Raw genomic sequence first — 57,671 nt, 5'->3', positions numbered from 1 at the left:
TCAACCAGTTTGCGCTTGCGAAGACTGGCCTGATAGCCCTTGCTCCGCACGGTGCGCGGATTCATCGCGCTGCCCGTTTTCTTCGCGGCGACATGCGGTTTGACACCCATAGCCTTCACCGCCTTGATGTGTTCCTCCGTATCGTAGCCCTTGTCCGCACCCAGCGTGTCGCCTTTGTTCAAGGTTCGCCGGGCCATGCGCTCGGCGGCCTCCCACTCCGCCTTTCCGGTGGCCGGGGTGGTCTCGACATCCATCACCAATCCATGGCGGTTCTCGCTCATGATGTGTGTGATATGGCGCAGCTTGGCCTCGGTGAATTTCCCTTTCTTGTACAGGCGGGCGCTGGGGTCGGTGGTGGACTCATGCGTCTCGTTGCTGCGGGACTCGCCCTTGAAGTCAACCTCGGCATTACGACCGCCGCCGGGGCCGCCCTGACCCTTATCATCGTCAGACTTGTTCCGATCCTTGCGGACAAAGCTTTTGTGCGAGGCCCAGGCCTCGATCATGCTGCCGTCCACGCTGAAATGAGTGTCAGAGGCCAGTTTGCGCCAGCGGGCGAAATGAACCACCTTGTCGAAGAAGATGCGCAAAACGTCATCATTCAGCAGGCGGTCGCGGTTGGCACAGAAGGTGGTGCGGTCCCAAATCTTGTCATCGACATCCAGCCCGACAAACCAGCGGTACAACAGGTTGTAGTCCAGTTGCTCGACCAGTTGCCGCTCGCTGCGGATGGAGTACATGACTTGCAGCAGCAGGGCGCGCAGCAATTGCTCGGGCGGGATGGAGGGGCGGCCGGTATCTGCGTAGCGGGATGAAAACTCGGCGTCCATCGTGGAAAGGATGATGTCCACGACCAGCCGAAGCTTGCGGATGGGATGTTTGGCGGGAATGCGGTTGTCCAGGTTCACATAGCTGAACAGGCTTCCCTGCCGGGTGTCGGAGCCACGCATGGGACGGGTGTCGATTTCAGGAAATGTTGTGCTATTGTCGCATCATCAGGCAGCGACCGGCAGAGGGTTTTTCACCACCCTGCTAAGGGGTTGTTTTTGCGCTATCGTTCTGCCGAAAACCGGCATATAATCTCCGGCCACTTCGAGCGGGCCTGTAGCTCAGTTGGTTAGAGCAGAGGACTCATAATCCTTTGGTCCAGGGTTCAAGTCCCTGCGGGCCCACCAATCAAATCACTAGTTTAGTCAAGAAAATCTTGCCACTCTGTTTTTCAGGGTAATGCCCGGGTAAGAAAAGTCGCTTCACTAGTAAAAAACCAATAACTGAACACAGTTGGCGACCTTTCAGGAGCCAGTGTGTCATGCCACTTAGGCTAGTACTGAACTGTATATGCCTTTCTGCCCCCAACATTCAAGCACGCGATTGACTCTATCAGAGCTAAGGCTTTTTTTTCGTTCTAGTACTCACACGTGGCCGCACATCAATGAATTGAGACTTGATCGTTAGCAAGTCTTGCTTCGGTTTGTCCGCAAAAGCATCTCCAAAGTTTTCTAATCGTGCATCAAACACCACGAGGTATCCGATAGAAGTCCGTCGATTACTCATGTAATGAACAATCTGCTCTTCGCCAGCTGCTGCATAGGCGCTGGTATAGCCAAAGCCACACATCTTCAACTCAAGAACGGCTGACAAACCGCCATGAAGTTGTACATAGATATCGAGACGTCCAGCGCCAGTTGCAATTTCCTCGAAGACGCCTATACGCTCCAAAAAACGAGCTTTGAGAAAAGTATGCAACAAATTCTGAGCTTGTCGTTCCGGTTTTGTAATCCAGCTATAGTCAGCATCGTCAGGCTTTGTCCAAAAAACCATACGTTTTGCACCGGCTACAAACACAGAAAAGCGGTTTAGCTCCTGTTCGAACTCCTCCAAACTAACCGGTAATGTCGGATCGGATTTCGGTGCTGAGGGGGGAATTTTGCCGACCAATTTAATCGCCGCCATACACATCTCACTTGCCTTGATGCTTAAATGGGAGGCTGGATCAGCTAGCTCCAATACCTTTTGAAGCTCAAAAATTGCACCCACCATGTCACCGGCCTCATACATTGAGCGTCCGTACGCAAATAAAAGGCCCGGCATTTCTCCGTGTAATTTAAGTTGATCCTTCAGGAACAAAACAGCATCTGCCCACGCCTCCATCTGCCACAAACACCCCAGCAGATGATCACGGGCAATAATGTCTAGAGGCTCTGCTTCAAGAACCTTTTCAAACCATTCACGCGCCCGCTTGAATTGGGACATCTTCATCAGCTGTATGCCAATTGCGCACTGAAGTGACTGAACCATAGGGCTATGAGTATTCACCAACTTCAGATCATTTAGCTCTTCCTCAAGGAGCATAAGCTTGGTTGACTCACTCAGAGAGGTATCCATCAAAGCTCTTATCTGGCGAACAGCTGCTTTTACATCAGAGTCGCCTTCACACTCAGCGTCGGCTTCTAGCTGCTTTGCCTCTTGCGCGCTGAAATTCTCCGATAATGCTGAAAGGCGACTAGCTAAAGTAAAACGAGAGGTTGGAAGAGCCGCCGCAAGCTTATCGGCTTCGTCCTTAAGACTAATGCCAACAGCCTCATTTCCTGCACTTTCGGCAGCAAACGAGGCCAAATAAAGGGAGTGCACCAAATCAGTCTCTTTACCCAAGAGGCCTCGCCAAGCAGCCACGGCTGCCTGAGCGTCACTTGCGGCTTCAGAATACCGCGCCATCTTCATCAGTCGGTCCGCTCGGGCATGAAGGACTGCTGCTTTTACGGAGCGATATACGAGATTACTCTCGTCAAGTAGCGGCAAAATTTCGTCGATTGTATCCAGCGCTCGGATCGGCTCGGAGTGCAGCAGGCACTTAGCCACTTGCATTAAACTCTTGGCCGCCTCTTCTTTATTTCCGGCCTCAAGAAACGCATCAGCAGAACTACGAGCCGCCCGCATGGACTCAGGATCATCAACTAAAAGCGTGACCGATATGTTCCTCCAAGCCCAGGCACGGTTTTCAGCACCCAACGATTGAGGGGCATCCAGCAACGTCCTCCAGACCATCAATGCAGACTCTTTACTCCCACGCTTCATCATCCCAGATGCAATGATCATCTGAATTGCGGCGCTTTGCTCTGCACTCAACGTAGAGCGCCATTTGGAGAGAAACTCTTCAGCCGCGCTCGCAGCTACATCATGACGCCCTAGAAATTCGGCAGCTGATATCCGCCACTTTAGAATCACCTGACGTTGATCATCCGTTGCAACGGAAATATCCACTGAAAGCAGTGCTTGCAACAGAGATGCGGATGCAGGAAATGCAGATTGTCCCGCCCCAAATGCATTACTGAGCAACGTAATAGCATCTAGGTGCCTGCCCTGCTCTATATGACTCAAAACTTCAGAGGCCAATTTTTCATGGATGCTTTTAATACCTTCTGTAACGGAGTCGAATATTTTCTTGGCTAAGTCTTCACTTCCCGAACCAACTGCCTCATGCAACGCCTCATGCACACCAACGACTGAACCGGTACGCATGTTCAGCGTTAATGAAATCTGATGATCTCCAACAGGAAGCTCTTCAACCTCATAACCATCCGCAACTAACATCTCTCTTAAAATCGCGCCTCCTCTTTCGAGAAGCTCCTCGGCAGCAATGCCAGAAGCCTGCTCCGCTCTCCCCTCAGTGCGGTTTTTTTTTGTGAGTTCACTAATTCTACTTATAGCCTCTTCCGATTCGCTGGAAATTTTGAGCTCGCAAGAGCCCTCTTGGTTCACAGATAGCTCAAGTTTCGCAATGGCTTTCCTACCCCCACCCGTAATGTCAAAAACGCCAAAACGCAAGGAGGAAGGACCACTACAAACACAGGAAACCTCATCAGGCACTTTTACCAAATTGGTCATTTCATCCCTGCAAATATTCGATTAGGAGACGATCAGTCTAGCATCTCAGGCCTAGATCTTCCCCCCTCCACCACTATCAATTACAGCACAGATGAATCATGACTCAACCGCTCTAACTCCCTCTCCGCCTCCCGCCGGGCCTCTCCACTTGCTGCCTGTACATGCGTGCATTGGCCTCATGTTCAGTCACAATAGCCTCTTGTGCTGCTCGCAGTTCCTCTTGCCTCTTGCCTCTTGCCAATGACCCGGAAACACCAACAAAGAAAACCACAACCGCTAGCGCCCCCCCCATACGGCCCTTCAAGCCACTTTTGACTCGTAGACCCATGTATATGGGATAACTGACAAGCCAAAACAGCAAGCCATAGACAAACCACATCAATTGCCCCAGCCACCCTCTCTTCCGGTAATATTCTAATCTCCCAAGCCATCATGGCGCTTGTGGCCAGCACTGTCACCAGCGTCAGAACCGCCAACGGTTGCGCCGGATTCTGAATCAGGCTCATATAGCCAATCCATGCCCAACTCAAAGCAGCCGCCGCCACAGGTAATCCCAAGAGCAATGCCCCGAAACCCGCTTGCTCGTATTGCTTTCGATTACTGCCCGCATTCCGTCCAAGGTCGGACCCACAATGTTTGCACTTGAGTGCAACGGCAAGAATCCGCTCTCCGCAATACGGGCACGACTTGATTTCCTGCTGTTGCTCGGGGGTGAACTCTCTGCCTAAAGCCGCTTTCTCAACCTTGGCGTAGACCACTTGGCAACTCGGGCACTCATATTCAGGCGCGGAATCTGTAGCTTTGCGCTCATACCCGCATTTGATGAAGATTTTTCCAACCATAGCATCACCCCGCATTCATGCAGGATGATGCGCCGTTCAGCCCATCATTCAGCAACTGTTCAAACGTGGCAAAATGATCATCCGCCTTGGGAAGGTCCCCGTTGATTTGCTTGATGGTGCGCATCCCCTCCTGCTGCCCCATGAACGCAATGAAGTCATCAATCTTTATCTGCATAGCTGTCACAAGCTCCTCTTTTGCCTTACCAAGGCAAAAAGACGGCTGAAACCCTTCCGCCTGCCTTCTCACATCTTGTAAAGACTGAATCGGTTGCGCCAACGCGATGCGGGGAGTGCCCCCGGCGACGGAAACAAAGTCCCTGCGAGCCCACCATTTCGAACCCCCTTCGCAAATACCCGGTTTTCCCCAATTTACCCCCGCAACCAGAGAAGCAATCGACACTGACTGCCCGAATTCCCGTTTTTATGTGTGGTAATCTTTCCAAGGATGTATTCGGAGTTCGAACTCAAAAAGGACGTTGACCATGAATCCTGTCACCTCGGCGCTTGCCGACACCGAACGCCCCGTCTGGCTACTCGCCTTGCTGGCGCTACGCATGCCTGCCGCGGTCAGCGCACTCTGCCTGCTGGGCCTGCACTACTTCGGCTTTCTGGTGTTCCACGTCCTGGCCGAAGGCATGTCCATCCTCATCGCCGTCATGGCCATGGCGGTCGCCACCACGTCGCTGCGCTTCACCCGTAATCATTTCCTGATATTCGTAGCCATTGCATTCGGCTGGTGCGCTGCTCTGGATTTCATTCACACGCTGACCTTCAAGGGCATGAACCTCTTACCGGTAGACAGCGGCGCGACCACCCAATACTGGGTTGCGGCCCGCTATCTCCAGGCCGCTGCCCTGATGGCATCAACCCTGATGCTGCGCCGGCAGGTACGTCCGCTCTGGCTGCACATCGGATTCGCCGCTGCCGCCTCGGCTGCGGCGCTGCTGATCGCTACCGGCCATTTCCCGGTGACTTTTGTCGAAGGCCAGGGCCTGACACCGTTCAAGATCATCAGCGAATACATCATCATCGCCATGCTGGGCTGCTCCGTGCTGCTGTTCCGGAAACACCGACTGCTGATGTCACGCCGCTTGTATCTGGGCATATCTGCAGCCGTCGTCATGATGATGCTGTCTGAGCTTTCCCTGACACGGTATGTCGATCTTTATGCCGCTGGCCCCCAACTGGGTCATGTGCTGAAAATCTTTGCTTACTGGTATGTCTATCTGGCGCTGGTGCGCAGCACACTTAGTGAGCCGTTCAATGCGCTGGCGCGCGCTGCCAGCACATACGATGCCGTACCCGACCCGGTGATGATCATCACCGCTAACGGCGTCATCAAGCAAGCCAACACCGCCGCAGCATTGCATGCCCGTCTCCCTGCCGAGCAACTGGTGGGGTGCACCATCCACGAACTGTTCCATGAATCCGCCATACCTCCGGCTGACTGTCCTGTCTGTTCACGACTTGCCCGCGATAGCGCCGGCTTTGAAACTGATCTGTCGCTGCCCCTGTCGGAGCGCACCGTGGTGTGCATCGTAGCCCCCTTCGACACCATCCAGGGCGAAGCTGCCTTCGTTCAAGTGGTGCGGGACATCACCGAACGCCAGCGGATGCTGACCGAACGCGAGACTCTCATCCAGGATCTGGGTGAACGCCTCAAGGAAATGAATTGCCTGAACGCCCTGTCAGAATTATCCCGCAAACCGGACCTGAACATCGAGACTTGGCTGGCGGGCGTGGCCGCGCTGCTGCCGCCGGCATTCCTGTTTCCCGAAAAGGCACACACTGTCCTGAACAGCTCTTGGGGGAGCTTTGGCCATCACTGGCCTGAGAATACGCCATCAGCGGTGCTGGAACAGCCGATCGAGATCAACGGCACACAGTGCGGCATCATCAAGGTCTGGTACCCGGACGATCTGCAACCGAAACCGTTCCTGCCTGAAGAGTCCGTGATGCTCCGCAACGTAGCGCGGGATGTCGGCGAGACCATTGAAAGGCTGCGGGATGCCGAGAAAGTCCGGCAATTATCCTCGCTGTACGAAATTCTCAGCGCCACCAACCGCTCCCTGGTGTATTGCACCAATGTCGAGGAGTTGCTGGCCGGGGTATTCGATGCCCTGGTGACCAACAGCCGCTTCCCGATGCTGTTCATTGCCCTGACCGATAACGGCCAGATGCCATTGCGGCTGATTCATGTTCATGGAATTCCGCACCGGCACCTCCAAGAGTTATCCGGTATCCTGGCCGACCCCGACAGCCCGTTCGGGCGAGCCTTTCCGGCTTTTACCAGCGGTAACGTCATCAGCACGCTGATTCCCCCGGCAACGCACCGCACCGATGACCCTCACGATAACTGGCTGGCATGGCTGCATGAACAAGATATTTCGGAGCGGGCGACTATGCCCTTGATGCAGGGCGGACGCCTGATGGGCGTCGTTGGCCTGTATGCGGTAACCGGCCTTTCCACCTTTGATGAAGATCAGTTGCGCCTGCTCAATGAAATGGCGGTCGATATTTCGTACGGGCTGAACACTCTGTTTCTGGATAAACGCAGACAGGAGGCCGAAGTTGCAGCCAGTACTTCGGAGCTGCGCTTCCAACAGGTTTTTGAGTCCTCACCTCTGCCCATGCAGATCCATTCGCTGAAAAACCATACCATTCGCGCCCTCAACAAGGCGCATCGGGACTGGTTGGGTTATTCCCTGGAAGATATCCCAACCGATGATCTGTGGTTTGAAAATGCATTTACGGACCCCGTTGTCCGGCAAACCATGCTGCGGACCTGGGCAGACAGCATCCTGGCCGCGATCGACGGACAATCTGTCAGTTCCCCGGAACTGACGCTGTATGGCAAGGATGACGTACCCCACCTTGCTCGCGGTTCCATGACCATCATGAATGACGACATGATCATCGCCTGGACCGACCTCACCGACATCCGACGCCACGAGCAACAACTCATTGAAAGTGAGAAACGCTTTCGCGGCATGATCGAACAGACCGTCAGCGGCATTTACGTTCAACGCGACAGCAAGTTCCTGTATGTCAACCCCCGGTTCTGTGATCTGACCGGATGGAAGTCCGGCGAAGTGCTGGGGCGTGAAGTGCTGGAGCTGACCTCACCGGATGAAGCAAACCTGGAGCATATTCGGGATATCCGGATCCGTTTACAGGAGAAGGGTGAAATAATCTCGACCAACATCCCGGTTCGCCGCAAGGACGGTGCCTGGATCGAGTTGGGCCTGACAGCAAAAGTTATCACCTGGGATGACGGTCTGCCCGCCACCATCGCCATGGTGCAGGATATTACTGAAAAGAAACGCAACGAGGATCAGATCGCCCGCTACATCCAGCAACTCGAAGGCTCGATGAAGGCCACCTTGCAAGCCATTTCCAACATGGTGGAACTCCGCGACCCCTACACCGCCGGCCACGAGCGCCGGGTAGGACTGATTGCCGGAGCAATCGCCCGTGAACTGGGCTGGGAGGCCAAACGCTGTTCCGACCTGGAACTGATCGGGCTGGTGCATGATATCGGCAAGATTGCGGTGCCTTCGGAAATTCTCACCAAACCCTCACGCTTGTCGGCGCTGGAAATGGAAATCATCAAGTGCCACGCCCAGGCCGGCTATGACATCCTCAAGGATGTGCCGTTTGAAGCTCCGGTAGCCGAGACTATCCGCCAGCATCATGAGCGCATGGACGGCAGCGGCTATCCGCAAGGATTGAAGGGTAACGAAATTCTGCCTGAAGCACGGGTGCTGGCGGTGGCCGATGTGGTGGAGTCGATGGCCGCCCACCGCCCCTACCGCGCTGCGCTGGGTATTGAGGCGGCGCTGACGGAAATCGAGCGGGGCCGGGGCAGTCACTATGATGCGGATGCGGTGGACGCCCTGCTGCGGCTGGTGCAAGAAAAAGGCTACGTATTGCCGCAATAACCCCCCCAGTTGCCTGTCTGCTCTAACTTGCTTTAAGCCTCCGGCAAAATCTGTCGCCAAGCCTCCTGCTTCCTCGCCAGCGTCATGCCTGCATGCGCCGGGCTGGTAGACGGCAGGCGTACATACTCCAACCCGTCAGGAATAGCCTGCTGGCCCAGCACCTGCCGCCGGAAGCATTGCTCCGCCTTCACCCCATTGAAAAACACCCGCTTAATGGCTGGATGGTACCGGAAAAACGTCTCAAAATTATTGGCCACACTGTAGCGGTCATCAATCGCCGTATCCAAGCTGCCTTCCCTCACGCAGGATTGCAGCACATCCCACAAGGCCACCCCTGCCGCCTGCAACCGCGTCAGGCGTTCCGCATAGGGCAACTCCCGCCCTGCGCCGGCCAGCTCCCCCATAATGGGCCAGAACCCGTTGCGCGGATGCGCGTAATACTGCCCTGCCTGCAACGACGCCACGCCCGGCATGCTGCCAAGAATCAATATCGTCGCATCCGGCGCACTGACCGGCGGAAAGGACTGCAAACGCAGTCCCTCAATAACCGACTCTAGAACCACCAGCGCACCCGCCCCTGCCACAGGTCTTCGGTTTTCTCCACCGGTTGCCCCAGCAGTCTCCGGGCTTCGCGGTCACTGTCCTGCCGCAGCCATTCCACCCCGGCATCCATATGCTTGCAGAAAGCCCAATTCCAGCCCAGCGCCAGCGCCTTGCCGTATTCCTCGTTCGGGTCGGCCGCCTTGCCGTCACGGTCCTGCACGTCAAACCAGTCATAACGGGCCGTGAGCCGGTGTGCGCCTAACTGGCGGCTGGCCAGCAGATACCAAGCGCGGTAATCGGCAATCAGGTCATGGAACGGCACAAAGCCCATCACGGTGCGACCGTCCAGCACTTGCGCCAGCACCGTGGTCTTCTCGCCATACCAGCCGATACCCAGATGGTTGAAGGTGGTGTCCCACGCCCACTGGCCGTCTTCGATGCGGGTGGGGTCGCCCCGATTGTCATAGCGCATCAGGGTCACGGCAATGCGGTCCTGGTAGCGATAACCGAGGCTGGCGTAATAGCCGGTCTTGTTGTCAATTTCACGGAAAGGCTCAATACCCTGAATTTGACCGGTCCAGTAGCCGCCGGTCCTGAAGATGGCCAGATCGGGAAACAACACACGCTCGCCCGAACTGGTAACCCGGTCGCCGACGCTCCAGCCGCGCCAGGCCAGCAGGCCTCCCGCCGGGTCATTCCAGCGAAAAGCCCCGGCGGTGGCCTGCCAGTCGTGGGCGCTGCCCGCTTGCGCGCCGTTGTATTGCAGGGTTGCTTCCCCGCCCAGCGCGCGCAACTCTTCGCCCACCCAGGTATTGATGGCGGAACTGCTGATCAGGTATTCGGATGTCCAGCCGGGACCCTGGTTTTCCAGCGACAGTTCCGGGAAATACAGGCCCGCCTTGACCTTCCAGCGCCAGGCGCTGGTGGGTACTGGCCGCCAGTTGAGGTAGGCCTCGCCCGCCCCCGCCACTTCATCCCGGTGCTCATCACCGTTCAGCCACAGGTGGCCGCTGACCGTCCCGGCCGTAACCTTGCCGGACAGCACCGCCTGCCCCAGCCGCAAGCCGTCGTGGTCGCGGTCAAAACGCTGCTTGTCCAGCCCGCCGGACAGCCAGCCCTTATCGCTGTCACTGGCGGCCAGCCGCACATCCAGCAAGCCATGCCACTCACCTTCCAGCGCCTGCGCCGAAGCCGCCAGACACAGCGCCAGTAATCCGGCTCCGATCCTGCTCATATTCCCTCCTGCGCAATGCGGCTCTCCGCCCGTTGCCACCACCACTGTTCGAACGCGTCCACCGCCAGCGGCCGGGCAATCCAGTAGCCCTGGGCAATGTCGCAGCCATAACGCGCCAGCAATTGAAAGATTTCTTCACTTTCGACGCCTTCCGCCACCAGACTGAGTCCCATGTTGTGGCCCAGCTCAATGGTGGAACGGACGATGATGGCGTCATCATCACTATGCGTCAGGCCCATGACAAAGGACTTGTCAATTTTCATTTCATGCACCGGCAGCCGTTTCAGTTGCGCCATGGACGAATAACCGGTGCCGTAGTCATCAATCGCCAGCCGCACGCCGAGTTTGCGCAGGCCGCCCAGCAACTCCACCGCCTTGTCGATGTCATGCATCACAGCGCTTTCAGTCACTTCCAGCCACAGCCTTTCCGCCGGAATACCGCTGGCGGCCAACGCCTCGGTGACATTGCCGATCAGCGTCGGATCCTGCAAGTCCACCGAGGAAATGTTCACCGCCATCATCAGCTCCATGCCCTGCTGACGCCAGCGGGCGCACTGGGTCAGTGCGGTGCGGATGGCCCAGGCAGTAAGGTAGCGGATATTGCCGGTCTGTTCGGCCAGAGGGATGAAGTCATCCGGAAAAATCAGGCCATGCACCGGATGCTGCCAGCGCACCAGGCACTCGACGCCGCTGACCCGCTGTTCGCGGATATCCAGCTTGGGCTGGTAATGCAGCACCAGTTCGTTGCGGTCAATGGCGCCGCGCAACTCACTCATCAGCGACAGCCGCAACAGGCTGTAGCGGTTCTGCTGGTGACTGTAGAGCGCGCAGGGCAACCGTTTTTCCTTGGCCACATACATGGCGATTTCGGCGCGCTGCAGCAGCGTTGCCGGGCTTTCCGCATGTTCGGGATACAGGCCGATGCCCATGGCGGCATTGACCGTCATCGCAATGTTTTCAATCAGGAAGGATTCATCCAGTATCTGCTTGTAATGCAGGCTGAGCGCCAGCACTTCGTGCCGCTCCACGCCGTTCAACAGGATGGCAAAGGCATCCCCGGAAAACCGCGCCACCCGGTCCAGTGGCCGCTGCTGCGCCATCAGCCGCAACGCCACCTGCCGCAGCACCATGTCGCCACTGTGATGCCCCAGGGTATCGTTGATGTCCTTGAAATGGTTCAGCCCCAGCACCAGCACCGCCACCACCTGCCCGGGGTTGGCGGCAATCTGCTCCTGCAACTGCTGCTGGAAGCGCAGGCGGTTGGGCAGGCCGGTCAGCGGGTCGTGGTAGGCGGCATAGGCAATCTGTGACTCGCGTTCGGCAATCGCCTGACGCATGGTGTCGAATTCCGCAAACAGTTCCTGCACCTCGCCCCGGGCGGGCGGCGGCGGCGCGGCGGCATAGTCCCCGCTGCCCACCCGGCGCACATAGCGCGCCAGTTCGGACAAGGGACGGCTGACCGAACCGGCAATGAAGAATGCGCCCAGCACCGTCAGCACCAGGGTCACGCCCGCCATCAACGCCAGTTGCCAGAACAGCGGGCGATAACCTTGCATTGCCTCGGACAGGGAGCGTTGCAGCACTACTTCCAGACCGCCGCCCTGCCCTTGCAGAGGGGCGGCATAGTACAGCTGGTCATCCGACAGCACTGCGTTTCCGGCGGGCCGACCCGGCCAGACCATCCCTTGCAGCACACGCCGTTCGCTATCCCCCAGGCTGCTGGCCAAAACCTGCAACTGCCGCCCTTCCTTCTGCACCAGCGAGACCTGCAAGCCCGTCAATTCGGACAAGTGCCGCGTTGTCTCGTCATTCTGCGCAAACCCCAGTACAAACCAGCCCACCAGATTGGGCGCAGGGGCATAGATCGGGGTGACAAAGACGTGGTACAGACGGCCTTCCCGCACCAGCAGCATGTCCTGCTGGCTCTCGGAACGGGCGGGTGACGGCAGGCTGAACAGGCTGCCTGCCGCGAAATGCCTGTCCGTCGCCGCCAGCACCTTGCCGCCGGCATCGGTGGCCAGCGCCAGGTCGGCTGAACTGCGCTGCCGGAAATTATCCAGCACCACCCGCAGTGACTCGACATTGGCCTGATCGGAAAACGTGGCAATTTCCGAACGCAGCCCGAAATCCTGGGTAATCAGCACCGCCATGGCGGTTTGCGCCTTGCGCCGGGCATCCAGCTCATTGCCGAACACCTGCCAGCCAGCATGGAGCTGCCGTTCCACCTGTGCACGGGTATGCGACCAGGTGCTGCGATACACCAGCACAAAGTTCACGCACAAGGCCAGCGCCAGCAGCCCGACAAAGAACTGGAAAATGGATCGGCGCAGGCTGTACATGGCCATGCCCCTAGTCATAACCGCGGGGGCGGCGGCGCGGGTCGGGCTTCAGGGGCTTGTCCAGCCGGATCTGCATGTGAACGCCAGATACTTTCTGCACTAGCGGTTCAGGCGCAGACGCCAGTTGCGGATGCCAGACACTGATCTCCTTCACCATGCCGTCGGGTACGGGCAGTTTCAGTTCGCCCTGAGCATTGGTCTTGCCAAAAGAGGATGTAGGCAGCACCAGGATATAGGCCAACATCCAGTCATGGATGTTGCAGCCCAACGTCACCAGGCCAGGCTTGTCAAAAGTGACGGTGTGCGCGTTATGGCTGCCGGGAAACAGTTTCAGCTCAAAACGCTTGGCGGGGGAAAAGGAATACACATGGTGGTTTATCGAATCCGAGTTTGGAAAGTCGACCTGGGTTCCGGTTTGCACCGGTAACACAAAGGGCTTGAAGCGCTTGTCCAGCTGGTCCATCACCGAGGGGGCGGGAGACAGCGGCGCAGCGCCGGGTGACACCCATACCACGGCATCGGGCAATGGTTTGCCGTCCGCTGTCGTCACCGTGACCGAGAACTCACCCGCCATGACCGGCAACACCATCACGGCCAAACAAAACCCGGCAAACCGACCATCCATTCGCGCCCAGGGAAACATGCTGTCGCACCGTAAAGAGAAGCATTCCCGGGCAGTATTAGCGCCATTCCGCCCCGCTTGCAAGTCTCATGGGGAGTATCTTCACTCAACTGACCAGTATCGCCCGCTCACAGTTTTCAGGATGCACAAGCGCCCGCGCCTGTCCGGGCCCACCTCCTCACTGACAGCAGACTTTTCCTCGTGCTTGAGGTTCAGGCTGAAATTGCGACTGATGATGGTGACGTCATAACTGAGGCGGTAGCGGCCCTGGGCAACGGGTTGAACTTGCAGGTTTTCCAGCCGGTAACGCACTTCATCAAAAGCAGCAAAGGTGCGCCGCAGGTTGGCGCTCAGGTCGGCGAGCGTGGTGCCGTCACCGGCTTCCCAATCATCGGCCAGCAGCGCCATCACAGCGGGTTCGTCCCGGCTCTCATACGCCGTCCGGAAACTGTCATAGAATTCGCGGATGCGTTGCGGCATCTGCTGTTCCTGCTGCTGACGCTCCATAGCGGCTTGCTGTTCCAGGGCCTGTTTGGCTTTTTCAGCGGCCAGGCGGACGGCGTCCTGGCTGGCTTTTGAGGCATCCTGACGGGCTTTTTCAGCGTCCTGCGCCTTGCGGCGACGGACGTCCAGATGGGTCGCCTGACGTTGGCGTATGGTGGCGCCAATGCGCAGGTACTGCTCACCCAAGGGATGTTTGAAGTAACCGGGCATGTTTTCATCATAGCGGCGGACCTGCCAGCCCGGCTCATGGGCGCTTGGCGCAATCAGGGTGGCTGGCAGCAAGGCGGCTATCGCCGCCAGCGGCTGATCCAGCGAGGCGCTGTCAGGATCCAGGGCGTTGGCCAGCTGCTCCGCTGCCGCCAGTTTCGAGGCATAGACCGGCCACGGCTCGTTGACCGGCAGGATGAAGTTGGGTTCCGGCGCGGGCGGGTTATCGGGGAAGGTCAGCAGACGGTCCAGCCTAGCGGCCATTTTCGGCGCCGACTGGCGCATGAAACGATAACCGGCCTGTGACTCCCAGCCCGAGCGGATGCTTGCCGCCAGTTGCTGCAACTCGGCAGCAGTACGGTAATGCGGAAACGGCTGGTCACTGATCACCATGTTGTTGATGGTCACCGGCAGTTTGAGGGTGTAGTCCCCGCCGGGAATGCGCTGGTTGGCATCCCAACCCGGCTTGCCCCGGTTCAGCCGCACCTGCCAGCTTTCTGCCGCATAGGTTTCCACATCCGACGGGGTGCGCAGCACGTTCAGCCGGACTTGCCCGGCAAAGAACTGCTCAACCGCCCGGACATTCAGCCGCAGCCAGTCAATATCCTTCTGGCGGTTGGCGGCATCGGTTTTAACCAGGGTCTCCAGCCGGGCCAAGCTACTGTTCAACCCGTAACGCAAAGCGGGAACTGCGGCGGCGATGGTGTCCAGTTCGCTGATGCGGGGCGCCGGATCAAAGCCGGGGTCAAACAGTTTACGGATGCTGAGCACCGTCTGCGGCCCCAAACGCGGGGTTGCCTGCCAGCGGGCGGCCGCCACCGGCCAGACGGCGGTCTCATTCGTCATCCGTTCGCGCATCTCGTTGACCATTTCCGGGGTGGTCATGCCCTGCTCAATGACGGCAGCCATGCCGGTCAGGGCCCAAGCCAGCTGCAGCAACGGCACATCCAGCGTGGCGACAGGCGCAAAGGTATGACTGTTTTCCCGGACACGTTTCAACCAGTCATCCACCTCTGCAGGCCAGCGGGTGCGGGCAACCGGCAGCAGCTCCGGCTCCACCGCTGCCATGGCTTTGGAAAACTGGAGGTACTCCTGCAGCAACAGCTGGCTTAATTGCTCATGACGGGCCTGCTCGTCAGCCATGGCGCCGGAGGCTTCGCCGATGACGAGCATGGCAGCGGTATGCCTATCGTCAAGTTGTTTCTGCACTGTGGAGCTGACCAAGGCCCAAGCGTTGCTCCTGGCCCGCCACTCCTTATCAGCCGCCTGAAAGGGCTTCCAGCATTCCGAAAAAGCCGCATCCAGCCGCGCGATCTCGGCGGATGCAGCCACAGCTTCCGGGGAACCCGGCTTTCGCCCGTGCGCTGCCTCCGCCACGCGGTTGTACTCCACCATGATGGGCGGACAACGTTGCGAACTGTCCTGAAAGAGGCGGGTGCTCTCGGTCTCAAGCCTGCCAATATCCGCAAAGGCCGGGTGGCTGCCTTTCAACAGCGCATCAAACGGTTGCCGCCATTCCTGCAATGCCGCTACCGACTCCTTACCCCAGTTGGCCAGCAACTCAGCGCCCTGACCCAGGTCGCCGTCTTCCAGCGCAAGCCGGTGGGCTTGCCGCACCTCATCCGCTGTCCCGGCCACCTCCACGAACACCGGCGGAGCAACCGGTTTTTTGCCCGCTGCCGCCAACGGCCAGACCCGTTTCGGTGCACGCACACGGAAACCGCCAAAGACAAATGGCTTGAGGGCTACTTTCAGCGGAGTGAAATAAGTGCTGACCCAGGGGTTATCACTGCCCTGCAGCTTTCCTGTCGCAAGCTTGGCGGCGGCTGCTTCCGCCGATTTTTTCGTTTCTGCCTGCCAGACCTCTAGCAGGCGCAGGCGTAGAGCCAGCCAAGCCGCTTTGTCCTTGCCCTCGGCATCCTGCAGCCATTGGTTCAGCTCCTCCAACATTTCGCCGGGTTCGCGCTGCCACTGGTCACGGGGCTTTTTCAGTACGGCTTCCATGCGCTCGCGGGCCTTGACGCTGTCTCCCTGCAAGGCCTGGTTGATGATTTGCCGATCCTCAACCAGCATCGTCAGCACGGTTTTGCGTAATTCGTTACGGGGAAAGGGGGCGATTTCATCGCGGAGGATCAGGTAGATTTCCGCACGCAGGCCGCGCATCCGGGCATAGTCCTCGGCTTGCTTGCCGCTTTTGTACGCCAGCTCCGACACCCGTATCCCGATTTGCCGCGCCGTTTCCAGCAGGGCGGGGTCCCGCTGATGCAGGGACTCCAGCATCCGTTCCAGCTCACCGGCCTTCTGGCGGGCAATTTCCAGCTGCGCCTTTTGCCGGCGCATTACCGCCGCCGACTCCTGAACCTTGGCGGCCGTGTTCAGGGTCTTCAGCAAGCCGCTGATCCAGACACGGATCCGGTTGCGGTTTTCTGTCCACTCCGCCTCTACGGCGGCATCAATATCCTGGCCGCTCCTGCCTTGAAAGACAGCGGAGGCGGCTTCCTCTATCCCGGCTTCCACCGGCCACACTTCGCCCAGACTCTCGACATAGAGGCGGAATTCCTGCCGCCAGTCCGGGCTGCTGCGCAGCTTTTCATACACATAATCCACGGACTCGGCCGTGACCGGAACGGGATCGCCCTGCCCCACCTTGCGACCGGAGCCAACGCCATGAAACAGGTGACGATCAGACTGGATACGGCCGAGCAGTGTTTCAATGCGGCGGCCGGAGGTCTGGCGCTCCAGTTCCTGCCGGGACTCCCACCAGAAATCCGCTGCATCCAGCCCCAGCTTGACCACCACCACGCCGCTGGCACCGCCAAACAGGTTGGCGAGAAACTGCTCTCCGGCCTTGGAGTCGGCATATTGGCTCACCATCAGCTTCAACGTCTGGAAAGCCGCCTGATCATAATCCCCGGCAGAAAAGCTCTTCTGGATATCCACGCCGCCAGTGATGACCCCGGCGGACTTGCTGCCGGTAAATTTCAGCCCGGCCTCCGCGCCCAGAACCGCCGCCCCGAAGGCATCGCCATTCTCCAGCTTTTCGAAACTTTGCAGGGCCCGATCCAGCGAATCCTTGAGCCGCTTGATTTCCTTGGTGTCGACAATCCCGATATCGCCGTCCTTGCCGCCCGGCAGCTCACTCACACTCAGCCCTACCGGCATGGCATCCCAGAGCATTTTTTCGGCGGACTTGCCCGCCGCCTTGGTCATTGGCTCGTCCGGCAGGTTTTTCACCGCATAGTAAGTGCCCACGCCCGCCAGAACACCCAGCAGGCTGTCGCTGTCAGCCGCCCGCGCCACAGGTTGCCCAGCCATGGCCAGCACCATTCCCACACACAGCGCCGACAAGGTCCGGGGCGGCCTGCACGCCGGCTTGCGGGGGGCTCGCGGCATCAGAATTTCCGGCTGCCGTCAGGCTGGTACTTGAAGCGATACGTGGACCGGGTAATGCCGACGCCCGGATTCGAGAAACTGACCACTTCCAGCAAGGCGAACTTGCCGTTCGGTAATTGCAGGGCGACGGTATTGCCGATGTTCGGTTCAGCCTGGAACATCGGACCACCCGCGTTGGAGTAGCCGGAAGCCGGGGCCTCGTGCACGGAATCCATGTTCACACCCGTCAGAATCTGCCAGCCCACGATCTGGTTGAAACCGGGGAAAAACAGGTTGGTTTCCAGATTAATGTCGCCAACGCCGCCGGTGGTCACCGTCTGGTTGGCAAAATCAAAACCGGGATAGGACGGGCATGGCCAGGAGCTGCAGTCCGCATCCAGGGTAAAACTCCCGTCCTCGGTATTGGCCGATGACACCTGGCCCACACCGACATTACCCTGAGCATCCACCCCGATCTGCGTCGCTTCATCCGCACCGCCCGCCACACTGCCGGTGGCCACATTCTCCGCATCCGACAGGCCGAAAATCAGCGGGTTCTTCATGCTGAACACCAGTCCGCCCTTCTCCCCCGGCTTGATCACGAACTCGGTGTTGCCGCTGTCGGTCAGGGTCTGGCCACTGCGCGACGACGTTACGCTGCGGTTGAAATTGATGGCTACGAACAGGCGGCCCGCCGGGTCCATCACCACATTGTTCAGGGTATAGCGCAGGTCAATGCGGTCAAAGGCCGTGAAATCCTTGCGGATGGCGCGATCCAGGCTGACGGTATCCCCAGCAAAATCGGGGCTGACCCATTGCATGAAGGCAGAGGCATTTTCGTCCCGGTAGGCGGCAACCAGCGCATCCAGCACCCGCCGCGCCTGATCGGAAATCCGTTGCGGGGACACCGTCAGTTCCTTGCGGGTGCGCTCCACATCGTTGGTCTTGCCGGTGGTGTCCATCACTTCCACCGCCACGCTGTAGGTCCGTTCAGCTTCCGGGCGGAAACGGAATTCGAACTCGCCGGTCGGCTTGAAGGTCGCCTTTTGCCAGGTTGCCTTGCCATCCAGCGATACCCGTACATTGCCCACCTGATTGCGGCCGGAGCGGGCCTTGCCGCGCAACACCACCTCGCCATTGGGCAGGGTTTCCCGATAAAGCGTGGCCTTGGCGCCCAGTTCCTCATAACTGACATTGTTCAGGTAGAGATAGCCGAAATCCACGTCATCCTTCGACTGCCCGAAGATCCACCACTTGGCATTGGCGGCCGGGCTCCACACCATCACGACACCCAGCACCAACGCCAGCAGCCGCAGCTTTTTGATCAGATTCACGATCATCTTCGTTTCTCCTCAATACTGGACGTTAAGCCCGAGTGACAGGCTGTTTTCACGGAAGTTCAGGGCATTGACCGCAGCCGGGTCATAGCGGAAGTCATTGACCAGCGCCCGGGCAAACAGCATGCCCTGCCACTCTCGCAACGAGTCCGGTCGCCAGTAGACGTTCAAGTTGGCATAAGCCTTCTGCGAGTCGGTGCCGGCGCTCTTGTCCAAGCGGTTCTCGCCAATTTTCAGGTTGGAGGTGACTTTCCACGACGGTACGTCACAGCCCAGACCGGCGGAATATTCGACGATGCGGTCGGTGGCGCGCGGGGCAGCCAGTTCGTCACGGTTATTCCACGTCCCCAAGTACAGCACGGGTTTCAACACCACACTGCTTACAGTATGGCGGCTGCTGAGGCTGGTATTGGCGGTGACTTCACGGGCGTCACGGGCGTTTGTGGTCTTGTAGAAGGTTGTTCCCAGATTGGTTTCACTGTCCAGGTCACCAAAGCGGTCCCGGTAATTGGCATTGAGAAACTGGTCACGGGTGGTTACCGTGCTATTCTCCGAGCGGTCCAGTTTGTAGGACAGCGTGCCGGAGGCATATTGACGCCCGCCCAGTCGCCGCACCGTCACTTCCACTTCCGGTCGGGTGTAGTTGGTGCGCAGCGCCTTCTGACCGTCCAGGTTGTCATGAAACCACAGGGCTCCGAAATTCCAGGTGACATCACGGGTGTGCTTGTAACGCCATTTCGCCTTGAACTTCTCGCGGTCCGCCGTGGCGGAACCAGCCAGCGTCACATAATCGGGAGCCACGCGTTCGTATTCCAGGCTGACGCGGCTGGGATCGGCATCCCCCACCGCCTCCAATCGCAAGGCATTGCCGTTGGTCTTGACCACAACCCCGGCCGCGGGCTCTTCCTCATAGCCGGAAAACGAGGTTTCCGCACGAATCGTCAGTCCGGGAATGGGCCGGTATTCGGCATCCAGCGTCGCGGTATGGCCCTTCAGTCGCGAAGCCCCCGGCTGCACATTGCCGTCCGAGGTTTGCACCGCGCTGACACCCACCGCCACCTCATCACCAAATGCCTGCTTCGCCCGCGCGCCCGTCACCCGGCGCTCCAGCGTCGGGGTATCCCAGAGGTTGTCCCAACGCGAGACGGCCAAGCCATGCAACACTGTCAATTCAGGGCCGCCGGGATTGGCGCTGTCGGCGTAGCGCCAGGAGCCCCCCTTGACCGCGGCGTTCAACGCGTACTGGGAAAAGGACTCGAAGGTATCGCCCAACGTCACCGTATGCACGTTGTTGCTGAGCTTGCCTTGCAGGTTGGTCAGCGTCAGGCCTTGGACATCATTCCGGTTATCATCCGTGGCCTTGGCGCCCAGGTTAAAGCGGTAATCATAGCCGCCCAGCGCGCCGCCACCGTTGATACCCAGAACGTTCAGGTAGCGCGCGCCTTCCGTCAGTGAGGACTGCCGGTCGCCAGGCCCGCTGACATCACTGGCGGTCACGGCGAATTCGTTGGAAACGTGAACCTCCTGCTGCGCCTGCGCACCACCGGCCACGGCCAGCATGGCCAAGGCCAGCCGACAGGGACGAAAACCGGGCAACCCGGTTGTACGGTTGGTCATGCTATTCCCCTCTCAATAATAACCGCTCTTTTTATAAGTGTACTCCCCGGTCGACGGGGATGCCACGACAGGCTACTCCACCGTCCAGAACCGACCGCCCGGTGTGCTGAGAATGCGGACGCGGCCCCGGCTGTCACGCCCCACCTCTTCCCGCACCGCAGACTTCTCGACATGACGGATATCCGCGCTGTACATACGACTGATGATGCTGAGGTCATAAGTAGCCATCATGCGGCCGCCCATGCCGGGCTGGATCTGGAGATTACTGATCTCATAACGGATCTCGTCAAACGCCGTAAAGGTCCGCCGCAGGTTGGCGCTCAGGTCGGACAGCGAGGTGCCATCGCCCGCCTGCCAGGCGTCGGCCAGAAAACTCAACACCCGGGACTCGTCGCGCGCCTCGTAGGCTTGCCGGAACTGCTCGTACATGGCCCGGACTTCTTGCGGGAAGGCGTCCTGCAAACGCTTTTCTTCGACCAGCCGCGCTTGCTCGGCAGCGAGGCGCGCTTTCTCGGCGGCCTCGAATCTTTGCTGCGCCTCTTCGGAAGCGCGGCGGTCACGCTCCTGACGCTCCAGCCACTGCTTCTGGGCCGGACGATACCCAAGCACCAAGTCATCCAGTTGGGCCGCCACGCTGTTATTGGGGGGAACCAGCAGGGTCTTGAGGCTATCAACCTTCATCTCCAGATAGCGACTCAGCCAACTGTACGCCCCCTGGAACCGAGCATGATCCTCCGCCACCAGCCCCCGTGCAGGAGGCGACATTTTCCCCCAGGTTTCAAATAGCGGCTGCGCCTCACGAAGCACCTCTTCCTGAGCTCCCTGCAGCGGCAGGCGCTCAGCCGCAGCAAGACCATCATATTGTTCACACAGCGCCCGCAGGCCGGTCCAGTCAGCTTCAATCGGCTTGACTATCGCTTCACTGACTGGCGCAAACCAGCCGCTGCCGTTCCCCCGAGCCTGTACATAGGGCTTCATCTCCTCGCGGATACGGTTCAGCAGCAGCGTCTGGGCCGCATAGAGCTTCTGCCACGGAAACATGCCGTCCAGCGGTTGCCAGCGCGCCCAGGGCAAGGCCGCAAATGCCTCAGGCCTGATATAGCGACCCGCTTCGGCACCAAGCGCCGCCCATGTCGGTTCAGCAAATTCACGTCGCAGCACGACCTCGGGCGAGCCGGGTCGGGGGGCATACAGCCCCGCCCCGGACACTTTCAGGCTGATCCGCCCCAGCCGCGCCTCCGCAGGGGCCAGCCGGTACCGGTACAATTCTGCCTGGTCGACATGGAATTTCAGTTCTTCCGCCTTGGCCGCGAAACGTTCGGCCACCCCGTTCCAGTCCGCCTTGGCGGCCTCCGCCAGATATGGCGGCTCCTCATAGCGGAACAACTTGCTCACATACTCAGCGAATCGTGCCTCACGGGCTGCTGTTTCCGCCGAGTCCGGCTCGAAAGGCGACTGGTAGGAGGCGCACCAGAAACAAATATGGAATCGCCCTGTGCGCGGGTAATTGATGACCTTGCCATAGCGGGCCAGCTGCGCATCCAGCTCACTCTCACCGGTATTCAGCAAAGTGCGCACCTCCGCCATGACGGACTGATACGCCTGATAGCCATCGCGCGCCTCCTTTCCGGACTGGCGGACCGCTTCCGCCTGCGCCAGCAGGTGATTGCGCAATTGCTCGACATTATTGCCCCACTCCATCGCCTTGGTGACGTCAGCATCCAGATTTTCAGCCGTCTGGCGGTACGTGTTGAACGAACCGGGAATGCGGTCCTGCCCCGCGCGCAGACCGGCCATGGCGTCGCCAATCCGCAACTGCCATTGCGAGTATTCGCGCCAGAACTCGCCGGTACGATAGTTGACGGCGGTTTCAACCTTGCGCGTAAAACGGTATTCGACCGACTCCACCGCCCAGCTGATCTGATGCAGCCTGACCAGCTCGCGATACGGAGCGATCAGCGCCTGCCCATAGGGCCGCAGGATGTTTTCGGAGGCCTTGACCTCGTTATTCCAGGCCGCTCCAATCCGGTCGGAAGCGGCGTAGAAGGCATCATCCAGACCCCGCCTGTGATAGGCGCTCCAGAGGGCATTCCACGCAGCGGAGGCGCGTTGACCGGCTTCGGAATAACGCACCCAATGCTGCTGCTCCGCCTTGCGATAATCCGCCATTTTCAGGTCATACTGCTTCTGCAACGGCAATATCTTGCCGCTGATGTCCTTCAACCAGTCGGAAATCAATACGTAGTAATTGTCGGGATCACCACCGTCTTCCACAGCCTTTGCATAGGAGTCCATCTGCCCGACAATCGCGTCCACCTCACCAGACCACTCTCCGGGCTGAAGGGGCGCAATCGGGGTCATGCCGAAAATCCAGGTCCCCAGGGCAATGACATGCTTCGGCCTTGAGGCCTCCTCGCGGGCTTCCTGCAAAAGCTTGTCCTGCTGCGCCTGAAAAGCGTTGCGCGCCTGTTCATCCAGTCCGTCCGAGGCTTTGCGGACCGCCAGCCGGTACTCCTCCATCCGCTTCTGGTTCTTGTCCAGCATCTGTTCAATTTGCTGCATTTCCCGGACACCATCGGTCAACCCCTGCAGCCCTTTTTCCACATCCTGCCGGCGACGCTGCAGTACCTCCAGCATGCCGGTCAGCGCCTTGCCCTGCTGCGCCATTGACTCCGCGCCATAATAGAGGTTGATCATGGCATTAAAGGTAGAGACCCCACCATAGACCAGCCCCGCAGCAGCCAGTCCCGGCGGGCCAAAATACGCCCCCAGCACAATCACCCCGGCCTCGCCCGCCAATTGCTTTTCATCCGGCAGAAATCCCTCCAGGGTGTCACCAACCAACTCCCGGCTGGCACCCAACAGCCTCTGATCCACTTTCGCCCGCATGGCGTTAAGCTTCAGCAACTTGCCGCGTTCCTTGTTGGCCTGTTCAATCAACTCTCGTTTCTTGTTACGGGCCTGCGCCAGATTGCCCTCAAAGGGATGCCCCAGCGTGACTTCAGGCAAGCGGTAAGACGGGTTAAACCGCAACAGGATGCCCGCGCTGCGACTCATTTGCTCCCGGGAATTCTCTATGGTTTTGCCTAAGGCATCCATTTTTAGGTCGACAACTTCCCATGCCCGAATTTCGCCGTAATTAGCCCCCATTGCTTCGTTCAGCGCCTGCCCCACCGCAGCCTCATCCAGCCGAATGAGGTCATGGCTGCTGCGCAGATCAGCCTCGGCCTGCACATAATCGGCATAGTCATCAGCCTGAGCCAGCCCTCCGGACAACAGCAGCACCCCAAGAAAACAGATCGTCAGCATCTGGCGAAGACATCTACGAAGTCGCTTCATGGCTTCACCCCCGGTGCCTGCCAGATCACGGCGTCGCCTAGCGTCAGCAGGGTTTTCTCCAACTCCTCAGCCGGATTAGTCCCCGAAAGCGACAGGGTGTAGACACGTTGGCCATGCCGCAGCGCCAGCACCGCCATGGAAGTCCGGACTTGACCGGCGCTGACCGAGGCCATGGCCACCCAGCCACCGTCAGCGCCGGGTAGAGGACGCACCTGCAACACCGGAGCGTCAAGCCAAGGAGGAAGCGCCACGCCCGACGGCGCTGACTTGAGAAAATCCTGTTGCTGTCTTGCCAGGACTGCACGTTGCGCGATGGCGGCATCCGTGAACATCCCCTGCGGCATGGCAGCCCGGATATGGGTCATTACCAAGGCCTTCAAGTCAGCCGCCGCTTGCGCCTGGATCACCAGCGTCATCGGCTCCGCCAGCCGCGACAAGCCATCCGTATTCCGCTGCCATCCCGGCGGCGGCAACAGCCAGAGATTTTCCACCTTCACGGCACGCTTTTCCATGCGCTGCAACGCCGTCTCCAGCAGAGGCCCTTTCATCCCCTGCTGGCGGGCGGACAAATAGGCCTTAAGCGCCAAGCCGTCCTCCCCAGCCTGCTCACGAGCATGCCCCAGACGGAACAGGTTTTCCGCAGAGGGTTTCCTCGCCACCACCGCCATCAAGAACGCATCCGCCAACCGGAATTGCCTGCTTTGCAGCAGCAGGCGCACCGCCTCTCGCGCCAAGTCGTCATCTCCGGGAAACCGGCCTGCGCCCCGCAGGGCTACTGAAGCCGCCCCCGCGACATCCCCAGACTTTTCCAAACCGGTCACCCAGGCAAGCACGGCGGAGGCAGAGTCCTCACTCCACACGCTTTCAGGGCTTGGTGATACCACGGCGGCCGCGGCCGCCTGATCCGCCTGACAGACAGAAACCATGACCGCCATCAGCAAGAAGGCGGCCCTGAGCAATGTTTGACATACAACTGGTTGGGAACCATTCATCAGTCAGGCACTCCGGAGCGGGAACTCATCAACAATGTTGCTATCATTCTTATCATAAACCCCTAAACAGCCTGCCTGACCAGCAACCCCATATTATTTGAGGGGTCATTGCGTTTATTGGACGATCGTACTAGACTTCATTCAAGTACAAAAACCGACCGGAGCACCGGTATGAACATGCTTCTGCAATGGGAACAACAACTGCTGACCCAGATCCGCACGGTGCTGCTCATTCTGGCGGAAGCCGACCTTCCTGAAAGCTGGCAGGCACAGGCAGAAAATCAGGTTGAGAATCCGGAATAAGCCGCTTGTCGCCTTGACCGCATCCTCTCTAGAATAGCCACTTACAATTCTTTGCCCTTTGACGGCTAAATGACCTCTGAATTCAGCTTTATTGTCGCCACGGCTGTCGGCATCCTGCTGGTGCTGGCCACCGTCATGGTGCACTACGAAGCCTTGCGCCTGATCTCCCTGTTGCTGCCGCACCTCAAAATGCAGCCGCGACTGCGTATCCTGGTGGTCATCTATGGCGTCATCCTCGCCCATACCATTGAAGTCTGGATTTTCGCCTTTTCTTATTACCTGCTTAGTGAACATTTATCGCTAGGCACCTTTCACGGCCTGCCGACCACCCATTTCTTCGACTACGTCTATTTTTCGGTGGTGGTCTATACCTCGCTGGGTTTCGGTGACCTGCTGCCCTTGCAGCATGTGCGGCTCATTGCCGGCATGGAAGCCCTGCTCGGTCTGGTCATGATTGGCTGGTCCGCCTCTTTCACCTACCTGATGATGGAACGGTTCTGGAAGGACCACCCCGGCCACCCCAATCACGCCTCCAAAAAAGACCCGCCCCATTAAGCAAAAACCCCGCACTCGGCGGGGTTCTTGTTTCTGCAATTGATCAGGCTTCCGGACGCATGTGCGGGAACAGGATCACGTCACGGATCGACGGTGCGTTGGCAAACAGCATCACCAACCGGTCGATACCTATGCCCTCACCCGCCGTCGGCGGCAGGCCGTATTCCAGTGCGCGGATGTAGTCGGCGTCGTAATGCATCGCCTCATCATCGCCCGCATCCTTCTCGGCCACCTGCTGCATGAAACGCTCGGCCTGGTCAATCGGGTCGTTCAGCTCGGAGAAGCCGTTGGCGATCTCGCGACCGCCGATGAAGAACTCAAAGCGGTCGGTGATGAATTCGTTGTCATCGTTGCGGCGGGCCAGCGGTGACACTTCGGCCGGATATTCGGTAATGAAGGTCGGCTGGCGCAATTGCGTCTCCACCGTTTCCTCGAAAATCAGCGTGTGCAGCTTGCCGATGCCCCAGATCGACTTCACCGCCATCTTCAGCTTGGTGCGCACGATTTCGGCAGCCTGCTCATAGTCCCACAACTGTTCGCGGGTCAGATCCGGGTTGTATTTCAGGATCGAATCCACCATCGACAAGCGCTCGAACGGCTTGCCGAAGTCGAACACTTCGCCTTGATACTCGATCAGGGTGCGTTCGGCTTCCGGCTTGTCCTTGAACACCTCCATCGCCACGGTGCGCAGCATTTCCTCGGTCAGGTCCATCAGGTCGCGGTAATCCGCATAGGCCTGATAGAACTCGATCATGGTGAATTCCGGGTTGTGGCGAGCGGACACGCCTTCGTTGCGGAAGTTGCGATTGATTTCGAACACACGCTCGAAACCGCCCACCACCAGCCGCTTCAGGTACAGCTCCGGCGCAATGCGCAGGAACAGCGGCATGTCGAGGGCATTATGGTGGGTGTGGAAGGGCTTGGCCGCCGCACCGCCGGGAATGACATGCATCATCGGCGTTTCCACTTCCATGAAATCGCGGCCGGCCATGAAGCGGCGGATCCCGTCAATCACCTGCGAACGGATGCGGAAGGTCTTGCGGGTATCCTCGCTGACAATCAGGTCGACGTAGCGCTGGCGGTACTTCATTTCCTGGTCGGCCATGCCGTGGAATTTGTCCGGCAGCGGACGCAGCGCCTTGGTCAGCAGGCGCAGTTCTTCCACGTGCAGCGACAGTTCGCCGGTCTTGGTCTTGAAGACATAACCCTTGGCGCCGACGATGTCACCCATGTCCCATTTCTTGAACGCGGCATAGGTGGCTTCACCAATGGCATCGCGGGAAATGTACAGCTGGATGCGGCCGGACATGTCCTGGATGGTAGTGAAACTGGCCTTGCCCATCACCCGCTTCAGCATGATGCGGCCGGCCAGCGCGAAATACTGCTTGTCGGCTTCCAGCGCCTCGTTGTCCGGCTCGGCAAAACGGCTTTGCAGGGCGGCGGCATAGGCGTCACGGCGGAAATCGTTGGGGAAGGCGTTGCCCTGTTCCCGCATCTCCGACAGCTTCTGCTTGCGCTCGGCGATCAGCTTGTTTTCGTCAACGGCGGGCGCGGCGTTCGGGGTGTTGTCGGTCATGGTCATCTCGTGGTTACAGTCCCATCTTCAGGGAGGCTTCAATAAACGCATCCAGGTCGCCGTCCAGCACCGCATCCGGACGCGAATGCTCGATGTTGGTCCGCAGATCCTTTACCCGCGACTGGTCCAGCACGTAGGAACGGATCTGGCTGCCCCAGCCGTTCTCGGACTTGGTTTCTTCCAGCGCCTGCTTGGCCGCGTTCTTCTTCAGGATTTCCAGCTCATACAACTTGGCGCGCAGCAGCTTCCAGGCGCGGTCGCGGTTGGCGTGCTGCGAACGTTCGTTCTGGCAGGCCACCACGGTGTTGGTCGGCACGTGGGTCAAGCGCACGGCGGAGTCGGTCTTGTTGATGTGCTGGCCGCCCGCACCGGAAGCGCGGTAGGTATCAGTGCGGACATCAGATGGGTTGATGTCGATTTCGATATTGTCGTCAACTTCCGGTGACACGAACACGGCGGCAAACGAGGTATGGCGGCCGTTGCCCGAATCGAACGGCGACTTGCGCACCAGGCGGTGTACGCCGGTTTCGGTACGCAGCCAGCCGAAGGCATAGTCACCTTCCACGCGGATGGTGCAGCTCTTGATGCCCGCCACTTCACCGTCGGACACTTCCATCAACTCGCCTTTGAAGCCGTGGCGTTCAATCCAGCGCAGGTACATGCGCATCAGCATGCCGGACCAGTCCTGGGCCTCGGTGCCGCCCGCGCCAAACTGGATGTCGACGAAGCAATTGCTGGGGTCCATTTCATTGCTGAACATGCGGCGGAATTCGAGGTCGGCTACCATCTTCTCGGCAGAATCGAGTTCGGCCTGCACGTCTTCCAGCAGCGATTCGTCATCGGCTTCCACGGCCAGATCCAGCATCGCCTGGGCGTCGGTCAGCTGCACCGTCAGCTTGTCGAGTACGCCGACGCTGTTTTCCAGGGCCGAACGCTCCTTGCCCAGCGCCTGCGCTTCCTCGGGGTTGTTCCAGATGGCGGAATCTTCCAGGGTCCTCAGGACTTCTTCCAGACGCTCTTTCTTGAGGTCGTAGTCAAAGATACCCCCGGAGCGTGTTTCCACGCTCGGCGAGGTCTTTAATGTGGCGGACGTAGGGATTGATTTCCATGACGGTCTACAAGCTGCGAAAAAATAAGGGGCGGATTTTAACCTAAATCGGCCGTGGCTCCCAATACTCCACCCGCATCTGCAGGCGGCTTTCTCCACGAAAGGTGTTCACATCCAGCCGATAGGCCAGCAAAAGCCGTTCCGGCGGCTCGTGCCAGTCCACCATGTCGGTGTTGAAGGCTATTGCTTCCAGCATCGGGCCGTGACCGGGATGCTTCAGTGTCAGCTTCATGTGCTTCTCCTTCAGCACGCGGTGATCCACCCGGATGAACTCACCAGTGAACAGCGGCTCGGGGAACGCCTGCCCCCACGGCCCGCCCTGCCGCAGTTGTTGCGCCAGCCCCAGCGACAGGTTCGCGGGTTCCAGCTCGCCGTCCGTGAACAGGGACGCGGTCAGTTGCTCCTCGGTCGCCACCTCGGCCACCGCCTCGCGAAAACGCTCGCTGAATTCGAAAAAATTGTCCGCCGGAATCGTCAGCCCAGCCGCCATCGCATGACCGCCGAAATGGGTGATCAGGCCGGGATGCTGCGTCGCCACCCGCTCGATGGCATCCCGCAAGTGGATGCCGGGAATGGAGCGCGCCGAGCCCTTGATGGTCAGGCCGCTGTCGTCGGCCGGGGCAAAAACGATGCACGGCCGGTGGAAACGGTCCTTCAGCCGTCCGGCGACAATACCGATCACGCCCTGATGCCAGCCCGGTTCGTAGAGCGTCACCGCACAGGGCAGGGTTTCCGGCGCCCAGTCCAGCCGATCTAGGATGCGCAAGGCTTCCAGCTGCATGGACGACTCAATCTCGCGGCGCTCGATGTTCAGCGCATCCAGTTCTTCCGCCAGTTGCTGCGCCACCACCGGCGAGTCCGCCAGCAGGCATTCGATGCCGTGCGCCATGTCATCCAACCGCCCCGCCGCATTCAGGCGCGGTGCAATGGTGAAGCCCAGATCATCCGCCTGCAAGGTCGACAGCTCGCGCTTGCCCACCCGCAGCAGTGCGGCAATGCCGGGGCGGCATTTGCCCTGCCGGATACGTTCCAGCCCCTGCGCCACCAGGATGCGGTTGTTGAAGTCCAGCGGCACCACATCGGCCACCGTGCCCAGCGCCACGATATCGAGGTAATCACTCATATTCGGTGCGGTACGGCCTTCAAACCAGCCCTGCCCTTTCAGGTGCGTCACCAGACTGGCCAGCAGATAGAACACCACGCCCACCCCGCACAGGTTCTTGCTGGGGAAGGCGCAATCGGGTTGGTTGGGGTTGAGGATGGCGTCGGCATCCGGAATATCCTTGCCGGTCAGGTGGTGGTCGGTGATCAGCACCTGCACCCCGGCAGCCTTCGCCAGCGCCACGCCTTCACGGCTGGAAATACCGTTATCGACGGTGATGATCAGCTCGGGGCGTTTCTCCTTCAGCGCCACCTCGACAATCTCCGGCGTCAGGCCATAGCCGAATTTGAAACGGTTCGGGACGAGATAGTCCACGTACTGCGCCCCGATCGCCCGCAACGCCAGCACCGCCAGCGCCGTGCTGGTTGCACCGTCGGCATCAAAGTCCCCCACAATCAGGATGCGCTTCTGTTCCCGCAAGGCGCCCGTCAGCAATTCCAGCGCCGCCGGCAGCCCTTTCAACTGGCCGGGCGATGCCAGCCCCTTCAGCTTGTGCTGCAAATCCTCGGGAGACTGCACCCCGCGCGCGGCATACACCCGCGCCAGCACCGGGTGCAGGGACTGCAGTGCTGTGGGAATGGCGGGTACGGGGCGGATTTTCAGCAACTTGGGTGGCATGACAGCAAAGACCTGAGGCGGAAAGCCCTGTTAGTAGTTATTCAACGTCCGGAATGCAGAGGGGCGCGATCACTCGCGCCCCTCTGCCACAGCATCCGTCAGGAACGATCAGAGCTTCATCGCCTGCAGAATCGAATCACGCACTTGCGCCAGTGTCGCATCAATGGTCAGCAGCGTGGCGCTGTTCTGGCATTGCTGGATAGCGGTATCCGGATCCTTCAGACCGTTGCCGGTCAATGTGCAGACGATCGTGGAGCCTTCCGGAATACGGCCGTTCTTGATGTCACGGATGGCGCCACCGATCGAGGCTGCCGACGCCGGTTCGCAGAAAATGCCTTCGTACATCGACAGCATGCGCTGGGCGTCCAGGATGTCCTGGTCCGCCAGTTCGTCGAACCAGCCGCCGGACTCTTCCTTAACTTTCCACGCCTGCTCCCAGCTTTGCGGATTGCCGATACGGATCGCCGTGGCGACGGTTTCCGGATTGGAGACGGGGCCGCCGCGCATGAACGGCGCGGAACCGGCGGCCTGATAGCCGATCATCTTCGGACGGCTGCCAATCATCGGGCCGCCGGCATAACGGCAGTGGCCGTTGCAGAACGAACAGGATTCGGTGACTTTCTGACCGGCCGGGGTCGAGTACTCGCAGTAGCCGATCCAGTGGGCGGTGATGTTGCCGGCGTTGCCGACCGGCAGGCAGTGATAATCCGGGGCGCGACCCAGTTCTTCGACAATTTCGAAAGCGGCCGTCTTCTGACCTTGCAGGCGGAACGGATTCACCGAGTTGACGATCGTCACCGGGGCTTCCTTCGCCACTTGCTTCACCAGCTCCATGCCGTCGTCAAAGTTGCCGCGGATTTGCAGGGTGATGGCGCCATACATCATCGCCTGGGCCAGCTTGCCCATCGCAATCTTGCCTTCCGGAATCAGCACAAAGGCCTTGATCCCGGCGCGTGCGGCATAGGCGGCGGCGGCGGCGGAAGTGTTGCCGGTGGAGGCGCAGATCACGGCCTGGCTGCCTTCTTCCACGGCCTTGGTCACGGCCATGGTCATGCCGCGGTCCTTGAACGAACCGGTCGGGTTCAGGCCTTCGTACTTGACGTAGATGTCCACGTCCTTGCCAATCAGCTTGGGAATATTCTTCAGGCGGATCAGCGGGGTATTGCCTTCACCCAGCGAAATGATGCGGGTGTCGTCGGAAACCGGCAGGTGGTCGCGGTACTTGTTGATCAGGCCGGTGTAACGTTGTCCAAAGCTCATGATGGGTCTCTCATTGCGTCGTACGCTCCCCCGCTGCCGTGGGGGAGGAAAAAGTCTTCAGGCGTCCAGGGCTTCCAGACGGATACGCACCACCGGGGCGACGATATCGGTCAGGGCTTCCAGACTGCCAATGGCGCGGTTCATTTCCCGCTCAATCACCGGCTTGGTGAGAATGATCACCGGCACGGTGCCCGCCTCATGGGCGGGCTTTTGCAGAATGGCTTCAATGCTGATGCCGTTATCACTGAGGATACGGGTCACATCGGCCAGCACGCCCGGCTTGTCATTGGCTTGCAATCGCAGGTAATAGGCAGTGCGGACAGCTTCCACCGGCAGGATCGGCGTATCGGCCAATTCATCCGGCTGAAACGCCAGGTGCGGAACATAGCTGCTGTTTTCGGTATTCAGGGCGCGCACGACATCGACGATATCCGCCACCACGGCCGAACCGGTGGGGCCTGCACCTGCGCCCGCGCCGTAATACAAGGTCGGACCCACCGCATTGGACTGCACCAGCACCGCGTTCTTGACGCCGTGAACATTGGCAATCAGGCGGTCGGCGGAAATCAGCGTCGGGTGCACGCGCAGCTCAATGCCTTCCGGCGTGCGGCGGGCAATACCCAGGTTCTTGATGCGGTAACCCAGTTCCTCGGCATAGCTGACGTCTTCGCGGGTCAGCTTGGTGATGCCTTCGGTATAAACCTTGTCGAATTGCAACGGAATGCCGAACGCAATCGAGGCGAGGATCGTCAGCTTGTGCGCGGCGTCGATGCCTTCCACATCAAACGTCGGATCAGCTTCGGCATAGCCCAGCGCCTGCGCTTCCTGCAATACATCAGCAAAGTCACGACCCTTGTCGCGCATCTCGGTCAGGATGTAATTGCCCGTGCCGTTGATGATGCCGGCCAGCCACTCGATACGGTTGGCCGCCAGGCCTTCACGCAGCACCTTGATGATCGGCACGCCGCCAGCGACAGCGGCTTCAAACGCCACATACACGCCCTTGGCTTCGGCGGCGGCAAAGATCTCGTTGCCGAATTCGGCCAGCAAGGCCTTGTTGGCGGTCACCACATGCTTGCCGTTGGCAATGGCCGTCAATACCAGTTCGCGGGCCGTCGTGGTTCCACCAATCACCTCAACCACGATATCCACTTCAGGGTCATTGACCACGGCGAAGATGTCATTACTGACTTTGACACCCGTCAGATCATAGCGATTCGTATCCCGACGAATACCCACATGCGAGACCTGGATGCAGCGACCTGTACGGCGGCTGATTTCCGCCGCATTTTCTTTCAGCAAATTGAATGCACCGCCGCCGACTGTTCCCAGCCCGACTATGCCGACTTTAACCGGTTTCACCTGATCACCTGTACGATATTCCGTATTGCGGACTGTGTTGCAAGAGCCGCGATGATATAACGGATTGAAGCTAAAATGTACCTTTGGCGTCAACAGCCCCGGTCATCCCCGGAAAAACGGACTGACCGGCAAGCCATGGACAGCACCGGGAATTATTTCAGACCCAGCACCTTGACCATATCCTTGGGAGGGATGTAGCCGCCGGGCTGTTCGCCGCCTTCCGTAAAGACCGCCGGGGTGCCGCGAACGCCCAGCAGCATGCCCAGCTCATATTGCTTCTTGACCGGACTCTTGCACGCCGGACTGGTCACTGTTTGTCCCTGCTTGGACAGTGTCATGGCTTGCAAGGGATTGGCGTTACACCACACCGCCTCCAGCTTGGCGGCGGATGGGGAAGGATAACCGGCGCGAGGGAAGGCGAGATAGCGGACTTCTATACCCGACTGATTGTATTCCCCGATCTCGGCGTGCAGCTTCCGGCAATACCCGCAGTCAATATCCGTAAATACATAAACGGCGGCCTTGCGCGGCCCCTTGGCCGGATAAACAATCATTTCGCTCATGGGAATTTCCGACAGCGCCAGCTTGCGCTCCGCCGTCAGCATAGCCTCGGTTTCGTTGACCATTTGCTTGCCGTCAATGCGGATCAACTCCCCTTGCAGCATGTACTTACCGTCCGGGCTGACGTATGCGGGGCCAAAGCCCTTGACCCGCAATTCATAGAGGCCGGGATAAGGCGACGGACGCAGCGTCTCGATCACCAGTTCCGGAGCCGCCACCTTCAAGGCTGAGCGGATGTTTTTTTCCGCCAGTTCCGCCGAACTCATATCTACCGCCTCAGCCGCCGCCGGCGCAGTCGAAGCAGGCTCTTGCGCGGCCGCCTCAGTCTTCGCGCTCTCCGTCGCAACGACCTGGGACTTCAAGGGTTTGTCATTGGGTGTGCATGCGCTTAGCAGCGTGGCCGCCAACAGTGGAAGCAATAAGTATTTCATGTCAATCTCCGGAAAATGGCTCAATTCTGGACGACGGTCCGCCCGCTTGCCGTAGCGGTTATGTATCCGGCTACCCACGGGGATGATGCTGCTCATGCAGGGATTGCAGTCTGGCCCGCGCCACATGGGTATAGATCTGTGTCGTCGCCAAATCACTATGACCCAGCAACATTTGCACGACACGCAAATCCGCGCCATGGTTCAGCAAATGTGTGGCAAACGCATGCCGCAGGGTATGCGGTGACAGCGCCTTCTCTATACCGGCCTGCCGGGCATAGCCTTTGATCGCATACCAGAAATTCTGCCGGGTCATAAAACCACCCTGGCGGCTGGGGAAAAGCGCGTCGGTCGGACGCCCTTGCACCAGAACCGGCCGCCCGTCCTTCAACCAGGCCAACAGCCAATCCCGGGCGATTTCACCCAAGGGGATCAGACGCTCCTTGCCGCCCTTCCCCCGCACCCGCAAAAAACCCTGCCTCAGATTAGGCTCATCCACTCCCAGCCCGACCAGCTCCGACACCCGCAGGCCGCAGGCATACAGCACCTCCAGCATCACCCGGTCACGCAGGCCGGTCGGTGAGCTCACCACCGGCGCCGCCAGCAAAGCCTCTACATCGGCTTCGGACAAATCCTTGGGCAAGGACCGTCCAATCCGGGGTGCGCCCAGCTTCAGCGAAGGATCGTCCGCCAGCTTGTTTTCAGCCATCATCAGCCGATAAAAATGACGCACCGCCGACAGGCAACGTGCCAGTGAACGCGGATTCGCCCCCTCATCGCTGAGCGCGGCCATGGCACCTTCCAGTTCTTCCCTGCCGATAGACGACAAGGGTGTCTCGGTCCGGGCCAGCACCCGTTTCAGGTCGGACAAATAGGCGTTCACCGTATGCGGACTCAAGGCCTCGGCAACCAGCCGGTCACGAAGCCAGGCCAACTCCTCGCCCGCCTGGCCCTCCGGCAAGACCACCGGCGCCAGGACACGGCCCCGCTGTCGACGCGACCGCACCACCGCACGGCTTTCCAATGACATTACCCGCCTCTCCACTCAAAAAAAAGGGCGACCCTTAGGGCCGCCCTTTTTTATACACCGGAAACGCCTTAGTTGGAGCGCGCCGTCAACTTTTCCTTGATACGGGCCGACTTGCCGGCGCGATCACGGAGATAGTACAGCTTGGCGCGACGCACAGCACCGCGACGCTTCACTTCAATACCGGCAACCACCGGAGAGTGGGTCTGAAAGACACGCTCAACACCCACACCGTTGGAAATCTTGCGCACCGTGAAAGCCGAGTTCAGGCCACGGTTCTTGATAGCAATGACCACGCCCTCGTAGGCTTGCAGACGCTCACGATCACCTTCCTTCACCTTGACCTGGACAATAACCGTGTCACCAGGAGCAAAGGACGGAATGTTTTGTTTCAGTTGGGCCTGTTCAATGGCCTGAATCACAGGATGTTTACCGCTCATGGCAGTTCTCCAGTACGGATGCAGAGGCTGTGAGAATAAACTCGGCGCATGCAGCTCATTTCATTACAGCCCCTCAGGGGGCTGACCGAGGGCAGTGTCGGCAGTGGCGGCTCGAAGCTCAGCCAGCAGGCGACGCTGCTCCTTGTTCAATGGCGCGGCGTCCAGAAGTTCCGGGCGACGCTCCAGTGTTCTTTTGAGGCTTTCACGCCAGCGCCAGCGCTGGATGGCGGCATGGTCACCGGACAACAGCACGGGAGGCACGGCCTCGCCATCATAAATTTCGGGGCGGGTGTAATGCGGACAATCCAGCAGGCCCTGCACAAACGAGTCCTGTTCCGCCGACTGACTGTGCCCCAACACGCCGGGAATACGGCGAATGATGGCATCCATCATGACCATCGCCGGCAGTTCGCCGCCAGAGAGAACGTAATCGCCAATGGACCATTCCTGATCCACGCAACGCCTTATCAGGCGCTCGTCCACGCCCTCGTAGCGCCCGCAGAGCAGCACAAAGCCCTGATTCTCAGCCAACTGCATAACCGCCGGCTCGTTCAGCGTTTTACCCTGAGGCGACAGGTATACCACCGGTGCCTGCAATCCCAGTTCGGCAGCCCGCGCACGCGCCGCCGCAATCGCCCTGACCAACGGCTCAACCATCATCACCATGCCGGGTCCGCCACCATAGGGGCGCTCATCAACACGACGATAATTGTCTTCCGTAAAATCCCGGGGATTCCAGGTTTCGACAAGAACGCGCCCCTGACTCACAGCGCGACCGGTCATGCCGAAATCACGAATTGGGGCAAACATTTCCGGAAACAGCGTAATGACGCCAAACCACATGGGCGACGCTCCGCCGGTCAACTCAGAAATCGGGATCCCAATCCACGACGATACGTCGTGCGGTCAGATCAACCAGTTTCACGACTTGCCCAGGCAACCAGGGAACCAAACGCTCGCGACCATCAATGGCGCCGGCAACCGCCCGGACCACCAACACATCGTTGGAGCCGGTCTCCATCATGCTGTGCACTTGGCCCAACAGACGCCCGTCCTCGAGAAACACCTGCAAGTCCAGCAGGTCGGACCAGTAATAGTCCCCTTCCTCGAGCTTCGGCAAATGGGAGCGGGAAGCCCACAGTTTCAAGCCCTTAAGCGCTTCGGAAGAGTTACGATCCTGAACCCCTTCCAGACAAGCCACCAATCCCTTTCCCTGCTCCCGCCATTCCAAGACCCGCACTTCACGCCATACACCGCCTTGACAGGCATACCATGGCGAATAGTCAAAGATATTGGTCAGCGGATCGGTATTCGCGAATATCCAGACCCAACCCTTAATGCCGTAGGCCGACTGAATGTGGCCGACTTCAACCAGGCTGTCTGGCGACGGAATACCGGCCATGCGCTATCAGACTGCAGTCGTCTTGGCCAACTGAGCCACGCGCTCGGAAGGCTGTGCACCCTGGCTGATCCAGTATTGATAACGATCTGCATCAATGCGCAGGCGCTCGGCATTGCCGCGGGCCACCGGATTGAAGAAGCCGACGCGCTCAATGAAACGGCCGTCACGGGCGCTGCGGCTGTCCGTCACAACAACCTGATAGAAGGGACGCTTCTTAGCGCCGCCACGAGCCAAACGAATAACTACCATAACTTTATCCACCAGAATGGTTAGGCCGACTAACAGCCGTAAAGGGCGATTATTCTACGGCAAAAACACTGCCGATGAAAGATACCGATTAACAAAAGATGCAGAAGTATGCTATATACCCGCCATAACGGCCCTCATGATGCCCGCCAGCATGCCAAAACTCTCCACATCCGCCTTTGCATCAACACACCATATCGCGGCGGTGCTTCTGGCTCTCGCTTGCATACCGTACATTTTCTGGTCAGCAGGCAATATGATGGCCGGCATTGCCGACTTCAAGGCACGCGCATTCATTGAGGCTTGGGAGCACCAAACCCAGCAGTCAAGCCTCCAGAACATCGAGTTTATCCCTACCGCCACCGATTTGGCGACCGCCCAGAGCTACGCCAGGAAGGCAGTGCGGACGAGCCCTCAGAACGCCGGATTTTATCAGACGCTAGGAGATGCCCTGTATTGGAACCTCAAGAACCGGGCTAGAAAAACCGGCAAAGAACCACAAAACGAGGAGATATTTGATGCCTACCGCCAAGCCATCAAGCTTCGCCCGACCTACCCGGACTATCACTTGCGGCTTGCAAGAGCCAAGATCATGTCTGGTGTATACGACCAAGAATTGACATTGGCCCTTCAGAACTCACACCGCTATGGCCCCTGGAAACCCAACATCATGTATGAAACAGTTGATCTAGGCATGTGGTCATGGCCCCATCTCGCCCCGGAAGCCCGAAAGACCGTTACAGACGTCATTGAGCAGTCGCAACGCTGGCAGCTTGACAACAAAATGAACATTCGCAACTCTGTCGGCATCTGGAACCTGATCGTCGCATACGAGCGCAAGGCTGAGATATGCCCACTCCTTTCTCGCGACAACGCTCGCAATGCTAAATTCTGCCGTTTTGCTATAAAAAAGCCAGACTCAAAGCCGGGACATACGTAATGATCAACACCGCGACCAGCAGCACCGCCAAAAATGGCAGGGTTGCGGCAGCAAGTTCCACCATAGACTTCTTGAACCGATAACCGGCAATGATCAGATTCATGCCGACCGGCGGAGTGCAATAACCAATCTCCATGTTCGCCAGAAAGATAATACCCAAATGCACCGGGTGAACACCGTAGCCATGAGCCATTGGCAGCAGCAGCGGCACCATGATCACCAGTGCTGAGAAGATATCCAGAAAACAACCCAGAACCAGCAGGAAAACGTTAAGCAACAACAGGAAGGTCCATTTGCTGTCAATGTGCGCCCGGACAAACTCAAAGAGACGGGTTGGGATTTCAGCATCAACCAGCCAATTCGTGAACGCCATCGCTACCGCGAGAATCATCAGGATTCCCCCAACCATGACCATGGCATCCCGCATCAGTCCCAACAGCCGGGCCGGTCGGATTTCCCGATAAACCAGGACACTCACCACCGTCACATACAAAGCAGTCACTGCAGCCGCTTCAGATACCGCAAAAAAGCCACCATAAATCCCACCCAATACAAAAAACGGCAGCGGCAGTTCCCATTTGGCTTCAGCCATTGCCGCGCGAAATTCTTTCCAGCAGAACTCCTGTAACGGCACCGGATTTTTGCGTGAAGTCCAGTATCCAAACAAGCTCAACAGGACAATCATCAGCAACGCAGGCAACAACCCCGCCTTGAAAACAGCATCAATCGTAACTCCGCTGCCTTGAGGAAGCTGCTGCGCAATCACCGCATATAAAATCAGCGGCAACGAGGGCGGCAACAGCAAGCCCAACGACCCCGAGGTGGTAACCAACCCCAGTGAATACTTTTCGGTATAACCCGCTTGCCGCAACGCCGGATACAAAAGTGCACCCAGAGCCACAATCGTTGCGCCGCTGGCTCCGGTAAATGCCGTAAAAAACGCACAGGTAGTGAAGGCCACGATTGCCAACCCTCCCGGCAACCAACCCAACACCGAGCGCGTCAACCGCACCAGGCGTTGCGACGTGTGCCCCTCGCCAAGAATATAACCAGCGTAGGTAAACAAAGGCAGCGCCAGCAGGATCGGGGTATCCACCACCCGGTAGATTTCCACCCCCATCACCGCCAAAGGCGTTTCGGTCTGCCAGAAACCCAGCATGGCCGCCCCGGCAAGCACGGAAAATAACGGAGCCCCCAAGAGGGCAAGCAAAACAAGCAAGCAAGCAAGCATCAACGTCATTGCCCTGCCTCCTGCTCAATCCCCAGCGCCGCCTGAACCGTATGCAGCAGGTACCGACACGCAATCAGGAGGAAGGCAACAGGCATCACTGACTCACAAGCCCATGAAGGCACTCCGGCGAAAGCCATCGTGGCTGACTCATATTCCATCAGCACGAATTCCAGTGAATACCAACTCACCAACAAACAGATGCCTGCGGTGAACAGCGAGGTCACGACCGATACTCCGCGTTTAGCCGAAGGAGCCAAAAAGCGGGTTACAACATCCACGCTAAGATGCTGACGATCACGACTGGCGACAATGGCGCCAATCAAGGCAATCCATAAAACCAATACCCGTAATAACGAGTCCGCCCACAGTATCCCGCTGTCAAAGCCGTTCCGCAAAACAATCTGGGTCACCGCCAGGAAAATCATCAGCGCCAGCAGGCTGGCCAGCAATGCATCCTCCAGCCAGTGGACTATTGCCAGCATCCGCCGCACGATCATATCTTGCGACCGCCCCTGAAGGTCTTCAGGTTTTCTTCCAGCAACTGCATAATGGCTGGCGAAACAATCCCCGCCTTGACGATGCGCTCTCCCGCCAATTGACCATCCCGCTCCCACTCAGCCACTTCCTGAGCATTGGGTTTGACTGGCTTGACCCCCTGCTTCAGCAGCGCATTCCAGGCCGCCAGATTGTCCAGCCGGTTCTGTTGATCGATTTCCCGAAAAACACGGGTCATGACCTCACGCACCACGACCTGATCGGGAGCATCAATACGGCCAAATGCTTTCTGGTCAATGGCCAGAACGCCGGCGATGTAGCTCAACGGCAGTTCGGTCACATACTTGACCTGGGTATGCCATTGCAGGGCTAATGCCCCGATAGGCGATGAGGCCACCGTATCGATAATGCCGGTCTGCAAGCCCGGCAGCACATCCGCCAGCGACAACGGAATGGGAGCTACCTGAAAAGCCTTGAGCGCCTCCGCCGATTGGGCGTCGTTATCAGGGATCCAAACTTTTTGCTTGCGCAGCTGGGCCACTGACGAAACAGGCGCGGCCTTGGTCATCGCATAGGCAAAACCAGCCTCGGCAAAACCGAAATTGATCATGCCCCCCTGCTCCAGTGAGCGCGAAAGCGCCGCGTCCATCTTGCTGCGAACATAGTCAACTTCAGCATTGTTTTTGAACTTCAACGGCATGGAATAAACCTGCACATCCTTATTAAAGTCCGCCAAGCTGCCTATGGTGACTGCTCCGCCATGCAATTGCCCGATCTTGATCTTGCTCAGCACCGCCTTGTCGTTGCCCATGGTTCCACCGGTATAGAACTTGAAGTTCACCCGGCCCTGAGTCCGCTTCTCAATCTCTGCGCCGCCACTGCGCATACGTGTCATCCACGCCGAACCATCCGGAGACAGCGTTGCAATCTTAAGCGTCATGGCATCGGCCGTTGACACAAACAACCCCAGGCAAGCAACCAGCACAAAGCGGATCATCAATACTCTCCAGAAAAGCACTTAACTGCGCGGCAAGTCCCGGGCAGGCTAAAAATAATCATCCGCTGATTTGAGCAGCAGCGCGGCTTCGCGTAGCGCCAGCATGTTACTCAACGTAAAATCACCGGCATGAGGATCGGTCGCCAGCACTTCCTGCAACAACCGATCATGCAATTCACGATCAAACACCCCGCGGGCATACTGCCGGGCGAAATACACTTTGGCCATCAGGTTCCTGCCGCCGGAAAGCGCCAATGCTTTTTCAAACTCACGCTTGCCTTCTTCCGGCCTGCCACCCAATGCCGGAGTCAGCACCGTCGCCAGCACCCCTAGATAAAGATGAGGCATCCCTTGTTCATAGCCATCATCCAGCGCAATCACCCGCTGCAGCAATGCCTCGACTCTGGCCAGATCGGCAATCGCACCCCAATCTTCGCCATGGGATTGAATCCAACCCGCCCAGGCACTTGCGGCGGCATAGAGCAGACCGGCGTCTTTTTTGCCAAACCCTTCCGTTGCCTCCTTAAGCTTATCTACAGGCAAAGACCTGGGGTCACACAGCCGCTTTTCCCGCAAGCACAAAGCCTGAAAAGCATACCGCATTGCCTTTTCATTCATGAAGGCCGCACGGGAGGGCTCCGGGACAAAGCTACCGGCATAGGCAGAGTTCAACGAGGCTGCCGCCGCCAGCACGGACGCCTGCCCGGGATTATTCCTGATCAGCGCATCCATGAGCAACAAATAGGAGGGCATCCCTTGCTCCACAATCTTGGGATCATCATTACCCTTGATTGCAGCAGCGAAATTGGCAGAAAATCCGGACAGCTTGCTTTCCACGACAGAGGCACAGCCGGTAAGCACCATGCCTGCCAGCGCCATGATACCCCACCCAAAAAAGCCCGACCGGAGACGATTGTATTTCATGCTTTATGCCGGATGGTTATGCGTATAATTGCTGCATTCTAGCAGACAGCCTTCCTCTACGACCATGGATGTTTTAGCGGCACGCCCGCTGTTTAATTGTGGAAATACAACATGAGCTTTTCGCGCCTTATCACCCGGCTTCCCCTTACCGGTATCCGCGTATTGTTCGCTCTTGTCGCCGCAACGCAATTGCCCTCACTGACAATGTCTGTTAAAGCAGCCCTGATCGGTTATGTCTGCCTGTTGCTCTTGGCCCTTGCCCGGTCCTTGCGTCAGCAACACACTGACAACGGCGCATTACCCGTTATTTTGGATGCAATCGCTGCCTGCTCCTGCATCCTGTTGGCGCCCACCCCCACCCCTTTGCTACTGCATTGCCTTTTTGCCCTGGGAATTCCCGCGTTGGTTGATGTCAGGGCAGGTCAAGGACTCATGCGCGCTGGCGCCATACTTGTTGCTGTTATATTGCCTTTAATTGCCGCTTCTCCCGGACTTGTGGTTCATGCCGCTCCCTGGATATTGGTTTATCTGGCTGTAAATCGTGTTAGCAAAAGCCGCTATGAGATGCTTCCACACGTTCCCGCCGCCGACGCATTGACAGGACTATCCAACAAAGCAGCATTGATTGAGGCCATCAAGTTCTTTAGCGCTTATCGCCACAGAAACCGAAACCCAGCAACCATTATGCTGATTCGTTTGATGCTGGCAGAGCGATTCAGTTTACGAACTACCAGCACCGTGTCAGCTTACTGCCAGCGTGAAATTGCCGGGTTGCTGGAGCAGCGCCTCAGGAGTTGTGATGTCATTACCCGCTATGACCACCACTGCTTCATCATCCTGTTACCTGATGCCGACATTCCCGGATCGGAAGTCATTGTCCGGGACATCCTGGCCGTTTTTAATACTTGGCGTGACGACAAGTCCGTCAAGGCTCAACTACAGATCGGGGTTGCAGGCCTGCCAGAGTCTCCGCTTGCACTGGAGCGCATAGCAGCCACCATCACTCAGTCCCTGGATTTTGCAATGAGCCAACCTGAACCGTTTAAAAATCCGATATTCGTTGATCTTCAACGCACCATTGACCTCCAAGCCAAGGCCTGAATTCAATACCCGACTCATTTGAGCACAAATTGTCCAACAAAATTGATGCTTTTTTTGTTTTCAAGTGTTAAAGTTTCCTCGCCGCAAACCGGAAGCATGCATACAGGGCCTGAAAGATAATTATCAATCATGGCGCCTGAGTTGCAGCCTCCCTACCTTAACCATGAGAGAGAACCATCATGCAATTCAAGAACCTCGCTATCGCCGCCTCTATCGCTGCTGCCCTGACCTTTGCCGGTTGCGCCAAGAAGGAAGAAGCTCCTGAAGCCGCTCCTGCTCCTGAAGCCGCTGCTCCTGCTCCCGAAGCTGCTGCTCCTGCTCCTGAAGCTGCTGCTCCGGCCGCTGACGCTGCTGCTGCTCCGGCTGCTGACGCTGCTGCTGCTCCGGCCGCTGACGCTGCTGCTGCTGCTCCGGCCGCCCCTGCCGCCCAGTAATTCTGGCTGCAGTGCCTTTGCCTTAGCGCAAAGGAAAAAAACCCCGACTTGTTCGGGGTTTTTTATTGGTTAATGGCATTGCCAAAAAAAAAGGCCCCGTGCGTTCAGCTGGGGCCCTCATGCAACTCACTACCTACCGCTACGAGTTTTCGTTTTCACCCACCTTGTTCGTATAGCCATAGGCATGATAACCGTAATTGTAGTAACCCGAATATGCTCCGTAGTATTTGGCCGCTCGCTTCATATTGACCTTATTAAGCACTACCCCAATCAGGGGTGCATTTGCAGATCGCAAACGAGAAATACCACCACGCGCAGTGCCATGATTGGTGGTATCCGACCGAACAACATACAGAACTGCGTCTACAACCTTGGAAAGCACCAAGGAATCACTAACCAAGAGAGTTGGCGGACTATCAATTACGATCCGATCATATTTAGAGAGCAGACCACGAACAACTTCCTGAAACCGATGTGATGACAACAGCTCCAACGGATTTGGTGGAATAAGGCCCGCTGTCAGGACATCAATATTCTCATCCTCAAGATGCATCAGGCAATCTTCAAGCTCTGCCGTTCCGGATACCACATTAGCCAACCCAGGACTATTCGTCGGAATTCCCAATGTCTTGCCTATTGAGGGGCGGCGCATATCAGCATCAATCAGCAGCACTTTTTCCATCTGAGCCAATGAAACAGCCAAATTCAATGAGGTTGTTGTCTTGCCTTCACTGGGCACACTCGACGTCAACAGAATTATCCGATGGGGCTTATCAATACCCGACAAAACCACGCTTGTTCGAACGGTACGTATTGCCTCTGCATAACCATGCTCCTTAGGGTCGAGAAACAAGACTCCTTGACTTTTCGCTGTCTTGCTGCCTTTCCTCTTGTTAACAAAAGGAACCATACCCAACATGGATATACCCAGCTTTTGCTCAACATCCTCAGGACTTTTCAATGTAGCATCGAGATAATCCAGCAAGAATGCTAAGCCGACCGCCAAAATGGCGCTTAATATAAAAACAATGCCAACAATCATACCCTTACGGGGCTTCACAGGGATTGCAGGCGTAATTGCTTTATCGACTACCCGTGCATTCGAAGTTTCAAGCTGCAAGCTTTCATTCGCCTCCTTGATACGCTGAAAAAAAGCGTCGTACAGCGCTCGGTTTGTTTCAACTTCGCGCTGCAACTCCTGCAAACGAAACTGTTTCTTGCCGACGTCCATAGCGCTGTTTTTGGCATCTGCCAAAGCGCGTTCAGCCTCAGCCACTTCCATATATGCCTGAATATACAAGGGATGCTTAACGCCATATCGCTTGCTTATTTCAGTTGCCTTAAACTGGCCCTCAACCAACCGCTTGTTGATATCGTCAATTTGCCCAGCAGCGATCGCGAAAACCCCGCCATTCTGGCCAGTCTCAATCAGACTATTAGTTTCCCGATAATCCTGCAGCCGCTTGGCGGCAGCCTCTAGATTTGCCTTGAGAACACCCAGACGTGAAGTCAGCCACTCAGCGGCCTGCTCCGTCAAATGAACCCTCACTTCCATTTGGCCGGTGATATAACCTTTTGCCATTGCATTGGTTACCAATGCCGTAAGTTTTGGGTCTCTGGCTTCAAAACTGATTTTGACCAACTGGGTGTTCCGGACTGGATTGACAGTCAACTTGAGCATGAATCGATCCACAAGACGGTTAAACACCTCCTCGTCTGTCGGAATAGGGTTTTGCTTGTGCCCTTCAGGCAACAAACTACGCCAGTCCAGATACTCTGCAATCCAACTTTTTTCTTCAGCAGGATCAGCCATAAACTCCGGATGAGCCGCCAGATTCAGCTCACGAACAATACGCTCAGCAAGATCACGCGACTTGATAATCTCAAACTGGGTTTGCAAATATTCCTTGGATGCAATGTCAGTACCAGACCAATCACCGATATCCCCGACAACCTTGTTTTGTTTCTGCTCGATTAACAGGGTTACCGTAGCCTTGTAAACAGGCTGAAGTGAGAAAACAACAAAAACAGCCGCCATGGTCAAAGCGATAACCAGACCCAGAATGCCCCATTTGTATCGGGCGATAATGCTCCAATACTTTTTCAAATCCAGCTGGTCATCTTCATTCGACGAAGAAAAAACCCTGCTCACGTTATCCATTCATCACCCGGCACATCAGAAAAAGCTTTGATCGATCGTCAAAATGTCTCCAGGTCGGAGCACATCATTCAAGGAGGCCGGCAAAGGCTGCCCCAATGGATCATCCTCATGGATCAAAAAAATCTTGGAGAGCGAGGCCCTGGCGGTCAACCCACCCGCCAATGAAATAGCCTTACGCACAGTCAAGCCAGCCTGATAAGAATACCCACCGGGCTTTGTAACTTCGCCATTCACGAAAAAGGGGCGATACTCCAGAATACTGACGTAAACTTTGGGCCCGACCAGATATCCATCAGACAGCTTATCAACCAACAACTGCTGTAAATCACCAATAGTCATTCCCTTCGCAACAATCTCGCCGATAAAAGGGTAAAGAAAAGAGCCCGCATCACTGAGACGCATCTCCATGCTCAACTCTTTTTCGTTGAAAACAGTCACCTGAACACGATCGCCCGGACCCAACCGGTAATCAGACAATCGTGACGGAGCCAGAACAACTGAGGAAGGCGAAAGGGGCGCAGCCAGAGGTGGACGCGCATTTTGCTTGCCGGGAGATTGACCGTAAGCAGCCGCCTGATCGCGACCGCCAAAAAGACCATCAAGAAAACCAGCGTGAGCGTTAGCCCACGCAAACGCCACTAATGGCAACACCCAACGCCATAACCCAGTCATGTGATCAACTCTCACAGGCTAAGCATTGCGCCTAACGTAAAAATATTACGCTTGGAGTCGAAGCCTGCTTCCGTGGAGTCCCGGTTGGAGTTATCAATACCAGCATGAAGAACAGCCCAACGACGCATTTGATAGTTCATCGCAATACGCCACTTATCACTATCATCATCACGGTAATTCGCCCCCTTGGCATTAATATACTCGGTTTTGAATTTCCCAAAACCCAACTCAGTGTTCAACCGATCAAGCCAAGCATGCTTCCAGGAAATGCTGGCATTGGTATCAACACTGGTTCCCTGAGTATCGTCAGCCTCAGCCGTTTTACGACCCGTAATAAAGCTCACCGTGTCGCGGGCCAATGGAGACCACACCACACCAGCATCCCAAGCAAGCCTTGATGACGAATTGCCGGCACTCACATCACGCTTTGACTTACCCAACCTTAACTTACCTGTGGTCTGAGCCGAGTTTTCCCAAGCAACACCCACATAATAACGATCATCCACTGCATCCTGAGCAGCACCAGAGTAATTGGTATCCACTCGCTCAAGATCAAAGGTCATCTTGGTTTTGGGAAGCACACGAACACGAAGACCAAGAGACGCAGTCATCTGATCATTATCACGACTAGCCGCAACCTTGGAGCGGTCATACTCCTTCTGAGCAAAGCCCAATGCCGCAACAATCATTCCGCGCGCATCAAGCGCCCCATACTCAAGGCCGCCATCAATCCCGGCAACATCGTATTTATCTACCTCCCCCATTGCCTCCAACTGATCCATGGTATAACCACTGCTACGACCAGTTCCGCGACTTTCATGAAGCATTTTGTATGATACGCCGCCGTTCAATCGAAGACGGGCATTCGGCTCGATACGAGCGCTGCCGCCTAACGCCTGATCCAGATAGCTGTCATCACTTTTATGAGAGTAAGTACGCCCGTCAAGAGCATAGCTCAATTGATAGGTGTTATTGCGATCCTGTGTCAACAGCGTAAAGTTCGGAGCCACACCAAGATAAAACGATCCAATTTCAGAATCACTGAAATTATATACATTGTCATCGTAACCAAGCTCTGTCTTCAAGGTTGGCACGAACGCAAACGAGCCGTACTGTATTCCTTGGGGTTCAAGCGCAACTTCAGCACTTGCTATGCGAGAACCCATCAACAGGGCCAATCCTGTGCTGGCGACAACCAGCTTCAATTTACGTTCCATATTCTTCCCTCGGATAGACATGGTCAAAAAAAACGCGTGGCGACCGAACTGCGGTATACGCCACCACCATAACCGGATGAGCGGCGATTCTAGCACCACAGTGACGACAAAGTCACCAAGCTAGAGCTACATCACACTTCTGACACTCTTCTATTTTCGAATCTACCCTATTACCGCATACACAACAACACTTCAGCCCTACTGCCCTACAATCAAACAAAGCCCACTCACTCAATATTTCAAGCTTTTTATCACAACCCTCTTTGATTTTCTGAAAAACCTGCTAATATTCGCCTCCTCGCGGAGAGATGACCGAGTGGCCGAAGGTGCTCGCCTGCTAAGTGAGTATGGGCCAAAAGCCCATCGAGGGTTCGAATCCCTCTCTCTCCGCCAGTTTGTACTTTTTTGTAACCACGTCACAACATGAAGAAATAATCACGAAAATGATTCTTTCTTCTTGACGATCAAGAAAATACATGTAGAATATGCGTCCTCAAGCGCCCGTAGCTCAGTTGGATAGAGTATCTGGCTACGAACCAGAGGGTCGGGAGTTCGAATCTCTCCGGGCGCGCCATACACAAAAAGCCTGACCTCGGTCAGGCTTTTTCGTTTTCTTCTAACAATCCGTTTCACCTCACACCCAAGGCTTATGACAACCCTTTTAGAGGATTGTCATATTGTCGCGGTGCATTAGCTCGATCTCGTCAACATACCCCAAGATCCCGGCAATTTTCTCGCTGCTGCTGCCGGCAATCCTGGCTGCCTCTTCAGCACTATAGTTTACAAGACCAACCGCTACCTGCCTGCCGGAGACATCCACACAAGCAACGATCTCTCCCCGCGCAAAAACCCCTTCGACTCTTGTAACACCTACCGGGAGAAGGCTGCGCCCGTTATTGCGCAACGCACGGACCGCCCCGTCATCCAGAACCAGTCTGCCGGCCGTCTGCAAATGCGCCGCCAACCATTGCTTCCTGGCCGTCTGCCGATCCTCATCCGGCAACAACAATGTCCCTAAGGACTCGCCATCAGCCAATCGGATCAACACATCCGGAGTAACCCCGCTGGCGATGACCGTACTGCACCCCGAGAGCGCCGCATACCGAGCAGCCCGAACCTTGGTCACCATGCCTCCACGCCCCAGTATTCCGCCGCCGCCGGCCATACCCATCAAACCATCATCAAGGGCACGCACTTCAGGCAACAGCCTGGCATCCGGGTCATGCCTGGGATCCCTGTCAAACATGCCTTCCTGATCCGTCAGAATCACCAGAGCATCCGCATCAATCAGGTTTGCCACCAACGCCGCCAAGGTATCATTGTCACCAAAGCGAATTTCATCCGTAGCCACCGTGTCATTTTCGTTGATCACCGGTATGACTTGCCAAGCTATCAGGGTGGTGAGGGTGGAACGGGCGTTGAGATAGCGGGTGCGGTTCGCCAGATCCTCATGCGTGAGCAGTATCTGCGCGGCCTTGCGATTGTGATTACGGAAATGAAATTCGTAGGCTTGCACCAGGCCCATTTGGCCGATTGCCGCACAAGCCTGCAACTCATGCAGAGTATCCGGACGCCCCGGCAAGCCCATCCGAACCATGCCTTCTGCAACAGCGCCTGAGGACACCAGGATCAATTCAATACCCTTGTCCGCTAGAAACGCCATCTGCCGGACCCAGGCCGCCATAGCGTTCTGATCCAGGCCTTGACCATTGGCTGTCAGCAAGGCTGAGCCAATCTTTACCACCCAGCGACGCGCATTGCGCAACCTGTCTCGATTTCCGGTCATGCCCCGCCCCGCACTTTAGCGCTGATAAATGATTTCGGGACCATCTTCATCATCCCAATCTCCATCGTCATCATCTTCGTCATTCAAACCGGCATCCTTGCGCGCCTGCCAAGCAGCACGTTGCTGGATACGCAGCTCCTCAATACGCAAACGGGACTCCTGCTCCAACTGCTGCCGTTTTTCCTGCTCCAGTCGGGCCGCCTCCGGATCTTCCTGTTCCACCCGGCGCTGCTCTTCAATGGCCTCCATCAAGCGATAACAGACCTGCATCGCTCCCTCACCCGTCAAACCGGAGGTCTGGAATACCGGCCCGCTCCAACCCAGGCGATCGATAATTCCTGCGGCCAACTCATCCCGCTCTTCCGGGAGGACTTGGTCCATCTTGTTCAGCACCAGCCAGCGCGGCAGCGTCGCCAGGGTCGGTGAGAATTTTTTCAGCTCACCTGCAATAATCTGTACGTTCTCCACCGGATCCGAACCATCGATCGGGGCAACATCCACCAGATGCAACAGGTACCGGGTTCGCGCCAAGTGTTTCAGGAAACGGATACCCAAACCGGCACCCTCAGAGGCACCCTCGATCAATCCTGGAATATCCGCCATCACAAAGGAGCGGTGCCGCTCTATATCAACCACGCCTAGATTCGGAACCAACGTGGTAAACGGATAATCCGCAACCTTGGGCTTGGCGGCGGAAACAGCGCGAATGAAGGTCGACTTACCCGCGTTTGGCAAGCCGAGCAACCCTACATCCGCCAGCACCTTCAACTCCAGCTTGAGACGGCGCGAATCGCCTTCAAACCCCGGTGTGGACTTGCGCGGAGAACGATTGGTGGAGCTCTTGAAGTGAATATTGCCGAGCCCGCCACGGCCGCCCTGGGCCACCAGCAAGCGCTGACCGGACTCAACCAGATCCCCCAGAACTTCGCCGGTATCTTCATCCACAATCGTGGTGCCGACCGGAACCTTCAGCACAACATCAGCTCCGCCTTTGCCACTGCAATTGGCACCCATTCCGCCCTGCCCCCGCTCGGCGCGAAACTTGCGGGTATAGCGGTAATCGACCAAGGTGTTGGCATCAGGATCGGCCACCATGTATATGCTGCCACCCTTGCCGCCATCACCGCCATCCGGCCCGCCATACGGAATGAATTTTTCGCGACGGAAGCTGACGCAGCCATTTCCACCCGCACCGGCATCCACCTGAATGATTGCCTCATCTACAAAACGCATGATATCCGCCCGCGAAGTTTTGAAACCACCAATGAAAAAGCCCCGATGAACGGGGCTTTTCAGTCACACCGCTATCAAGCGGCGGCTTCCACCACAACGTACTTGCGCTGGAACGGGCCCTTGGTGACAAACTTGATCACACCGTCCGCCTTGGCGAACAGCGTGTGGTCACGCCCGATACCAACATTTTCACCCGGCCAGAACTGGGTGCCGCGCTGACGGACAATAATATTGCCAGCAATGGCTTGTTGGCCGCCATACATCTTCACACCCAGTCGCTTGGCTTCTGAATCGCGACCGTTACGGGTGGAACCACCAGCTTTTTTATGTGCCATGTCGGTAATTCCTCAAACTTAGACTGTAATTGCAGTGATTTTCAGTTCAGTGAACCACTGACGATGACCTTGCTGCTTGCGATAGTGCTTGCGGCGACGCATCTTGACGATACGCACCTTGTCATGACGACCATGACCTACTACCTCAGCAACAACTTTGGCTCCTTCAACCACAGGAGTACCGATCTTGATATCGGCGCCGTTCACAACCATCAGCACATCTTCGATGGTGACATTCTGGCCCGGCTCGGCGTCAATCAGTTCCACCTTGAGCAGTTCGCCTTCCACCACGCGATGCTGCTTGCCGCCACTCTTGATAACCGCGTACATACTTCGCTAACTCCGTAAGCCCGTGACAGCTGGAAAAGCCCACGGGAAGAAAAATCGCAAGGTGCGCGATTGTACGCAAAAGCATCCCGACGCGCAAGCTCCGGGCTCCAAGCAACTGTAAAATGTGCGGTGGCCGTTGTCAGGCCAGACTGATACGATACGCACACGCGACAATCAATTGGCTATAACAATGAACTTTCAGCAAATTCTGGCCACGGTGGCGGAGGACTTTGCCGCCGTCGATCATTATATCCTCAACCATCTGGATTCCCGTGTACCACTGGTGATGCAGGTGGGACATTATCTGGTGGAAGGCGGCGGCAAGCGCCTGCGCCCCCTGCTCAGCCTGCTGGCCGCCCGCGCCACCGGCTATCAGGGCGATAAGCACATTCCGCTGGCCGCCATCATTGAAATGCTGCACACCGCCACCCTGATTCATGATGACGTGGTGGATGAGTCCGATTTGCGCCGGGGGCGGGCCACGGTCAACTCCGCCTGGAATAATGCAACGGCGGTTCTGGTGGGTGACTTCCTTATATCACGCGCATTCCAATTGATTCTGGATCTGGAAATTCCGTCCATTTCCCGGTTGATTGCCGATGGCACGCTGGTGATTGCGGAAGGCGAGGTCATGCAGTTGATCAACAAGCGCGACCCGGACACCACCGAGGCCCGCTATATGGAAGTCATTTACGGCAAGACCGCACAGTTGTTTGTGACGGCAGCTGAAGGCGGCGCCATTCTGGGCGACATCAACATGCGCCAAGCCCTGCATGACTACGCCATGCATTTCGGGGCTGCCTTCCAGATCATTGACGATGTGCTGGACTATGAAAGCTCGGCTGAGGAAATGGGCAAGAACGTCGGTGACGATCTCGCCGAAGGCAAGCCTACCCTGCCCTTGATCCAGGCGATGAAGATAGCCGCACCCGAAGACGCCCAACTGATTCGACAGGCCATCATGACCGGCGGACTGGAGCGGCTGCAGGACATCCTGCGCATCATCCGGGAATCCGGCGCGCTTGATTACTGCCGCCAACGCGCCAAGGAAGAGTCTGACGCCGCCAAAGCCGCACTGGATATGCTGACACCCTCCCCCTACCGCGAGGCAATGTTCGCTCTGCTTGATCTGGGATTGAACAGAACGAGTTAAAAAACGCTTTATTTCTGTGGCGTGCATGCTAAAATGCACGCCCTCAGTTCCACGCATCGTTGTGGAAACACCATCGGGGTGTAGCTCAGCCTGGTAGAGCACTGCGTTCGGGACGCAGTGGCCGGAGGTTCGAATCCTCTCACCCCGACCAATTCTTCGCAGTTTCGTTTGTTATAACCATCCTACTGATTAACGCATATTGCGGCAATTCATGTCTGCGTAAGCAAATCCATGCGGAGTGGCATTCAATCCCACTCCGGACACGGCCCGCTATAGCTACCGCCTGCGATCGAAGGGAATGTAATCATCAACACCCGGTTCGCCGCCGTTGGCATATTTGCTGAGGCGTGACCTCCCATCACAATAGTCACCACGCACAATACCCTTGATATAGTGCGGATTCAGCATATGCCCCTTGCGCTCCGCCACAAAGAAAATGGGTCCGCTGGTGCTGTGGTACTTGGCCAGGATACCGACCCGGGCAAAAAAGTCCTTCCCGTTAGCAAAGTGCTCGACATAAGGCACCGTATGGCCATGCTCGGCCGTGAGGGCATAGTCAATGTGCAGGCTGTCGGCGGCTCCGCCAATGCTGTAAATCTCCAGTTTGTGAGCATGTTCGCGCAATTGCGGGTCCTTCAGCATCTTGCGGGCGATATAGCTGGCGACGATGGCCCCTTGGGAATAGGTGACCAAAACCACCTGATCATGACTAAGCAGGGCGTTCCGCACTACATTGTAGGCAGGACGCGACAAGCGGCCGTCCTTGCGCAACGCGCGGGCGTTCAGGGCTCCGGCAATATCACGCACAAAGCCTGCCGTGGGCGTATGAATCAGATGAATGGGGCGTTGGAAAGCCAGGGCAACTTCGCGAGCCTCCAGCAAAGCCATGGACGGGCTGGTGCAGATCCCGTTGATGAAAAACCACTTCGTCTGGCGCTTGGATTGCGGCCAGATATAATCCGGCGGTAAAACAGCCAGATTACCATAGGACGCCGACTTGCGCTCAGTGGGCACCACGACTTGGGCGATTGCTGAAAAGTACTCCCAGAGGCTGGTGTAGCTTCCCGGCAAAAACTCCGAATGACTGTCCGGCTCCGGCTGCATGGGAAAGAGAATCCAGGGCAGAATAGGCAAGTTGACGACGGCATTCAGGAGTTCACGCCCAAGCGGACGGTGGCCACGCACGATATTGCCTGCCGTGCGTCCGGTGCGTTCGAGGAGATTACCCGATGACGGGGGAAAGGCTTCCGGATGGTACTGGCTCATAGGGCTTCGACCTGTGCATTAAGCCCAAGGATAAAACAGTACGATCGTACAGCGGAAGATATATGTCGGACAATTGCAGCAATGACCCGGCAAAATGTGAACTAAGCCAGATAAAACACCAGTATTGCACCCGCCAGCACCAATACCATCAACAAAGCCAGAATCAGTACATCGTCGCTTTCAGCAAGTTCGGCCGGGGCAGCCGCAGGCGTCGCCTTGGGAACAACTGGCACGACCGGCATGACCGGCGATGTGACATCGGTCAGGGGAACTTTACGCTGTACCGGCAATGCACTGCCAATCTGGACATCGGAGCGCCGGTTGCAGATCTCCCGGAGAATGGTGCGGCGCTCACGGCGCCAGGTTTCATGGCTGACTTCACCATCCGCCCAATGCCGGGCCACTTCGGCAAGCCTGGCGTTTGCCTGGGGGAAATCCTGGCTCATGATGCCTCCGACACTTTGACCACAATCAAGGAAACATTATCTGCCGCACCCACCGCCAATGCTTTTTCCATGAGTACCTCAACGGACTTTTCGAGGGTATCCTGAACCACCAGCGAGGCTATGGCGTCTTCGCTGATTTCATTATAGAAGCCATCGCTGCAGAGCAGATACCAATCGTCAGCCTGCACATTGAATACCCGCAGTTCGGGAAAAAGTTTGTCACCACCGCCCACAGCGCGGGTGATAACGTTTCGATGAGGGTGGTGGGCGGCCTGATCCGGGGTGATCATGCCGGAGTCAATCATTTCCTGCACGGCAGAGTGATCATGGGAAACCCGGCGCAACTCACCCTGCCGAAACTGATACAAACGGGAATCGCCCGCCCAGATACAGGCTCCCAACCCGTCCTGCATAAACAGGCTGACAACAGTGGTGCCCAATGTCCGGCCACCCAGCGCCTCCATACCATGCCGGCGCAGGTTATGATTTACCGACAGTAATTTATCTTCAAGTGTATCGACAAAATCAGGCAGGTCCTTGTCAGGTTTGAGCTGGGTCAAGGCATCAACGACGGCCTTGCTGGCGACATCCCCGGCAGCGTGCCCACCCATACCGTCAGCGACCGCCCACAAACCGATATCCGGACGCGATAAAATGGCATCTTCATTGATTTTGCGTTTTGCCCCGATATCGGTGGCCTCTGCGGATGTCCAGACTAGCAAGGCTTTCTCACTCTCACTGTTGTTATGATTAGATCCTGAGGCAGGACTATTTTTCTTCGCTCGCGATTGCTCATATCACTCTAGCCTTAATTTACGCCGGATGCAAAGGCTCCCTTCACACAGGTTTCTAGCGAACGCGGCGCAGGCTGACAACACCGGCCACCATGCATACCGCGATGGGCAAAGACGCTGCAACCAACGGGGAGAAGTCATAGACCAGGCTGGCGTAGCCGAACAAATCCTGCAGATAGCGGAATCCCAGCCCGGCCAACACGCCCGAAACGATTCGCAACCCCATGGTCACGGAGCGCAGGGGACCGAAGATGAAAGTGCAGGCAATGAGAACCATGGACAACGTCGCCAGCGGCGCCAATGTTTTCTTCCAGAACTCAAGCCGGTAGGAATCTGCCTCTAAACCCTGGCTATCCAGGTAGCGGGAATACTCATACAAGCTGGTCAAGGGCAAATACTCCGGTGACACCGTGACCAACCTCAAAAACTCCGGTGTCAATTTTGGTTGCCACAGGTCGTCTCCAAGAAGCTGAACGTCCGCAGAACCCTCTTCGGCGAGGCGGACTTCACGCAGATCCCGCAGCTTCCAGCCACCGGCCGGCTGCGACTCTCCGGCGTCAGAATGACTGAAAGCGGCCAGTTGGCCTGTTTGGTCCAGGTGATAAAATGTCACGTCGTGCATGCCGGCATCGGGCCGGACTGTACGGATATGGATAAAGTCATCAGCCTCACGGTGCCAGAAACCGCTGAGCAGGCCACGCTGGTAATCCTGCCCCTGGGCTATGGCCTTGACTGCCTGCGCACGTTCATGCGAGACAGGAACCACATACTGGGAAACGATCAATCCGCCCAGCACCAACAGCAGGGCGGGCCTAAGCGCCCACCAGACTATCCGGCTGTTGCTGACACCGGATGATCGCATCACAGTAAGTTCGGACTGTCCTGCCAAAAGTCCTAAGCCGACGATGCCGCCAATAAGCCCCGCAACTGGCAGCACATCACACAAGCGAAACGGCAACTCCAGCGCCACAACCTGCAGCGCCTGCAATGCCTGATAGTTCCCTTTTAAATCCTCAAGCTCGCCGATGAATGAAAAGACCAGATCCAGGCCCAATAACAGGGCCAGCACCAACAGCATGGAGGAAAGGACCGTGCGGCTGACATAGGCGGCCAGCAAGTTCATGAAGACACCTCCTGCGGAGCCTGACGCCAGCGGCGTAGCCTCAATCCGATATCTTCCCAGCCCAACAAAACCAGGCCCAGACCGAAATATCCGAGATGCACACCCCACAGAGCACCCTGCCCCAGCTTGCCTTTTTCAATGGCGTTACGGGCCGCGGCAATCAGGATGATATAGCTGATATAGAGCAACAAGGCGGGAAACAACTTCAGGAAGCGGCCCTGCCGGGGATTGACCCTGGACAAAGGTAAAGCCAGCAAAGCAGCGATCGGAACCAGCAGCGGCATGCTCAATCGCCACAGCCATTCTCCGGTCGCCAGCAAATTCCTGTCAAGGTGCTGCCCGTAGAGGGTTGCCATCGGCAATGTCCGGGCCCGGGTGATTTCTGCCACAGCCTCCGCCGCCTGCACCCGCATCCGGTAATCACGGAACGTCAAGCGGCTGTAGGCGGGGCTGCCGGGACTCAGCTCGTAACGGTCGCCATCCACCAGTTCAATATAGGAAAGCCCCGTTTTCGCTTCATGGTAGCGCCGGGCGCTTTTCGCCATCACCAGCGCCCGTTGCATACCGCCGTCCTTCTTCTGCCGCTCTTCGTACATCATCACATCCAGTAGTTGGGTGTGGTCTTCATTCATGGAGCGCGCATAGAGCATTCGGCCGTTGACCTGCTGGAACTGTCCCGGGCGGACCATGTCGAAGGTATTGCGCTGGGCCTGGGCGGCGAACAAGGCCTCCGAGGCATAATTGCCGTGCGGTGTGATATAGAGTGAAAAACAGGCAACCAAAGCCGTCACAGCCAACACGGAGGGCATGAGAAAACCGGTCAATTGCCAGCGGCTGACACCGCTGGAAGAGAGGATGGACATCTCGTTGTCGACATAAAGCCGCCCAAAGACCAGCAGCACGGAAATGAACATGCCCAGGGGGATAATCAACTCCAGAAAACCCGGCAAGCGGTACAGCAGAACCGCAGACAGCAGTTCGACATCCAGCTTGCCCTGGGCAGCCATGCCGAAGTACTTGATGACGCGCCCGCCCATGAGGATGAACGTCAGCAGGGCGGTAACCGCCAGTGCCGAAACCAGCAACTGGCTGGCCAGATATCGACGAATTATCACGAAATGCCGCCTTGCCTTCTGGAGCAAATATGCTAGTAATGTCCGATCGCGAATTATCGACTAATTTTGACCGAGGTTCTAATGGAATTTGCCCTGATTGCCGCCGCCCATCCGGCCAAGATAACCGCCGGAGCCGTGATTATCCCCATGACCAGCGAAGGCCTGACCGCTGCCGGCAAGACCCTGGATGCCGCCAGCGAAGGACGGCTGTCGGCCATCCTGACCAATGCCGGGTTTGAAGGCAAGGCCGGACAAACCCTGCCCGTTTTCGGATTGCCGGGACTGGAAAGCCGGCAGATCATCGTGGTGGGTGCGGGCGAGCAAAAAGAGCTGAACGGCCGTGCTTTGCAAAAGGCAGCCAGCGCCGCCTACAAGGCGCTGAACAGCAAGATCCGCACCGTCGTCAGCTATCTGGGAGAATTGCGGGTGGTGGACCGCACTCCGGCGCAAACGCTGGGCGACATTGTGCGCGGCACCCGCGAAGCCGCTTACCGCTTCGAGCACTACAAGAGCAAGAAAACCCCGGATGGCGGACTGGAAACCATGCAATTGGCTGTGGCCGATGACGCCGAACTCGCGGCGGGCCAAACTGCCGTCGCCTGGGGTAATGCCGTGGCTTCGGGCCAGGATTTGGCCAAGGATCTGGGCAACCAGCCGCCGAATGTCTGCCACCCCTCGTATCTGGCAGAACAAGCCAAAGCCATGGCCAAGGGCGAACGCAAGCTGAAGGTGCAGGTGCTGGACGAAGCCGACATGGAAAAGCTGGGCATGGGCGCCTTCCTGGCGGTCAGCCGCGGCTCCGAGCAGGAAGGCCGGTTGATCGTGATCGAATATCATGGCGGCAAGAAGGGTGACAAGCCGGTGGTTCTGGTTGGCAAGGGCATTACCTTCGATACCGGCGGCATTTCACTGAAGCCCGGCGCAGGCATGGATGAAATGAAATACGACATGTGCGGTGCGGCCTCAGTATTGGGCGTGATGAAGGGGCTGGCCGAAAGCAAGCTGCCGATCAACGTGGTGGGCGTAGTGGCCGCCGCCGAGAACATGCCGGCCGGCAACGCCGCCCGTCCCGGCGACATTGTCACGACGATGTCGG

48 protein-coding genes and 4 tRNA genes (2 of these 52 only partly in view) are annotated in these 57,671 nt (G+C 57.6%); 12 read left to right on the top strand and 40 right to left on the bottom strand.

The window, feature by feature from the left end:
- A protein-coding gene (locus Q7T36_RS05770; RefSeq protein WP_304844971.1) for an IS5 family transposase crosses the window boundary here: on the bottom strand, positions 1 to 950 show its 5' portion. 178 nt of this gene lie to the left of the window's left edge; 950 of the gene's 1,128 nt are visible here — the first part of the coding sequence; its start codon is at positions 948 to 950; its stop codon lies off the left edge, out of view.
- Between the two features lie 148 nt (positions 951 to 1,098).
- Between Q7T36_RS05770 and Q7T36_RS05765 the strand changes: the two genes are divergently transcribed.
- Positions 1,099 to 1,175, top strand: a tRNA-Ile gene (locus Q7T36_RS05765).
- Positions 1,176 to 1,386: 211 nt separating this feature from the next.
- Here the strand turns inward: Q7T36_RS05765 and Q7T36_RS05760 are convergent.
- The 3 genes from Q7T36_RS05760 to Q7T36_RS05750 all read right to left on the bottom strand — a co-directional run bounded on the left by Q7T36_RS05760 (position 1,387) and on the right by Q7T36_RS05750 (position 5,127).
- Positions 1,387 to 3,885 (bottom strand): M48 family metallopeptidase, encoded by a 2,499-nt coding sequence (locus Q7T36_RS05760; protein ID WP_304844969.1) that lies wholly within the window; start codon positions 3,883 to 3,885, stop codon positions 1,387 to 1,389.
- 182 nt (positions 3,886 to 4,067) lie between these two features.
- Positions 4,068 to 4,727: a hypothetical protein gene (locus Q7T36_RS05755; RefSeq protein ID WP_304844967.1), complete on the bottom strand. Its 660-nt coding sequence runs from the start codon at positions 4,725 to 4,727 to the stop codon at positions 4,068 to 4,070.
- A 4-nt stretch (positions 4,728 to 4,731) separates the two neighbouring features.
- Positions 4,732 to 5,127 carry a hypothetical protein gene (locus Q7T36_RS05750; RefSeq protein WP_304844965.1) on the bottom strand — a complete coding sequence of 132 codons (396 nt, stop codon included), beginning with the start codon at positions 5,125 to 5,127 and terminating at the stop codon, positions 4,732 to 4,734.
- Positions 5,128 to 5,209: 82 nt separating this feature from the next.
- Between Q7T36_RS05750 and Q7T36_RS05745 the strand changes: the two genes are divergently transcribed.
- Entirely contained in the window at positions 5,210 to 8,668 is a 3,459-nt protein-coding gene (locus tag Q7T36_RS05745) for an MASE3 domain-containing protein (RefSeq protein ID WP_304844963.1), read from the top strand.
- A 32-nt stretch (positions 8,669 to 8,700) separates the two neighbouring features.
- Here Q7T36_RS05745 and Q7T36_RS05740 read toward each other — a convergent pair whose 3' ends face one another.
- From Q7T36_RS05740 to Q7T36_RS05700, 9 genes are all read right to left on the bottom strand, one after another.
- Positions 8,701 to 9,252, bottom strand: coding sequence for a DNA-deoxyinosine glycosylase (locus Q7T36_RS05740; protein ID WP_304844961.1), 552 nt, complete (start codon positions 9,250 to 9,252; stop codon positions 8,701 to 8,703).
- Positions 9,222 to 10,445: a hypothetical protein gene (locus Q7T36_RS05735; RefSeq protein ID WP_304844959.1), complete on the bottom strand. Its 1,224-nt coding sequence runs from the start codon at positions 10,443 to 10,445 to the stop codon at positions 9,222 to 9,224. Before Q7T36_RS05735 ends, Q7T36_RS05740 begins: the two co-directional genes overlap by 31 nt.
- On the bottom strand, positions 10,442 to 12,790 hold the full coding sequence (locus Q7T36_RS05730) for a bifunctional diguanylate cyclase/phosphodiesterase (protein ID WP_304844957.1): 2,349 nt from the start codon (positions 12,788 to 12,790) through the stop codon (positions 10,442 to 10,444). The genes Q7T36_RS05735 and Q7T36_RS05730 overlap by 4 nt, the downstream gene beginning before the upstream one ends.
- 4 nt (positions 12,791 to 12,794) lie before the next feature.
- The gene (locus tag Q7T36_RS05725) at positions 12,795 to 13,427 is read right to left on the bottom strand and encodes a methylamine utilization protein (RefSeq protein ID WP_304844955.1); all 633 of its coding nucleotides are present in this window, start codon (positions 13,425 to 13,427) and stop codon (positions 12,795 to 12,797) included.
- Between the two features lie 81 nt (positions 13,428 to 13,508).
- Complete coding sequence (locus Q7T36_RS05720) at positions 13,509 to 17,510, bottom strand: nuclear transport factor 2 family protein (protein WP_304844953.1); 4,002 nt, start codon at positions 17,508 to 17,510, stop codon at positions 13,509 to 13,511.
- The gene (locus tag Q7T36_RS05715; RefSeq protein WP_304844951.1) at positions 17,510 to 18,829 is read right to left on the bottom strand and encodes a hypothetical protein; all 1,320 of its coding nucleotides are present in this window, start codon (positions 18,827 to 18,829) and stop codon (positions 17,510 to 17,512) included. The genes Q7T36_RS05720 and Q7T36_RS05715 overlap by 1 nt, the downstream gene beginning before the upstream one ends.
- A 12-nt stretch (positions 18,830 to 18,841) precedes the next feature.
- Positions 18,842 to 20,443 carry a hypothetical protein gene (locus Q7T36_RS05710; RefSeq protein ID WP_304844949.1) on the bottom strand — a complete coding sequence of 534 codons (1,602 nt, stop codon included), beginning with the start codon at positions 20,441 to 20,443 and terminating at the stop codon, positions 18,842 to 18,844.
- 72 nt (positions 20,444 to 20,515) lie between these two features.
- Entirely contained in the window at positions 20,516 to 23,782 is a 3,267-nt protein-coding gene (locus Q7T36_RS05705; protein WP_304844947.1) for a hypothetical protein, read from the bottom strand.
- On the bottom strand, positions 23,779 to 24,708 hold the full coding sequence (locus tag Q7T36_RS05700; RefSeq protein ID WP_304844945.1) for a hypothetical protein: 930 nt from the start codon (positions 24,706 to 24,708) through the stop codon (positions 23,779 to 23,781). The genes Q7T36_RS05705 and Q7T36_RS05700 overlap by 4 nt, the downstream gene beginning before the upstream one ends.
- 237 nt (positions 24,709 to 24,945) lie before the next feature.
- Here Q7T36_RS05700 and Q7T36_RS05695 point away from each other — a divergent pair, with 237 nt between their 5' ends.
- Positions 24,946 to 25,077, top strand: a complete 132-nt coding sequence (locus Q7T36_RS05695; RefSeq protein WP_304844943.1) for a hypothetical protein — start codon at positions 24,946 to 24,948, stop codon at positions 25,075 to 25,077.
- A gap of 69 nt (positions 25,078 to 25,146) precedes the next feature.
- On the top strand, positions 25,147 to 25,632 hold the full coding sequence (locus tag Q7T36_RS05690) for a potassium channel family protein (RefSeq protein WP_304844941.1): 486 nt from the start codon (positions 25,147 to 25,149) through the stop codon (positions 25,630 to 25,632).
- 43 nt (positions 25,633 to 25,675) lie between these two features.
- Here the strand turns inward: Q7T36_RS05690 and lysS are convergent, their stop codons facing one another.
- From lysS to rpsP, 11 genes are all read right to left on the bottom strand, one after another.
- The gene (gene lysS / locus Q7T36_RS05685) at positions 25,676 to 27,214 is read right to left on the bottom strand and encodes a lysine--tRNA ligase (protein ID WP_370690058.1); all 1,539 of its coding nucleotides are present in this window, start codon (positions 27,212 to 27,214) and stop codon (positions 25,676 to 25,678) included.
- Positions 27,215 to 27,221: 7 nt separating this feature from the next.
- Positions 27,222 to 28,317 (bottom strand): peptide chain release factor 2 gene (gene prfB / locus Q7T36_RS05680; protein WP_304844936.1). Its coding sequence is split into 2 segments (ribosomal slippage): positions 27,222 to 28,244 and positions 28,246 to 28,317, totalling 1,095 coding nucleotides; the frame shifts between segments, so codons are not numbered across the junction.
- A 42-nt stretch (positions 28,318 to 28,359) separates the two neighbouring features.
- Positions 28,360 to 30,096, bottom strand: coding sequence for a single-stranded-DNA-specific exonuclease RecJ (gene recJ / locus Q7T36_RS05675; RefSeq protein ID WP_304844934.1), 1,737 nt, complete (start codon positions 30,094 to 30,096; stop codon positions 28,360 to 28,362).
- Between the two features lie 108 nt (positions 30,097 to 30,204).
- Positions 30,205 to 31,356: a threonine synthase gene (gene thrC, locus Q7T36_RS05670; protein WP_304844931.1), complete on the bottom strand. Its 1,152-nt coding sequence runs from the start codon at positions 31,354 to 31,356 to the stop codon at positions 30,205 to 30,207.
- Between the two features lie 57 nt (positions 31,357 to 31,413).
- Complete coding sequence (locus Q7T36_RS05665) at positions 31,414 to 32,718, bottom strand: homoserine dehydrogenase (RefSeq protein ID WP_304844929.1); 1,305 nt, start codon at positions 32,716 to 32,718, stop codon at positions 31,414 to 31,416.
- Positions 32,719 to 32,870: 152 nt separating this feature from the next.
- Positions 32,871 to 33,710 (bottom strand): DsbC family protein, encoded by an 840-nt coding sequence (locus Q7T36_RS05660; protein WP_304844927.1) that lies wholly within the window; start codon positions 33,708 to 33,710, stop codon positions 32,871 to 32,873.
- A gap of 70 nt (positions 33,711 to 33,780) precedes the next feature.
- Complete coding sequence (gene xerD, locus Q7T36_RS05655) at positions 33,781 to 34,737, bottom strand: site-specific tyrosine recombinase XerD (RefSeq protein WP_304844925.1); 957 nt, start codon at positions 34,735 to 34,737, stop codon at positions 33,781 to 33,783.
- Between the two features lie 68 nt (positions 34,738 to 34,805).
- Entirely contained in the window at positions 34,806 to 35,174 is a 369-nt protein-coding gene (gene rplS / locus Q7T36_RS05650) for a 50S ribosomal protein L19 (protein WP_304844923.1), read from the bottom strand.
- Between the two features lie 63 nt (positions 35,175 to 35,237).
- Positions 35,238 to 36,017, bottom strand: coding sequence for a tRNA (guanosine(37)-N1)-methyltransferase TrmD (trmD, locus tag Q7T36_RS05645; protein ID WP_304844921.1), 780 nt, complete (start codon positions 36,015 to 36,017; stop codon positions 35,238 to 35,240).
- Between the two features lie 22 nt (positions 36,018 to 36,039).
- On the bottom strand, positions 36,040 to 36,576 hold the full coding sequence (gene rimM / locus Q7T36_RS05640; protein WP_304844919.1) for a ribosome maturation factor RimM: 537 nt from the start codon (positions 36,574 to 36,576) through the stop codon (positions 36,040 to 36,042).
- Between the two features lie 6 nt (positions 36,577 to 36,582).
- Complete coding sequence (gene rpsP, locus Q7T36_RS05635; protein WP_304844917.1) at positions 36,583 to 36,825, bottom strand: 30S ribosomal protein S16; 243 nt, start codon at positions 36,823 to 36,825, stop codon at positions 36,583 to 36,585.
- Positions 36,826 to 36,976: 151 nt separating this feature from the next.
- Between rpsP and Q7T36_RS05630 the strand changes: the two genes are divergently transcribed.
- The gene (locus Q7T36_RS05630; RefSeq protein ID WP_304844915.1) at positions 36,977 to 37,762 is read left to right on the top strand and encodes a hypothetical protein; all 786 of its coding nucleotides are present in this window, start codon (positions 36,977 to 36,979) and stop codon (positions 37,760 to 37,762) included.
- Here the strand turns inward: Q7T36_RS05630 and Q7T36_RS05625 are convergent.
- The 4 genes from Q7T36_RS05625 to Q7T36_RS05610 are packed head-to-tail and all read right to left on the bottom strand — an operon-like array spanning position 37,725 to position 41,364.
- Positions 37,725 to 38,993, bottom strand: a complete 1,269-nt coding sequence (locus tag Q7T36_RS05625) for a TRAP transporter large permease (protein ID WP_370690061.1) — start codon at positions 38,991 to 38,993, stop codon at positions 37,725 to 37,727. The two genes, Q7T36_RS05630 and Q7T36_RS05625, sit on opposite strands and share 38 nt — an antisense overlap.
- A 5-nt stretch (positions 38,994 to 38,998) precedes the next feature.
- On the bottom strand, positions 38,999 to 39,475 hold the full coding sequence (locus Q7T36_RS05620) for a TRAP transporter small permease (RefSeq protein ID WP_304844911.1): 477 nt from the start codon (positions 39,473 to 39,475) through the stop codon (positions 38,999 to 39,001).
- 11 nt (positions 39,476 to 39,486) lie between these two features.
- The gene (gene dctP / locus Q7T36_RS05615) at positions 39,487 to 40,485 is read right to left on the bottom strand and encodes a TRAP transporter substrate-binding protein DctP (protein ID WP_304844909.1); all 999 of its coding nucleotides are present in this window, start codon (positions 40,483 to 40,485) and stop codon (positions 39,487 to 39,489) included.
- A gap of 48 nt (positions 40,486 to 40,533) precedes the next feature.
- Positions 40,534 to 41,364 (bottom strand): TRAP transporter TatT component family protein, encoded by an 831-nt coding sequence (locus Q7T36_RS05610; protein ID WP_304844907.1) that lies wholly within the window; start codon positions 41,362 to 41,364, stop codon positions 40,534 to 40,536.
- 156 nt (positions 41,365 to 41,520) lie between these two features.
- Between Q7T36_RS05610 and Q7T36_RS05605 the strand changes: the two genes are divergently transcribed.
- Both Q7T36_RS05605 and Q7T36_RS05600 read left to right on the top strand, forming a co-directional pair.
- Positions 41,521 to 42,510 (top strand): diguanylate cyclase domain-containing protein, encoded by a 990-nt coding sequence (locus Q7T36_RS05605; protein WP_304844905.1) that lies wholly within the window; start codon positions 41,521 to 41,523, stop codon positions 42,508 to 42,510.
- 179 nt (positions 42,511 to 42,689) lie between these two features.
- Positions 42,690 to 42,944, top strand: a complete 255-nt coding sequence (locus Q7T36_RS05600; RefSeq protein ID WP_304844903.1) for a hypothetical protein — start codon at positions 42,690 to 42,692, stop codon at positions 42,942 to 42,944.
- A 139-nt stretch (positions 42,945 to 43,083) separates the two neighbouring features.
- Here the strand turns inward: Q7T36_RS05600 and Q7T36_RS05595 are convergent, their stop codons facing one another.
- Genes Q7T36_RS05595 through Q7T36_RS05585 form a run of 3 tightly spaced genes read right to left on the bottom strand, consistent with a single transcriptional unit; the run spans position 43,084 to position 46,994 of the window.
- Complete coding sequence (locus Q7T36_RS05595; protein WP_304844901.1) at positions 43,084 to 45,105, bottom strand: polysaccharide biosynthesis tyrosine autokinase; 2,022 nt, start codon at positions 45,103 to 45,105, stop codon at positions 43,084 to 43,086.
- Positions 45,106 to 45,120: 15 nt separating this feature from the next.
- Positions 45,121 to 45,777, bottom strand: coding sequence for a polysaccharide biosynthesis/export family protein (locus tag Q7T36_RS05590; RefSeq protein WP_304844899.1), 657 nt, complete (start codon positions 45,775 to 45,777; stop codon positions 45,121 to 45,123).
- 11 nt (positions 45,778 to 45,788) lie between these two features.
- Positions 45,789 to 46,994: an outer membrane beta-barrel protein gene (locus Q7T36_RS05585; protein WP_304844897.1), complete on the bottom strand. Its 1,206-nt coding sequence runs from the start codon at positions 46,992 to 46,994 to the stop codon at positions 45,789 to 45,791.
- Positions 46,995 to 47,296: 302 nt separating this feature from the next.
- On the opposite strand from Q7T36_RS05585, the gene Q7T36_RS05580 reads away from it, so the two are divergent.
- A tRNA-Ser gene (locus tag Q7T36_RS05580) sits at positions 47,297 to 47,387 on the top strand.
- 104 nt (positions 47,388 to 47,491) lie between these two features.
- Positions 47,492 to 47,568: transfer RNA gene (locus tag Q7T36_RS05575), tRNA-Arg, on the top strand.
- A gap of 87 nt (positions 47,569 to 47,655) precedes the next feature.
- On the opposite strand, the gene proB is transcribed toward Q7T36_RS05575, so the two are convergent.
- The 4 genes from proB to rplU form a co-directional block, all read right to left on the bottom strand.
- Positions 47,656 to 48,780: a glutamate 5-kinase gene (gene proB, locus Q7T36_RS05570; protein WP_304844895.1), complete on the bottom strand. Its 1,125-nt coding sequence runs from the start codon at positions 48,778 to 48,780 to the stop codon at positions 47,656 to 47,658.
- 15 nt (positions 48,781 to 48,795) lie between these two features.
- Positions 48,796 to 50,013, bottom strand: coding sequence for an Obg family GTPase CgtA (gene cgtA / locus Q7T36_RS05565; RefSeq protein WP_304844893.1), 1,218 nt, complete (start codon positions 50,011 to 50,013; stop codon positions 48,796 to 48,798).
- 74 nt (positions 50,014 to 50,087) lie between these two features.
- Positions 50,088 to 50,348 (bottom strand): 50S ribosomal protein L27, encoded by a 261-nt coding sequence (gene rpmA, locus Q7T36_RS05560; RefSeq protein ID WP_130410822.1) that lies wholly within the window; start codon positions 50,346 to 50,348, stop codon positions 50,088 to 50,090.
- An 18-nt stretch (positions 50,349 to 50,366) separates the two neighbouring features.
- Positions 50,367 to 50,678 carry a 50S ribosomal protein L21 gene (gene rplU / locus Q7T36_RS05555; RefSeq protein WP_304844889.1) on the bottom strand — a complete coding sequence of 104 codons (312 nt, stop codon included), beginning with the start codon at positions 50,676 to 50,678 and terminating at the stop codon, positions 50,367 to 50,369.
- A 184-nt stretch (positions 50,679 to 50,862) separates the two neighbouring features.
- On the opposite strand from rplU, the gene Q7T36_RS05550 reads away from it, so the two are divergent.
- Both Q7T36_RS05550 and Q7T36_RS05545 read left to right on the top strand, forming a co-directional pair.
- Entirely contained in the window at positions 50,863 to 51,831 is a 969-nt protein-coding gene (locus Q7T36_RS05550; RefSeq protein ID WP_304845002.1) for a polyprenyl synthetase family protein, read from the top strand.
- Between the two features lie 74 nt (positions 51,832 to 51,905).
- Positions 51,906 to 51,982, top strand: a tRNA-Pro gene (locus Q7T36_RS05545).
- 125 nt (positions 51,983 to 52,107) lie between these two features.
- Here the strand turns inward: Q7T36_RS05545 and Q7T36_RS05540 are convergent.
- From Q7T36_RS05540 to lptF, 5 genes are all read right to left on the bottom strand, one after another.
- Entirely contained in the window at positions 52,108 to 53,097 is a 990-nt protein-coding gene (locus Q7T36_RS05540) for a hypothetical protein (RefSeq protein ID WP_304844887.1), read from the bottom strand.
- A gap of 101 nt (positions 53,098 to 53,198) precedes the next feature.
- Positions 53,199 to 53,543 (bottom strand): hypothetical protein, encoded by a 345-nt coding sequence (locus Q7T36_RS05535; RefSeq protein WP_304844885.1) that lies wholly within the window; start codon positions 53,541 to 53,543, stop codon positions 53,199 to 53,201.
- Entirely contained in the window at positions 53,540 to 54,265 is a 726-nt protein-coding gene (locus tag Q7T36_RS05530) for a PP2C family serine/threonine-protein phosphatase (protein WP_304844883.1), read from the bottom strand. Before Q7T36_RS05530 ends, Q7T36_RS05535 begins: the two co-directional genes overlap by 4 nt.
- A gap of 127 nt (positions 54,266 to 54,392) precedes the next feature.
- On the bottom strand, positions 54,393 to 55,460 hold the full coding sequence (gene lptG / locus Q7T36_RS05525) for an LPS export ABC transporter permease LptG (RefSeq protein ID WP_304844881.1): 1,068 nt from the start codon (positions 55,458 to 55,460) through the stop codon (positions 54,393 to 54,395).
- A complete protein-coding gene (lptF, locus tag Q7T36_RS05520) occupies positions 55,457 to 56,575 on the bottom strand; it encodes an LPS export ABC transporter permease LptF (RefSeq protein WP_304844879.1) in 1,119 nt (372 codons plus the stop codon). The genes lptG and lptF overlap by 4 nt, the downstream gene beginning before the upstream one ends.
- Before the next feature lie 81 nt (positions 56,576 to 56,656).
- On the opposite strand from lptF, the gene Q7T36_RS05515 reads away from it, so the two are divergent.
- Positions 56,657 to 57,671, top strand: partial view of a leucyl aminopeptidase gene (locus Q7T36_RS05515; protein ID WP_304844877.1) — the 5' portion only. 479 nt of this gene lie beyond the right edge of the window; the window shows 1,015 of its 1,494 coding nt (coding positions 1-1,015); the start codon lies at positions 56,657 to 56,659; its stop codon lies off the right edge, out of view.

It is taken from the genome of Fluviicoccus sp. (genome assembly GCF_030646115.1).
Taxonomy (GTDB): domain Bacteria; phylum Pseudomonadota; class Gammaproteobacteria; order Pseudomonadales; family Moraxellaceae; genus Fluviicoccus.
Note: the sequence above shows the minus strand (reverse complement) of the source record. Positions and strands in the feature narration are given on the sequence as shown.

What these genes read in the sequence shown, in the direction of transcription:
- lptG (WP_304844881.1), bottom strand. Translation starts at nt 55,460, where the DNA reads ATGAACTTGCTGGCCGCCTATGTCAGCCGCACGGTCCTTTCCTCCATG.
- Q7T36_RS05630 (WP_304844915.1), top strand. Translation starts at nt 36,977, where the DNA reads ATGCCAAAACTCTCCACATCCGCCTTTGCATCAACACACCATATCGCG.
- Q7T36_RS05700 (WP_304844945.1), bottom strand. Translation starts at nt 24,708, where the DNA reads ATGGTTTCTGTCTGTCAGGCGGATCAGGCGGCCGCGGCCGCCGTGGTA.
- Q7T36_RS05730 (WP_304844957.1), bottom strand. Translation starts at nt 12,790, where the DNA reads ATGGCCATGTACAGCCTGCGCCGATCCATTTTCCAGTTCTTTGTCGGG.
- Q7T36_RS05660 (WP_304844927.1), bottom strand. Translation starts at nt 33,710, where the DNA reads ATGAAATACTTATTGCTTCCACTGTTGGCGGCCACGCTGCTAAGCGCA.
- cgtA (WP_304844893.1), bottom strand. Translation starts at nt 50,013, where the DNA reads ATGCGTTTTGTAGATGAGGCAATCATTCAGGTGGATGCCGGTGCGGGT.
- Q7T36_RS05535 (WP_304844885.1), bottom strand. Translation starts at nt 53,543, where the DNA reads ATGAGCCAGGATTTCCCCCAGGCAAACGCCAGGCTTGCCGAAGTGGCC.
- Q7T36_RS05715 (WP_304844951.1), bottom strand. Translation starts at nt 18,829, where the DNA reads ATGATCGTGAATCTGATCAAAAAGCTGCGGCTGCTGGCGTTGGTGCTG.
- Q7T36_RS05755 (WP_304844967.1), bottom strand. Translation starts at nt 4,727, where the DNA reads ATGGTTGGAAAAATCTTCATCAAATGCGGGTATGAGCGCAAAGCTACA.
- Q7T36_RS05710 (WP_304844949.1), bottom strand. Translation starts at nt 20,443, where the DNA reads ATGACCAACCGTACAACCGGGTTGCCCGGTTTTCGTCCCTGTCGGCTG.
- Q7T36_RS05720 (WP_304844953.1), bottom strand. Translation starts at nt 17,510, where the DNA reads ATGCCGCGAGCCCCCCGCAAGCCGGCGTGCAGGCCGCCCCGGACCTTG.
- Q7T36_RS05610 (WP_304844907.1), bottom strand. Translation starts at nt 41,364, where the DNA reads ATGGCGCTGGCAGGCATGGTGCTTACCGGCTGTGCCTCTGTCGTGGAA.
- Q7T36_RS05590 (WP_304844899.1), bottom strand. Translation starts at nt 45,777, where the DNA reads ATGACTGGGTTATGGCGTTGGGTGTTGCCATTAGTGGCGTTTGCGTGG.
- recJ (WP_304844934.1), bottom strand. Translation starts at nt 30,096, where the DNA reads ATGCCACCCAAGTTGCTGAAAATCCGCCCCGTACCCGCCATTCCCACA.
- Q7T36_RS05745 (WP_304844963.1), top strand. Translation starts at nt 5,210, where the DNA reads ATGAATCCTGTCACCTCGGCGCTTGCCGACACCGAACGCCCCGTCTGG.
- thrC (WP_304844931.1), bottom strand. Translation starts at nt 31,356, where the DNA reads ATGAGCTTTGGACAACGTTACACCGGCCTGATCAACAAGTACCGCGAC.
- Q7T36_RS05690 (WP_304844941.1), top strand. Translation starts at nt 25,147, where the DNA reads ATGACCTCTGAATTCAGCTTTATTGTCGCCACGGCTGTCGGCATCCTG.
- Q7T36_RS05600 (WP_304844903.1), top strand. Translation starts at nt 42,690, where the DNA reads ATGCAATTCAAGAACCTCGCTATCGCCGCCTCTATCGCTGCTGCCCTG.
- Q7T36_RS05760 (WP_304844969.1), bottom strand. Translation starts at nt 3,885, where the DNA reads ATGACCAATTTGGTAAAAGTGCCTGATGAGGTTTCCTGTGTTTGTAGT.
- Q7T36_RS05540 (WP_304844887.1), bottom strand. Translation starts at nt 53,097, where the DNA reads ATGAGCCAGTACCATCCGGAAGCCTTTCCCCCGTCATCGGGTAATCTC.
- rpmA (WP_130410822.1), bottom strand. Translation starts at nt 50,348, where the DNA reads ATGGCACATAAAAAAGCTGGTGGTTCCACCCGTAACGGTCGCGATTCA.
- trmD (WP_304844921.1), bottom strand. Translation starts at nt 36,017, where the DNA reads ATGTGGTTTGGCGTCATTACGCTGTTTCCGGAAATGTTTGCCCCAATT.
- rplU (WP_304844889.1), bottom strand. Translation starts at nt 50,678, where the DNA reads ATGTACGCGGTTATCAAGAGTGGCGGCAAGCAGCATCGCGTGGTGGAA.
- Q7T36_RS05695 (WP_304844943.1), top strand. Translation starts at nt 24,946, where the DNA reads ATGAACATGCTTCTGCAATGGGAACAACAACTGCTGACCCAGATCCGC.
- rplS (WP_304844923.1), bottom strand. Translation starts at nt 35,174, where the DNA reads ATGAGCGGTAAACATCCTGTGATTCAGGCCATTGAACAGGCCCAACTG.
- Q7T36_RS05735 (WP_304844959.1), bottom strand. Translation starts at nt 10,445, where the DNA reads ATGAGCAGGATCGGAGCCGGATTACTGGCGCTGTGTCTGGCGGCTTCG.
- Q7T36_RS05620 (WP_304844911.1), bottom strand. Translation starts at nt 39,475, where the DNA reads ATGCTGGCAATAGTCCACTGGCTGGAGGATGCATTGCTGGCCAGCCTG.
- lysS (WP_370690058.1), bottom strand. Translation starts at nt 27,214, where the DNA reads ATGACCATGACCGACAACACCCCGAACGCCGCGCCCGCCGTTGACGAA.
- rpsP (WP_304844917.1), bottom strand. Translation starts at nt 36,825, where the DNA reads ATGGTAGTTATTCGTTTGGCTCGTGGCGGCGCTAAGAAGCGTCCCTTC.
- xerD (WP_304844925.1), bottom strand. Translation starts at nt 34,737, where the DNA reads ATGTCATTGGAAAGCCGTGCGGTGGTGCGGTCGCGTCGACAGCGGGGC.
- Q7T36_RS05595 (WP_304844901.1), bottom strand. Translation starts at nt 45,105, where the DNA reads ATGGATAACGTGAGCAGGGTTTTTTCTTCGTCGAATGAAGATGACCAG.
- rimM (WP_304844919.1), bottom strand. Translation starts at nt 36,576, where the DNA reads ATGGCCGGTATTCCGTCGCCAGACAGCCTGGTTGAAGTCGGCCACATT.
- dctP (WP_304844909.1), bottom strand. Translation starts at nt 40,485, where the DNA reads ATGATCCGCTTTGTGCTGGTTGCTTGCCTGGGGTTGTTTGTGTCAACG.
- Q7T36_RS05585 (WP_304844897.1), bottom strand. Translation starts at nt 46,994, where the DNA reads ATGGAACGTAAATTGAAGCTGGTTGTCGCCAGCACAGGATTGGCCCTG.
- Q7T36_RS05625 (WP_370690061.1), bottom strand. Translation starts at nt 38,993, where the DNA reads ATGCTTGCTTGCTTGCTTGTTTTGCTTGCCCTCTTGGGGGCTCCGTTA.
- Q7T36_RS05605 (WP_304844905.1), top strand. Translation starts at nt 41,521, where the DNA reads ATGAGCTTTTCGCGCCTTATCACCCGGCTTCCCCTTACCGGTATCCGC.
- Q7T36_RS05705 (WP_304844947.1), bottom strand. Translation starts at nt 23,782, where the DNA reads ATGAAGCGACTTCGTAGATGTCTTCGCCAGATGCTGACGATCTGTTTT.
- proB (WP_304844895.1), bottom strand. Translation starts at nt 48,780, where the DNA reads ATGACCGGAAATCGAGACAGGTTGCGCAATGCGCGTCGCTGGGTGGTA.
- Q7T36_RS05725 (WP_304844955.1), bottom strand. Translation starts at nt 13,427, where the DNA reads ATGTTTCCCTGGGCGCGAATGGATGGTCGGTTTGCCGGGTTTTGTTTG.